We start from the raw sequence: 50,208 nt of genomic DNA, 5'->3' as shown, positions 1-50,208 counted from the left end.
ATTAGAGACTATTTAAAGAACAATGTTTTGCTCTTTGACGGAGCAATGGGAACATACTATGATGAGCTTACGGATGACGGAATAGGCTGTGAACTTGCCAATATAAAAAATCCGGAGCTTATAAAGGGTATTCATAATGAATATATTGACGCCGGGGCAAAGGCAATACTTACAAATACTTTTTCTGTAGGTATTGATGTGTTCAACGGAGACAGAAACTTACAAAAAGAGGTGGTCGTTGCAGGAATTGATATTGCAAACGAGGCCGCAAAGGACAGAGCATATGTCTTTGCGGATATAGGACTGATACATACAGGCAGCAGTGAACTTGCATTTGAAGAGTACAAGGTTTTGATAGATATTTTCTTGGAAAAGGGAGTAAAGAATTTTCTGTTTGAGACAAGAAGCAGTACAAGCGGAATGGTACTAAGTGCCGAGTATATCAAAGAAAAATGCAGTGACGCTTTTATAACAGCCTCATTTGCGGTTATGCCTGACGGATATTCAAGTGAAGGATATCAATATAAGTCATTGTTTGCAGAGATTACAAACTCAGGCGTTTTTGATGCGGTGGGACTTAACTGTGTATCCGGAGCCAATCATATGGCAAAACTTTTAAAGGATGTGGATACAAAGGGACTTTATCTTTTTGCAAAGCCGAATGCAGGCTATCCTGTAGTCAGAGATGACAGAGTTTACTACAGTTCACTTGCCAACTATTTTGCAAATCAGATAGAGGACATTCTTGAGATGGGTGTAAATATTGTAGGCGGTTGCTGCGGAACCACACCTAAGCATATAGAACTGTTAAAAAAGAGTATGAGCGGTAAACTTATAAAGCCGAGAAGAGCGGTAAAGTCTGAAAAAAGTACCGCACAGAATATAAGAGTCAACAGATTCAAAGAAAAACTTGATCTCGGTCAAAAGCCTATAGCGGTGGAACTTGACTCACCTATAGATACAAATATTACAAAGTTTATGGACAATGCAAAAAAGATAAAGGCGGCAGGTGCGGATATCATTACTATTGCGGATAATCCTATAGCCAGAGCCAGAATGGACAGCTGCCTGCTTGCCTGCAAAGTAAGAAATGAGCTTGACTTTGATGTACTTCCGCATATGACTTGCAGAGACAGGAATGTAAACGCTTCAAGAGGACTGCTGCTGGGTGCCAATGCAATGGGAGTTGACAATGTACTTGTAATCACAGGAGATCCGATACCGAATGCTCAAAGAGATGAGATAAGATCCGTATTTGAGTTTAATTCGGTGAAGTTTGCAAACTTTATCAATTCTTTAAATAATGATTTATTTGAAAGTCCAATGAATATCTGCGGTGCATTGAATGTAAACTCGAGGAACTTCAGTGCGGAGCTAAAGAAAGCTGTCAGAAAACAGGAAAACGGTGTAAAGGTACTTTTTACACAGCCGGTACTGACTGACAGGGCTATTGAAAATTTGAAAGTAGCAAGAGAAAGCCTAGACATAAAGATTATGGGTGGTATAATACCAATAGTTAGTGAGCGAAATGCCAGATATATGCAAAGTGAAGTAAATGGTATACATATCACTGATGATATTGTAGAAAAATATGTGGGCAAAGCTAGAGAAGAAGCAGAAGAGATAGCCCTATCTATGTCAAAGGATATAGCAGGTAAAATCTATGACTATGTGGATGGATATTATCTAATTACAGTACTTAATAGAGTAGGACTTATGGAAAGACTTATAAAGACTGTAAAGAAAGTGTGCGATAATAGATAAGTGGTAGTATAGCTTTGTACTAATAATATGAGTTTGAAGAGGTAAGCATATGGCGTATACAAAAGAAGATTTTGACAATTGGATATTTTTTATATCGGATAAGATGGATTACTTTACAAATGAGTTTGCAAATGAAAACAATCTATGTTTAGATTATTCTATAGATAGTCTAAATGCTTTGGAAGATTGGTTGCTTAAAAAGTATGAAAAGATAAGTGAGATTATAGAAGATAAGACATTATATAATAATACTTATAATATACTTGATTTATGCGGAGTTTATGTTGGTGAGGTGTTTAGAAAACATATAGGCGGAAAATGGTATATGATTATGGATAATCCTAAAAATGTATATTATAAGCTACCGGTACTTACAGATCCGTCTTATATTGGAGAGACATATAAATGCCCAATTACTATGGTTACAGCCTGTTTGGACAGAAGAAGAGGAGATTATATTAGCTGGATTTTAAACAATAATATAGAAAACATGAAAAAATAAACTAAATAAAATATCCAACATAGGGTGCTGTTGGATATTTTTTATTTTCTAAGCTGATTTATACATTTTTTTAGTACTTCAAATGTAGTATTCACCTCATCTTTGGTTGTGTACTTACTTAATGTAAGTCTAAGTGATGATGAGGCTCTTTTTTTATCATTTGAAATAGCCATTATTACATGTGAAGGGTCTATGCTACCGGTGGTACAGGCAGAACCAAGTGAGGCACAGACCCCATTTTGATTTAACAGGATTAAAAGTAATTCACCGTTGATATTTTCAAAATATATATTTATATTGTTGCTAAGCCTGTTGTGCATACACCCATTTAGATGTGAACCTTCTATATTTTTAAGTATCAGTGATAGTAGTTCATCTCTTAGCGTCTGCATCTGTATATTGTCTTCTTTTAGATGTTCATAGCAGTTTTTCATAGCATTTGCCATTGCCACTATTCCAAAGGTATTTTCCGTACCCGCTCTGCGATTTCTTTCCTGACTGCCTCCATGTATTAAAGATGTAAGCTTGATACCGCTTCTTATATATAAAAATCCGACACCCTTCGGTGAGTGGAATTTATGTCCGCTTGCACTGAGTAAGTCTATATTCAGCTCATTCACATCAATAGGAAGATGGCCTACAGCCTGTACCGCATCGGTGTGGAATAAGATATTGTGCTCACGGGCAAGCTTTCCGATTTCTTTAATCGGCTCTATAGTGCCTATTTCATTATTTGCAAACATTATGCTTATAAGGACTGTATCCTCTCGGATAGCAGACTTAAGCTCATTTATATCAATAATCCCTTTTTCGTCGGTATTTAGATAAGTGACTTCATATCCTTTTTTTTCAAGATAAGAGAGTGTATGAAGTACGGAATGATGCTCGATCTTTGAACTTATGATATGCTTTCCTTTATTTTCCGTAAGTTCACATGATTTTAATATTGCCCAATTATTTGATTCGCTGCCGCCTGAGGTAAAATAGATCTCATTATATCTTGCACCGAGGATATCTGCAATCATCTCTCTGGCATCTTCCATATCGGCCTTTACATCATTTGCTATAGAATAGCTTGATGAAGGATTTGCATAGTTTTCAAATAAATATTTTTTTGCTATATCAAAAGCATCCTTATCCACAACAGTGGTAGAGGCGTTGTCCATATATATCATAGTGCTCCTGTTCTTTAATTATAAATAGTATTAACAATAAAATAGTAAATGATTGAATTTGAATTGACAAGTATAATATGAGTATTGTATAAAAATCCTATATTTAAAAAGAGGTGATATATGGGCTGGAGCGTTGAAATTTTATGCTTTTAAATTTTTTTCATGAATATTTTAAACTTGTACCTGAGGATGTACTTTGGAACTGTTATTCAAAGGATAAATATTTTTATACTAAAGCTGATATAGATAAGATTTATAATAAAAAAGACCGGACTGCCGAATGGATATATACAGATCCGAATGAACAATGATATAGAGGTGATTATGAGATTTGAGGGTAGAATACTTGGTAAAGCCGGTGTTAATAAGATACAGACAGCATATACGGTATATAATATTCTTATTGATATGGGCTACAGTATGAGATTTTCCTTTGATAAATATGAGTACAGTATATCATATATGAAAGAGGAAAATGATATTTTGTTCTTTCATGATGCAGAGCATATGATAGAGGTGTACAGTTATGAAAGAAATTTTGAAATACCGACTGAAAGAGCAAATGAACTGGGGCTTGAGACATATTATCGTTTTTCAAATATATATGGGAAAGAACTGATTATTCTTGAATTGTTGCACAGATATTTAGAGGAGAACCCCAATGATATCTTTTATGTGGATAATGGGAGATATTATAATAAAGCGATGATAGACAGTATTTATAACGGAAAACATGATAAAAACTGGATGTATAGACCACTATACAGTATCAAAAGTATATCTGAATATATAAATATACTTTTAGCAACAACGGTATCTTATATGGGCGGTATGGGAAATATAATGGATACAAGACATAGGGGAGAGATGAGTGTTGAATTAAGGTATGAGGGAAGGATAATCGGTAAAAGGAAAAATTCAAAATTCGGCACGGCTTATAGGGTAATAAGAACTTTAAAAAAATCACATTGCAAAAATATAGTAAATATAAAAAGAGAGAGTTACAATATTTTATATGCAAAATGTAATAATAAAAAGATTATTGAAATATATTGTAACACTGAGATGACAGATATCCCTACAGATGAAATAAAACAGATGGGCTTTGAGACATATTTTAGGATTACAGATCTTATCGGAAAAGAGATGCAGGTGCTTGAAATAGTACATAAATATCTAAATAAGTTTTCGGAGGATATTTTCTATATTGATAACGGTTGTTTCTTTACAAAATCACAGATTGATGAAATATTTAATAATAAGGATAAAAACGAAAAATGGATATTTAAGAAAAGAGAAAGGGATAGATTTTAGTAGGTACCATGGCAGGAGATGTAGGAATTTTAAGAAGAAAAGATGATAACAGTTGTAGAGACATAAAAGATATTGTAAATATACTGATGTCAAGAGGGTTTACTTCGGAATCTTTATATGATCATGGGGACTATTATATGTTTTCCGTAAATAAACCGGATTACGATGATGATTTCAGATGGTATTTGGATGACGCCTCTTCATGGGCGGTTATGTATGTTCATATAATAGAAGATGGATTTTCAAATTATACAGTAGAAGATGCTTCAGGACAAAAGACAGATTACTACAGATACATATATATTGAGGGGTACGGTGATAGAGGCTTTATGTATTTAAATTTTTTACATGAGTATTTCAAACTGTTTCCGGATGATATATTTGAAGGTGAGTTGGATTACCTATATACAAAAGAAGATATTGACAGGATGTATGAAAAAGAAATATGGTTGGGGAACTGGTATGATCTTGATCCGAAGACTTTATAGTACAATGATACAAATCAAATAAGTATATGATATACTGTCTGTTATAGACTTTAATAAAATTTTTGGAGAATATATGGAAAAGAAAAAAGTAGTGGTAGGTATGTCGGGTGGAGTGGACTCTTCAGTGGCAGCCTATCTTTTAAAAGAAGCCGGATATGATGTCACAGGTGTGACTATGCAGATATGGCAAAGTGAAGATGAAGAGGATATGTCCGGCAGTGGAGGCTGTTGCGGCCTTTCAGCGGTGGATGATGCCAGAAGGGTGGCAAGAGATATCGGCATACCTTATTATGTAATGAATTTCAGAGATGAATTTAAAGATAAGGTAATAGATTATTTCGTAAATGAATATGTACAGGCAAGGACACCTAATCCATGTATAGCCTGCAACAGATATGTAAAATGGGAATCTCTTTTAGAGAGGAGTATGATGCTTGGGGCGGATTATATTGCCACAGGGCATTATGCAAGAATAGAAAAGCTTGAAAACGGAAGATATGCACTCAGAACATCAAAGACAAGTGCCAAGGATCAGACCTATGCACTTTATAATCTTACACAGGAGCAGCTTTCAAGAACATTGATGCCTGTGGGAGATTATGAAAAGGATGAGATAAGAGAGATTGCAAAGAAGTTCAACCTCAGAGTGGCAAATAAGCCTGACAGTCAGGAGATATGCTTTGTTTCAGACAATGACTATGCCTCATTTGTAGAAAATGAAATAGGCAAAAAGATGCCTGAGGGAAACTTTGTGACAGCTGACGGAGAGATACTTGGGAAGCATAAGGGAATCCTTCACTACACCATCGGACAAAGAAAAGGACTTGGTATAGCGCTTGGACATCCTATATTTGTTACAGAGATAAGACCTGAGACAAATGAAGTTGTAATAGGTGAAAATGAGGATGTTTTCGGGTACAGTCTGGAAGCCGACAAATTGAATGCCATGGCGGTTGAGAAGTTTTATGACGGTATGAGAGCTGTAGGAAAGATAAGATATTCACATAAGGGTGAACACTGCACAGTAAAGGTACTCGGAGAAGACAGGATAAGAATAGACTTTGATGAAAAGGTAAGAGCAATTACACCGGGACAGGCGGTTGTACTGTATGATGAGAGCGGACTTGTACTTGGTGGCGGAACAATAACTAATAGTATTATAAAAAAAAAACATGATTTTAAATATTATAAATTATAGATATAAACTATGTAAAATTTATTGGAGAAAAGTAATGGGAAAGATAGAAGGAATAGAGATAAAGAATTTTGGACCTTTAAAAAATGTAATACTTGGAAAAACAAGGACTCATCAGAGTGAAAAGGCACTTGGAAGCCTTGTTGCTATTATAGGACCAAGTGGAAATGGGAAAAGTACTTTGGCAGATGTATTTGGGTTTATAGCAGATTGCTTAGAGATTGGAGTAGAATCAGCGTGTGATGCGGGTAATCGTGGTGGATATGATAATATTATTTCACAAGGAGCTGAGAGTTCTATATCTTTTGAGATATACTATAGGGAGGCAAGCAAGACTAAGCCAATCACATATCAACTTGATATAGATGTAGATGACATGGGTAGACCATACGTGAAGGAAGAAAGGTTAAGACAAAGGGTTGAAAAGAGAGGGTGGCCACGTTCTTTTTTACATTTGCAAAGTGGTAAGGGATATGCTTTTGAAGGGACAGAAGGAGGGCAGGATGATAACGGACAAGTTACAGGTGAAAAGCGAGAAGTGGAATTGACAGATATTAGAAAGCCGGGTATTGTGACATTAGGTGCGATGAAGCAGTATAATAGAATTGAAAAGTTTTTACAATTTCTTAAGAGTTGGTATCTATGTTACTTTTCACCAGATGAAGCTAGGAGAATTCAAACTTCAGCACCTACGCCTTATTTAGATAGAATCGGTAGTAATATTAATAATGTTGCCCAATATATGTATCGTGAGAATAGGAGTGTTTTTGAAAAGGTATTAAAAGAAATTCAGGGTAAGTTACCGGGAATTCAAAAAATTGAACCTTTAAAATTAGCCAATGGACAAATTACACTAAGATTTTGGGAAGAAGGATTTAAAAATCCTTTTTTTTCACCACGTATGTCTGATGGTACATTAAAATTATTTGCATACTATCTTTTATTACATGAGAGAAATCCAAGGCAGCTCGTTTTTATAGAGGAACCAGAAAATGGATTATATCATCATTACCTTGCTAAACTTGCAGAAGAGATGAAGAAAAGTGTAGGAAATGGTTATGCGAAACAACTGTTTGTAACAACACATAGCCCCTTTTTTGTGAATTCACTTTATCCAGATGAAGTATGGGTGCTATATAAGGATAAAAATGGGTTTTCTACGGCAAAACGTGCATCAGAGTATGAGTTTGTTAAAGAACTTTCAAAAGAAGGTGTTGAACTTGGTGATATGTGGTACAGTCAATACTTTGGATAAAGGGGTGTTACTATGCATATTCAGTTTTTGATAGAAGATATGTCAACTGAAATATTGGTTAATCATGTCATGGAAAAATTTAAATATATTCATCCAGAAAATGAAATTAGCTATAAAATAAAATCATTTAGAGGAGTTGGCCATTTACCAACAGAAGGAAAGACTGTTATAGAACGTAAGACAGGTAAATTACTGAATGATTTACCAATGTATTTTGAAGCTTTTGATAAGGTGTTGTCAAGCTTACCTGGTGCAGTTATCATACTCATTTTGGATAATGATAAAAGAAATACAGAAGAGTTTAGTAAGCAACTTAAAGATTTAGCAAGTAAGAAAATAAAATCTACAGATTATGCTATTTGTATAGCAGTTAAAGAGATGGAGGCGTGGTTATTAGGAGATAAGGAAGCAATAGAAAAAGCATATCCTAATTCTAATAAGAATGCTGCAAGAGACTACATGCAGGATAGTATAGATGACACATGGGAAGTTCTTGCAAACATGATATATCCTGGAGGATTAAAAAATCTAAAAAGAAAAGCATCAGGTTCATATCATTTAATTGGAGAGGCAAAGCTTGAATGGGCTGAAAGAATCGGAAAAACACTGGAATTAAATAGAAATACTTCTCCAAGTTTTAAAAAGTTTATTAACGAATTGGAAATAAGATTAAATAGTTAATAAAAATATAATGTAAATATTAGATTGGTATTAAGTATAAAATATTTGTGATTCGTATAACAAGTGACTTGGTATAGCGCTTGGACATCCTATATTTGTTACAGAGATAAGACCTGAGACAAATGAAGTTGTAATAGGTGAAAATGAGGATGTTTTCGGGTACAGTCTGGAAGCCGACAAATTGAATGCCATGGCGGTTGAGAAGTTTTATGACGGTATGAGAGCTGTAGGAAAGATAAGATATTCACATAAGGGTGAACACTGCACAGTAAAGGTACTTGGAGAAGACAGGATAAGAATAGACTTTGATGAAAAGGTAAGAGCAATCACACCGGGACAGGCGGTTGTACTGTATGGTGAAAGCGGACTTGTACTTGGCGGCGGAACAATTATAGGAAGATGTGACTAAAGTAATGTGATATGTGCAATAAATTAGGTATAAGAAAGACTTTTGTAATTTAAAGCAACGTAAGGAGGCTTTGAAATATGAAAAAACATAAAATACTAACAAGTATTATTATAAGCTATATAATTGGAGTACTGATTGTAGCAGTACCCAATTTCATCTCTTGTGTAGATACAAAATCTATGTATGACTCAGTCATAGATATTGTAACCGATTATGTAATGTCTTCGCTTTTTTTAGGGGGCTTTATTGCTGCGATATATGTATACCCGATTATATTGGCTATATATCAGGTAATATTGCTTTTTTATGAGGCAAAAAATAGGCTTTTAGAATCCGGAATATTTTTTGATCAAATAGTGATTTGGTACGGATTTATTTTAGAAGGACTTTATATTGCAGTAGTAAAAGATGCAACAGGGTCTGACTGGAGTGAAGTGCTGACAAATTCAGAAACACATACACCTATCTTCACAGGAGCGGGACTCACAATTTGTGTACTATGCTTTATAGGTCTTATCGGATATTACTATCTGAGAATTTGTTCACTAAAAAAAACACCGCCTTTACTTGCAGTATTTTCAATATCTGCTATGTATATTTGGTTAGTTGTAATAGTTGTTTTCACTGTACAGGTATTTGGTAGTAGTGGAATGGTAGATAGATATTCTGATTTATACCTATTGATTTATCCTTTTTGTATTGCTTGCATTATAGCAAGAACAGTTCTTTGTAAGGTTCATGAGTGGAATGAACTTGAGATGGAAAGAGAAAAGATACAAAATAATTTAACTTTAAATTTTTTAGATAAGATACTGTCAAATTCAAAATTTTGGCCTATATATGCCCTTATTCTTATGCTGCCGTTGCTTGGAATCATTATAGGTATATTATTACTTTTCGGTCAGGCACCGGATTCCGTTATAAAGGCATGGACTGAAACTGCAGATTGGACATTGTCACTAAAGGAAGCACCTCAAAATATTTATTATGATGAGCATTATCTTTGTACCGTAGCGGCAGGCGGGCACAGAAAAGTGGTAAAACCTGTAAGAAGAGGAATCCGTCATGGTCACGAGGTTATAGTAAACAGGCAGCTCTGCATAGCAAATGCCTTTGAACAGATTTTAGAGGAAAAAACACCTCGCTTCCATATACTTGTGAGGGGAGTATATGACCGCTACGGCTTTCCCATTGCAAGGCTTATAAAGAGCAAATGGATTGCAGATATTATATATATTATGATGAAGCCTTTAGAATGGATATTCTTAGCTGTAATATATATGAGCGATGTACATCCGGAAAACAGAATAGCTACCCAGTATATGGGCAAAATAAAAAAGCTCCCTTAAATAGGAGCTTTTTAAATTTCACGGAGGCGAAGAGATTCGAACTCTCGTGCCACGAAAAATTGACAACCTGATTTCGAGTCAGGCTCGTTATGACCGCTTCGATACACCTCCAAGATATATTATACATTAAAATGCGCATTAAATCAACCTTAATAAATATTAAGAATTTCACAATAATTATATATAATGTAGAATAAACTCACATAGTAATAAAAATATTATTGTTAGAAAAGTATAATTAGATTAAAAAAACAGACAATTTATAGTATGATATTAGCAACAATAAATATCACAGGAGGGTTTGACATGCGTTGTAAAAATTGTGGTTCTATGAATGCTGACGGAGCAAAGTTTTGTGAGAGTTGTGGTGCTGCCCTTGAGAGCGTGAATATGCAGCAAAGCCAAAGTAACACCGAATATAAGGTATCTAATCCTACAGGTAGTCCGGGAAGTCCGAAAAAATTATCGAAGAATATTATTTTCGGTGCGTCAGGTGCCGTAGCGGTTCTGTTTATTATAGTGATAGTTGCATTCGCTATGAATTCAGGTAAAGTAATTGATTTGAACAAGTATATAAGCTTCGAGTCAAGCGGATATGACGGATGAGTACAGAAAGTCGTTACAGGATCAGGCAAGACTTACTCTGGATGCTTACATTGTCAAGGATTATAAACCGAATATGCAGGTATCCGATATACAGTTTCTAGGAGAGGATTTGCTGTATACTTCAAATGATAAGGAACAGTTCAACGGTACAAATATATACTATGTAGTGTTCTCTGCAAATTTATCAGATGCCAACGGTAAATTCCCGACTACTACCATTTATTATCCGGTGGAATATACCTATGTAATGAAATTAAGTGATGAGGACTTTTTAACGGCAAACAGATCGGATGTTGCTCTTAACTTTTTGATGCTTCCAAACACTTGGGATACAACAAGAGGATATACAGACGGTAATGAAATGTACAAGAATCTTATAAGTGGTCGCGATAAATTATATGAGCATCAGGTAAGTGACGGTTTAAAGCAGTTCGGGGAATAATATAGTTTCATTATACGAACGATTGTGGACAACAGCATAAAAAAGGGGGCTGAGAGCGGTCAGCCCCTCTTTTATAATGTAATTGTTTGAATATCGGACAAATCTAAAGTAACAGTGGCTGTTTTAAAGTGTATTTCATATAATATCAATGAATCTCCGGCAAAGTCTATAGTGTTTTTATAACCGGGTATCTTGTCACAAAAGCAATCCGCCAAATCAAAAACAGTTTTTTTGCTTCTTAGGGCGATTCCTCTTGCCTTTATATGCTCATTGCCTTTTTTGGGGATTGTTGTAAAGGCGACGTTTCGGTTTTGTTCCATTTCATGTACTTTTTCATTGTCTTTAAATGTCGTAAAGTATAGGACATTATTTTCAGTATTAAAATAATAGTTGACTATTCTTACATTCGGAGTGCCGTCTGTTCCTATAGTTGTTAAAGCAAGTTCAGTCTGCGTGTCCATAATTCTTTTGAATTCTTTTATTGTATCCATGAAAACCTCCGTTTCTATAATGAATGAATAATACAATATGGAAAAAGGTTTATCAAGTCTATATCACAGTCAACTTGCTTCCAACTTGGAATAGACATAAAAGCTTATTTGATGTATACTTTTTTCATATGGGATATCGTCAGATATCGTCTAAATAAGTAACAGATATGTAGAAGAAGGGGAAGCCATGATTGACATTAAGTTTTTAAGAGAAAATCCGGATGTCGTAAGACAGAATATCAAGAATAAATTTCAGGATTTCAAACTCCCGTTAGTTGATGAGGTTATCGAGCTTGATGAGAAGCTCAGAAAGACAAAAGTAGAGGCTGATGAGCTTAGATCAAAGCGAAACAAGATTTCAAAAGAAATCGGTACACTTATGGCACAGGGCAAGAAAGAAGAGGCTGAGCAGGTAAAGGCATCTGTAGTAAGCCTTGGAGAGCAGCTTTCAAAGCTTGAGCCTGTTGAAGCAGAGCTTGAAGAGAAGATCAAAAAGGATATGATGACCATTCCGAACATTATAGACCCAAGTGTACCGATAGGCAAGGATGACAGTGAGAATGTAGAAATCGAAAAGTTCGGTGAGCCTTTTGTTCCTGATTTTGAGATACCTTATCATACGGATATAATGGAAAAACTGAACGGAATCGACCTTGACAGTGCAAGAAAGGTTGCAGGAAACGGATTCTATTATCTCATGGGAGATATAGCAAGACTTCATTCTGCGGTAATCTCATATGCAAGAGATTTTATGATTGACAGAGGATTTACATACTGTGTACCTCCTTTTATGATCAGATCCGAAGTGGTAACAGGAGTAATGAGCTTTGCCGAGATGGATGCCATGATGTATAAGATTGAAGGAGAGGATCTTTATCTTATAGGTACAAGCGAGCATTCAATGATCGGAAAATTCATTGATACTATGAATGATGAGGCTAAGCTTCCATACACACTTACATCTTACTCACCTTGCTTTAGAAAAGAGAAGGGAGCTCACGGTATCGAGGAGAGAGGTGTCTATCGTATCCACCAGTTTGAGAAGCAGGAGATGATAGTTGTTTGTAAGCCTGAAGAGTCAAAGATGTGGTATGACAAACTGTGGCAAAATACTGTAGATCTTTTCAGATCAATGGATATTCCTGTAAGAACGCTTGAGTGCTGTTCAGGTGATTTGGCGGATCTTAAGGTAAAGTCATGTGATGTTGAAGCATGGTCACCAAGACAGAAAAAGTACTTTGAGGTAGGAAGCTGTTCAAACCTCGGGGATGCACAGGCGAGAAGACTTAGAATCAGAGTAAAGGATGCCGACGGCAACAAGTACTTTGCACATACACTTAACAATACTGTTGTAGCACCGCCTCGTATGCTTATCGCATTCCTTGAGAACAATCTCAATGAGGATGGAAGCATCAGAATACCTGAGGTTTTAAGACCTTATATGGGTGGAAAAGCAGTTATAGGAAAATAATGGTTTACGCCCTGTGTATACAGGGTGTATTTTTGAAAGGAGACTCTTTTGAATTTTTCATTTGCACATTTTAATTTTAACGTCCTTGATTTGGAAAGAAGTTTGAAGTTTTATAGAGAAGCACTCGGACTTGAGCCTGTAAGAAGAAAAGATGCACAGGACGGTTCATTTACTTTAGTATATCTTGGAGATAAAAAGACAGGCTTTGAGCTTGAGCTTACATACTTAAGAGATAGAAAAGATCCATATAATCTCGGAGAACTTGAGTATCACCTTGCTATGGCTACAGAGGATATGAAGGCGGCTCATGAGCTTCATGAGAAGATGGGTGTTATATGCTATGAAAACCCTGATATGGGTATTTATTTTATAAACGACCCTGACGGATATTGGATTGAGATTGTACCAAGTAAATTATAGAGGTAAATATGGCAAAGATACAGATGATTACTCCACTTGTTGAGATGGATGGAGATGAGATGACAAGAATCCTGTGGAAGATGATAAAAGATGAACTCATACTTCCTTTTGTGGATTTAAAGAGTGAATACTATGACCTTGGATTAAAGCACAGAGATGAGACTGATGATAAGGTAACTGTAGAGTCCGCCAATGCTACAAAGAGGCTCGGTGTGGCTGTAAAATGTGCTACCATTACTCCGAATGCCGCCAGAGTAAAAGAATATGACTTAAAGGAGATGTGGAAATCTCCGAACGGTACTATCAGAGCTATCTTAGACGGTACAGTGTTCAGAAAACCTATATTGGTAAAGGGTATTGAGCCGAATGTCAGAACATGGAAAAAGCCTATAACCATTGCCCGTCATGCCTATGGTGATGTATACAAAAACACGGAGATGATTATTGACGGGCCGGGTAAGGTTGAACTTGTGTACACAGACAGTGAAGGCAATGAGACAAGAAGTCTGATACATGAGTTTAAGGGTGCAGGAATTGCACAGGGAGTTCACAATCTGGATTCTTCCATTGAAAGTTTTGCAAAAGCCTGCTTTGAATATGCTCTAAGTCAAAAGGAGGATTTGTGGTTTGCTACAAAGGATACCATATCAAAGAAGTATGACCATACATTTAAAGATATCTTTGAAGATATATACAATGTAGAGTACAAGGAGAAGTTTGAAAAGGAGGGAATTACATATTTCTATACGCTTATAGACGATGCGGTGGCAAGAGTTATGAAGTCGGAGGGCGGATTTATCTGGGCTTGCAAGAACTATGACGGAGATGTTATGAGCGATATGCTTTCATCCGCTTTCGGTTCACTGGCTATGATGACTTCGGTACTGGTTTCCCCTGACGGCTGTTATGAGTATGAGGCGGCACACGGTACCGTTCAGAGACATTATTACAAGTATCTGAAGGGTGAGCCTACATCTTCCAATTCGGTTGCAACCATATTTGCATGGAGCGGTGCACTAAGAAAAAGAGGAGAACTTGATAATCTTCCTGATTTGACTGACTTTGCAAACAGACTTGAGAAGGCTACAATTGATACTATAGAGTCCGGCAAGATGACAGGAGACCTGGGTGCAATATCAACATTGGAGAATATAACAGTTTTAAACAGTGAAGAGTTTATACATGAGATTGCAAAGCATTTGCAATAAATATATGGCAGTTTCCTTTCGGGAGCTGCCATTCTACATATTTTAGGAGAGAGATGGGATACAGATTTTATTTTGGCGCCTCAGGTGTGGGAAAGACCTACAGGGCTTTTAAGGATATTATAGACGAGGCTGTAAAAAACTTGGATAAAAAGTTTTTTATTATAGTACCTGAGCAGTTTACGATGCAGACTCAAAAAGATATAGTGCAGATGCATCCTAATCATGCAGTAAACAATATAGATGTGCTCAGTTTTAACAGGCTTGCTTACAGAATATTTGAAGAACTTGATATAGAAAATCCAGAGGTTTTGGATGAACTTGACAAGGCGCTTATACTTAGAAGAATTGCAAACAAGGTAGAACTTAAAGCGTGGAAAAAGCAGTTTCAAAAGGCGGGATTTATTGACAGTATAAAGTCGCTTATTTCAGAGTTTATGCAGTATGATATCAGTGACGACTTTATAAGAGAGCAGGTAAACAACAGTGAGGTGGACTCACTTCTTAAGATAAAACTTGAGGATATATATAATTTAAAGACAGGATTTGAGGAATATATTGCCGGAAAATATTTCACAAACGAGCAGATACTTGATATTTTGAATGAAAATATAGCAAACAGTGAATTATTAAGGGACAGTGTTATCTTATTTGACGGTTACACAGGCTTTACACCTATTCAAAACAGAATAATTTCAAACCTTATGAAGGTGGCTGCAGAGCTTAGATTCAGTGTAACTTTGGGTAAGGGAGTTAATCCGGATATAAGACTTTCAGAGAGCGACCTTTTTTTTATCAGCGGTAAGATGATTTCACAGATAAATGAGATGGCAAAGAAGGAGAATATAAAGAGATTGCCTGATATAAATCTGAATACGGGAGCGGTACACAGATTTAAGAATTCAAAAGATCTCGGATTTTTTGAAGAGCATTTCCTCAGATATGACGGAAAAAAATCAAAAGAAGTCTCTGATATTGAGATAAATTACTGTATGAATCCTTTGGATGAGATAGATTTTGTTGCCAATAAAATACTTGGTCTTGTAAAGGATAATGACTATAGATACAGGGATATTGCGATAATTTACGGCGACCTTGAGGATGTGTCCGATGCACTGATAAACAGATTTCATCAGCTTGAGATTCCCTACTATTTGGATGAGAAGATGGATGTTGACAACAATGAGTTGGTGGAGTTTATCAATGCCTGCATTGGAGTTATAAGTGAGAATTTTTCATATGATGCGGTAAACAGATTTTTAAGACTCGGGCTTTTACATTTTGATAAAAGGCTTGTATCACTGCTTGATAATTATTTGCTTGAGACGGGAATAAAGGGATATAAAAGACTGCATTCGGAATTCACATATTTGCCGAAAAGTTTTAGTGAAACTGAACTAAAAGAGATAGATGAGTTCAAGGACTTTGCTCTTTGTAAGCTTGATACACTTTATACGGCAATAAGTAAGAGCAAGGTAAGCATAAAGGATGCCCTGGATGCTTTCAGAGAGATATTTACAAAAGAGAATATAGAAGAAAAGCTTGAAGAGATAAAGTTATCACTTGAAGAAAAAGGTGACTTTAAAAGAGCTAGAGAGTATGAGGGAATATTTGACGAGGTTATCAGTCTGTTTGACAGATTGGAGCTTGTACTTGAAGGTGAGAGTCTGACTAAAAAAGAATTAAATGACCTCTTACATACAGGTTTTGAAGAGATAAAGCTTGGAATGATACCTGACAGGGTGGACAGAGTGGTAATAGGTGACTTAAAAAGAACCAGACTTGGCAGCATAAAGGCACTGTTTGTATGCGGCGCAAATGACGGAAGTCTGCCTACAGTCAAGGATTCGGGAGGACTTATAAATGACAGAGAAAAAAGAAAACTTAAGTCTTTGGGCTTTAATCTGTCTGATACAGTCAGAGAGGATTTGTATACAGGCAGATTTTATCTGTATCAGGTGCTTACAAAGCCTTCAGACAAGCTGTTTATAAGTTTTGCAGGTATGGACTTTGAGGGTAAGTCTTTGCGTCCGTCAATACTTATAAATATGGTAAAGTCGATATTCCCTGATATAGAGATAAAAAGAAGCAAAGAGCTGAATATATATTCAAGGTTTGAAGCAAAGGAATATCTCAGTGAAAATTTGAGAGGGCTTCGCGCAAAGGAAGTAACAGATGAAGACTTTGTAAGATATATTGCGACATTCTTTGATAGAGAGTTCATAAAAAGACTTATAGCAGCTGCAACGTATGTGTACAAGGACAGCGGAATAGGTGAGAGTGCGGCAAGAGAACTGTTCGGTGATGAACTTCGTGTAAGTGTGACAAGGCTTGAAAACTACAATGAATGTCCTTTTGAGCATTTTATAAGCTACGGGCTTGGAGTGGGGGAAAGGCAGATACATTCATTGGGAGTGTCGGATATAGGTACATTGGTACATGATATGCTTGAAAAATGCTTCAGGTATGCAAAGTCAAGAAATAAAGTGATTGCAAAGATGGATGAAGCGGACCTTTTCTCGCTGGTTGATGAGGCTGTAAACGAAAACATGGTTTCCGAAAAAAACAGCATATTTAAAGAGAGCAATAAGTCAAAGTATCAGCTTGAAAAGATTGTAAGAATGACAAAGCTTACAATGCTTGTACTTTCAAAACAGCTTGCGGCAGGCGACTTTGAGCCGAGTTTTTTCGAGAAAAGTTTCGGTGAAAGTGATAATCTTGAAGCTTTGAATATTGAACTGAAAAATAATGCAAAGATGTATCTTAGAGGAAAGATAGACAGAGTAGATACATATGTTGATGAAGATAAGACATTGGTAAAAATAATTGACTACAAGACCGGAAATATGAAGTGGGAGCTTGACATGCCTTTCTACGGCAGGGCGTTACAGCTTGTGATATATCTGGATGCGGTGATGGAACAGCTTACAAAAGAGGGTAAGGCAGTTTTGCCGGCGGCATTTTTTTACTACCATATAGACTCACCTTTTCTTACAAGAGATGAGGCGAAAAAAGAAAACGCTTTCTTAAGTAAGTTAAAGCCTATGGGTATAGTCAATACAGATTTTAATATAATAAAGCATCTGGATAAAAGTATTGAAACAAGCAGTGATGTTATACCTGTAATGTTAAAAAAAGACGGAAGTATTTCAAAGACATCAAGTGTTGCAAGTACAAAGAGGATAGACTTACTTAGAAAGTATGTAAGGCAAACGGCAAAGAACACGGCTGAAAATATCTTAAGCGGCAGTATCGGCGTCACACCTTCAATAAGGAAGGGAAAGTCAAGCTGTGATTACTGCCCGTACAGTGCAATATGCGGATTTGATGAAGGAATAGAAGGATTTGCATACAACAACTTGGTGAAAATAAATGATGATGATATTTGGGAAATGATGGAGAAAAATGAGCATGTGGACGAAGGCACAACAGGCGGCAATTGATATAAAAAAGGGAAGTATATTGGTATCTGCCGCTGCCGGAAGCGGAAAGACTGCGGTACTTGTAGAAAGAATAATAAAAAAGATAACGGATAACGACAATCCTATTGATGTGGACTCGCTTTTGGTAATGACTTTTACAAGGGCCGCAGCGGCATCTATGAAGGAGAAAATCTATAATGCCTTGTTAAAAGAGATGGAAAAGCATGAAACAAATACCGTAGAGTTTAAGAGACTGAAGGAGCAGTCCGTACTTTTGGCCTCGGCAAAGATAATGACTACAGACAGCTTTTGCCTTTCAGTAATAAGGGAAAATATTGATAAGATTGATATAGACCCTGCTTTTTGTGTGGCGGATGAGAGTGAAATCTCACTTTTAAAGGCCGATACTATGGAAGAACTTTTGGAAAGTGAGTATGAAGCCGCAAGCAAGGATTTTATAGAACTTAGTGACGCCTTTGCAAACAGTAAGGGAGACAAGAGTATCGTAGAATTTATCGAAAAGCTTTACAGATTTGCCGTAAGCAAACCTTGGCCTTTGGAGTGGCTTGATTCATTGAATGAGAGCGATGATAAATGGCAGGAGTATATATACAATCAGATAATGAAGAGTGTGGACTCCGTTTTACAAGATATTGATGAGATGATTGATATATGTAATGAGGAAGAGGGTCCGGCTTCATATCTGGATAATGTATTGGAGGAGCGCTCAAGTATCGGCGGTGTAAAAAAGGCGGCAGATATATTTGAACTCTCAAAAAAGCTTAACTTGGTAAGCTTTGACAAGCTTAAGGCTGCAAAGGGCGGAGACAAAGACTTAAGGGAAAGAGCCAAAGCAATCAGAGATAAGTATAAAGATAATATTTCAAAGCTTGCACAGGATTATGACTTTGACAAAGACAGAGTCTTGCTTGAAGAGCAAAGTGAAAAGGCAAAGATAAGAGCTGTGGTGGATTTGACAAAGAAGTATATTTCACTCTTTAATGAAAAAAAGAGAGAAAAAAATCTGGTGGACTTTTCAGATATAGAGCATTTGGCACTTGGTATACTTGTAGATGAGAATAAAAATCCTACAAAAGTTGCAGAGGCATATAAAAAAGAATTCAGTGAAATATATATTGACGAGTATCAGGATTCAAACTACCTACAGGAAGCTATAGTAAAGGCGATAGAAAAGAACAATGTCTTTATGGTAGGAGATGTTAAGCAGTCAATATATGGATTCAGGCAGGCTTCGCCAAAGCTTTTCATGGAAAAGTATAAAACTTTTAAAAGTTTTGACGGTATTGATGATGAAGATGCAAAGAAAGTTGTTCTCAGTAAGAATTTCAGAAGCAGAAAAAACGTGCTTGACGGTGCGAATGTCTTATTTAAGAAGATAATGAAAGAGGATATAGGCGGCATTGATTATGATGATGATGCGGCGCTATATCTTGGAGCAAGCTTTGATGAGGGAGACAAGGAGTATGTAAGTGAGTTAATGCTTACGGATGTGGGCAGTATTGAAGATGACACATCTGCTATAGAGCTTGAAGCAAGAGCTATTGCAAAGAGAATCAAGGAGCTGAAAAAAGAGCTGAAGGTGGACTGCGGCAGAGATTTAAAGTACAGCGACATAGTGATTTTGGTGCGTGCCGGTATCGGAGAGAGTATAGCCAAGGTTTTGAATGATGAAAATATTCCGGCATATGCAGAGAACAACAAAGGATATTTTAAAACATTTGAGGTTAGAAAGATACTGGCCATATTGGCGGCTGTGGATAATCCTTACTCTGATGTGGATTTGACCGCATTTTTGAACTCGGAGATTGTAGGAATGACTGATTTGGAGCTTGCAAATATTGTATCCGATTACAGGAAAAAGCAAAATATTGAAAAATCCAAAAAAATCAGAATGATGGACGCAATCATATTTGAGGAAAGTGAAGGAAGCATTGAAGAGGCTACAAAGAAAAAAATAAGAAAAGCAATTGAATTTTTAGACGAATATGGAAAAAAGTCTACATATATGAATATTCAGGCGCTTTTACAGGATATTTACAATAAAACCGACTTTTTGAATATAATAGCTGCAATGCCGGGCGGACAGGTCAGAAAGGCCAATTTGATGTTGCTTATAAGTAAGGCCGGAACCTTCGGAAACTCGGGATACAGCGGACTCTATAACTTTATCAGATATATTGCAAAGCTTAAGGACTTTGACAACGATTTCGGGGAAGCCGGAATACTTTCTGAAAATGATGATATTGTAAGGATTATGACAATACATAAGTCAAAGGGGCTTGAGTTCCCGGTATGTTTCCTTGTAAATGCAAACAGAAGCTTTAATAAGACCGACTTGAAACAGGGCATTGTAATAGATAACGACTTCGGACTCGGTGTGCAGTATGTGGACAGTGAACATAATATAAAAGACAGTTCCATAAAGCAAAATGTTATAAAATATAAGCTTGGTACGGAGCTTATGGGTGAGGAGCTTAGAGTTCTTTATGTGGCACTTACAAGAGCCATGGAAAAGATGATTATTTCAGGTACCTGCAAGGATGTTAAAAAGGCTTTGGAAACAAATAAGGAAACACCCGGATTTTTAGATATAAGATCTTGTAATTCGTATCTTGACCTGATACTTTTAAGCTTTGACAGAATACATTTTGATTTAAAGCTGTATGATTATAAGACTCTTTTGGATGAGGAGAAGCTGACTCAAAAAGAAGTAGGAGATTTGCACAAGGTATTTGAAGGAAGCGATATCAAAAAATATGACGAGTTAAAGAAGAGACTTGATTATACATACCCATACAGTGTAAATGTGGATTTGAAAACCAAGTTTTCGGTATCTGAAATCAAGAGAATGTCACAGAGTGAAGAATTTGAGATAAAACAAAATAAAGAAAAGACCGGGGGTGTCAACAATGCCGGTGAGCGCGGTAATGCCTACCACAAACTTATGCAAAGACTTCACTATGAAAATATAGAAAGCTCCAAAAACAGGCTTGAGTTTGTAAAATCTGAGATTGCACTGCTAAAGAATGCCTCTTACAGAGAGCTTATAAATCCTGAGGATATTGTAAAGTTTTTGGATACAAAACTTGGAGAGATATTTATTAAGTATCACAAAAGCTTGAAGAGAGAAAATCAGTTTATAATGGGTATGTCCGCAAGAGAAGCAAATATGGGAGACAGTGATGAGACCGTACTGATACAGGGTGTTATTGATGCATATATAGATACAAAAGGCGGCATAATTTTGGTGGATTATAAGACGGATAATGTAAAAAGTGCAGAGACTTTGATAAGCAGATATAAAGTTCAGCTTGAACTTTATAAGAAATCTCTTGAAATGAGTACAGGAAAAAATGTAAGTGAAATTTTTATATATTCATTTGTACTTGGTAAGGAGATAAGACTTTATGAATAATTTTAAGATAATTTTGGCTTCCGCATCGCCAAGAAGGAAAGAGCTTTTGGAGCAAATCGGTGTAGACTTTGAGATAGCGGTATCCGACAAAGAAACTGAAATTGACTGTAGTGACCCGGTAGAGGCGTGTAGAAAACAGGCTTACAATAAGGCTTTGGATATTGTAGAAAAATCAAGGCTTAAGTATGGTGATAAGGATTTTGCGGTTATATCGGCAGATACTATAGTGGCAATAGACACAAAAATCTTAGGAAAGCCGAAGGATAAATCTGAAGCAAGAAAGATGCTTGAGACTATATCAGGCAGAAAGCATAGAGTATATACTGCAGTATGTGTATACAATTCTTTGAAAGACAGTTATGAGAGTTTTGTAGAGGATACTCCTGTGGAAGTGGCAAGGCTTTCAAGTGAAGAGATTGAAGATTATTTGAAGAGAAAAGAGCCCTATGACAAGGCGGGAGCCTATGCAATACAGGGATATTTTTCAAGGTATATAGTGGGAATAGAGGGAGACTATTACAATGTAATGGGACTTCCCGTAGGAAGACTGTACAGAGATTATTTGAAGAAATTATAAAAAAACACCCCTATAGGGGTGTTTTTAAGTTAAAATCAGTTGCCGTTAGGATTCAGACATTTTCCTTCTTTGTCAAACTGATAGCTTACACCTTTTATATCAATAGCGCGGTCTCTTGCCATCTTGCCGTCCAAGAGGAAATAATACCAGGAGTCGCCTTCACCTTTGACCCATTCATCTGTTGCCATCTTACCGTTTGAGTGAATATAGAATGTATTTGTGCCGTCCTTTATCCATTTATGTTTTGCCATCTCACCGTTGTAGTTGAAGTAATACCATGCACCGTCATCCTTATTCTTTATCCATTCTCCCTGTGCCATTGCACCTGAAGAATGCAGATAATAGTATGTATCCTTTATCTTCTGCCAACCTGTAAGCATTGAGCCGTTATTGCCAAGGTAATACCAGTTGCCGTTTACTACTTTCCAGCCTGTGGTCTTCTTACCTGTAGCATCAACATAGTACCATGAACCGTCCTTTTCTTCCCAATTCGCTTTTTCGATAACATTTATATGTATTGATTTTGTAATGCCCTGATATGTCGCCGTGATATTGGTTTCGCCTACTTTATTGGCATGGATTTCGCCCTGTGTTACATCAGCTATATCGGAATTTTCAGATGTCCACTCCGCAATCTGACTGACATTGGTGTAAATGCCGCCTTCCAAGAATATAGCTTCTGCAGATATACCGAACTGTAATTCCATATCCATATCTGTAGGTGTTACTATAAGATGATGATCCAGTTTATCCTCGGAGTCAACGCCTGAGTTGGCAAGTGCAAGCTCCGTCATTTTTTTCTCAATAGAATCCACATCAAAGCTGTCTTCAAGGTTGATTCCTCCGCCGTTGTAAACATCCCCTATATCTGTTGAACTTACCAATTCCTTTATGGTTTCTCCGCTTTTTGAGTTGTCGGCATTAGTGAAGCTGCCTTCAGTATTTGATGATTGGTTTGTACAACCTGTTATTAAAGTACCGCTACCAAGACAAAATGATAGTAATAAAAATGGTATAAATCTTTTCATAAGCCTCCAAAGTTAAAACATTATAATCATATTATAGCGATTTAAAAATATCATTTCAATATATATTTGAGGCAATTCAGTACAATTCCATAAAATATATGACACCTGGAGCCTTACTGATAAGATTTAAGATAATTGCGTGACTGTTTTTTGTTTTACCCTTTATAGTCATGGTAACCGATTGGCATATATTCATCAGCGAAGGATTTTTGGCAAGGTCAATCTCCACTATATCAAGATCGTTTTTTCTGATATATGTGAAAAGGTCGCTAAGCGGCATAGCGTTGTCATATTCTATATACAGCTCCACTGCACGAGAGTTTTTTCTTACAAAGACTTCAAGCTTTTGAAGTGATACCATTGCAATAAATATGGCGGCTCCGCCTGCAATTGCTCCCTCATAGTATCCTATTCCTATAGTAAGACCGCAACAGGCGGCAGTCCATATACCTGCTGCCGTAGTGATACCCTTTACCTGATTGCGTCCTGTAAGTATTATGGTGCCTGCACCTAAGAAACCTACTCCGCTTACAACCTGAGCTCCAAGTCTTACAGGGTCACCGCTTTTAAAGACTTGGAATACATATTGATTGGTAATCATTACAAGTGTGGATCCGAGGCATACAAGCATATATGTTCTAAAACCGGCAGGTCTGTTCTTTCTGCCGCGGTCAAATCCCAATATCCCGCCTATAAATAAAGACAGAACTATGCGGATTATCAGTGAGTACAGATTCAATTCTCTTGGCATATATTCTCCTTAAAACTTAATGTAAATATTATATATGCAATGTAGAGTAAGGTAAATATTAAGATAAAGTTGTGCTGTCCCCTTCTCCTTGCTTTTAGACTTTCTATAGGATATAATTATGTGATTATATGTAAAGGATATGGAGGATCATATGACAAGGCATTTGCTAAGAGAACATTGTTTTAAAATATTATTCGGTTTGGATTTTTATCCTGAAGAGGAGGCCAAAGTTCAGATAGATAATTATTTTGAATCACCGTCTTTGGAGGATGAAGATGATGTGCTTATCCATGATGCAAACTACGGTGAAGGAGATATAGAATATATAAGGTCAAAAGCAATGCTGGTTAGAGACAATCAGGCACAGATTGACAAGATGATTGGAGAACTGTCACAGGGTTGGAAACTTGAGAGAATAGGAAGAGTTGAAAAAAGTATCTTAAGACTTGCAATTGCTGAAATGAAATATGACAGTGATATACCTGTAAGTGTAGCTATAAATGAGGCTGTAGAGCTTGCAAAGACATATGGAAGAGAAGAGTCCTATTCATTTGTAAATGCGATACTCTCAAGGGTAAATGCAGAGGAGCAGTGATATGGTTTATTCTGTATCAAAAGTGAATGCATATATCAAGAATATGTTTATGCAGGACTTTGTACTAAATAAGATATCAGTAGAGGGAGAAGTAAGCAATTGCACATATGCAGGCTCAAATCATATATATTTTACCATAAAGGATGAAGGAGGGACCTTATCTGCCGTGATGTTTGCAAGTCAGAGAGGAGGTCTCTCTTTTGATATGAAAAGAGGGCAAAGAGTCATAGTTACCGGAAGTATTTCATGCTATGAAAAGGAAGGCAGGTATCAGCTCTACGCTACCAAGATAGAAGAAACCGGCAAGGGAGAACTGTATGAGAAATATCTGAAGCTTAAGGAAAAGCTTGAAGATATGGGAATGTTTGATAAAAGCTACAAAAGGCGGATACCGGGGTTTGTACAAAGCATAGGAGTGGCAACCGCACAGACCGGTGCGGTTATCAATGATATAAGGAATGTCAGCTACAGAAGAAATCCTTATGTGAGGATAGTGCTTGCACCATGTCTTGTACAGGGAGAGTCCGCTCCAAAGAGCATTATTTCAGCCATAAAAAAACTTGATAAGATGAATCTTGATGTCATAATAGTGGGCAGAGGCGGAGGCTCTATAGAGGATTTGTACTGCTTTAATGATGAGGAACTGGCAGAGACTATATTTAATACAAAGACCCCTATAATCAGTGCGGTAGGACATGAGACGGATTTTACAATAGCGGATTTTGTGGCGGACCTTAGAGCGCCGACGCCGAGTGCGGCGGCGGAAATAGCCAATTTTGTATATGCTGACTATATGTATACATTGGATTTTTATAAAAATAAGCTTGATGAATGTGCAAGAAGAAAAGTGGACTATACCAAAAGGGATTTGGATATGCTTTTGATAAGGTTAAATACACTCAGTCCGCAGATAAAACTTAGAGAACAAAAGCAAAGACTCGAAAACTTTTCAAAGATATTGCAGAATTATTTCAAAAATATCTTGGAAAACAATAAGAATATACTTATAAATATGTCAAAGAGACTTGAGACGGTTTCACCGTTAAAAAGATTGTCGGGCGGTTATGCCTATATTAGTGATAAAGACAACAAAAAGGTATTAAGTGCGGCCTCTTTGCATCAGGAAGATGAGATAAATGTATTTTTTTCTGATGGAAAGATAAGGGCAAAGGTTTTATAATAGAGAGGTAAGCTATGCCGAAAAAACAGGAAAAAAAAGCAGGTATTGAGGAAAATCTGGCAAATATTGAAAGTGTGATTGCAAGGCTTGAAGAGCCGCAGACCACACTTGAGGAAGCTTTTGTACTGTATGAGGAAGGAATCAAACTGGTAAAACAGGCAAGTGAGAGTATATCTCATGTAGAAAGACAGATGGAAATACTCTCAGGGGATGTTGACGATGAATAAAGAGAATTTAAATAAGATAGAAAAAATGATAGAGTCGTTTTTTTACAGCGAGGACGATCTGAATAAAAAAGTTATAAAAGCCTCAAATGAAGCCATAAAAAACGGCGGAAAGAGGCTCAGGCCGCTTATAATGTTTGAAGTGTATAAGGCTGTCGCAGGTGATGAATACAATGAAGAAATTATAGCACCGTTTTTAGCTGCTATTGAGATGATACATACATTTTCACTTATACATGATGATTTGCCTGCAATGGACAATGACAGACTAAGGCGCGGCAAACCGACTACCTGGGTAAGTCATGGCGAAGATATGGCGATACTTGCAGGGGATATGCTCTCTGTGCAGGCTTTTGAGATAATATCAAAGAAAATGCAGGAAGTGCCTGACTTTACCGTTCTAAAGAGAATGTCAAGGGCAATGTATACACTTGCAAAAGATACAGGTGCTTTCGGAATGATAGGCGGTCAATGTGTGGATGTGGAATACTCCGGAAAGAGGATGAGTGAAGAGGTGATGAGGTATACCTATGCACTCAAGACAGGTGCACTTCTTAGAGCTTCATTTGTGATAGGAGGAATACTTGCAGGTGCAAATGATAAAGAAGTGAGTCTTTTAGAGGAGGCGGGAGCTTACGTAGGTGAGGCATTCCAAATAAGAGACGACTATCTTGATATAGTGGCGGATGAGAAGGAGCTTGGAAAGCCTACACATTCGGATGAGAAAAATCAAAAAATCACTTATGTAAATATAGTAGGCATAGATGAAAGCTTAAGAAGGGTGGCTTCACTAAGTGAAAATGCCAAGAAATGTTTAAGTGAGGTAAGGGGAGATATGAGCTCTATTATCGAAATCATTGATATGATGGTGAATAGAACTTCATAAAAATAATATGATACTTGAAAATATTGAAAAACCGAGTGATATAAAAAAACTTAACAAAAAAGAACTTAATATACTGGCAAGAGAGATAAGAGATTTTCTTATCGAAAAAATAAGCGTTACAGGCGGACATCTGGCAGGCAATCTTGGAGTGGTGGAACTTACAATGGCGATGCATATAGCTTTTGATTTGCCTAAGGATAAGATAATATGGGATGTGGGACATCAGTCATACACACATAAGATACTCAGCGGAAGAAAGAATGCATTTGACAATCTCAGAAAGTTCGGAGGCATATCGGGATTCCCAAAGACAAGTGAGTCAAAGTTTGACGTGTTTAATACCGGACATTCGTCCACAAGTCTGTCGGCAGGGCTTGGAATGGCATTCGGCAGAGACATAAAGGGTGATAATTACCGTGTTATATCGGTAATAGGTGACGGTGCTCTGACAGGCGGAATGGCATATGAGGCACTTAATAATGCCGTGCAGATAAAGAAAAACTTTATAATGGTACTCAATGACAACGATATGTCCATTTCCAAAAATGTCGGCGGTATGAATGAATATTTAAACAGTATCAGAACAGCGGACGGCTATACCAATCTTAAAAAGATAGTGAACAATTCTCTTGAGAGATTGCCTTATATAGGCAAACCTATAATAAATAGCATCAAGCAGACAAAAAACGGTATAAAGCAGATTTTGATACCCGGAATGCTTTTTGAAAATATGGGTATTACATATCTGGGACCGGTGGACGGACACAATATTTCGGCGCTGTTAAGAGTATTTGAGGAAGTAAAAAAGGTTGAAGGACCTGTGCTTGTACACGTACTTACCAAAAAAGGCAGGGGCTATACTCCGGCTGAAAAGCATCCTGAGAATTTCCACGGCATAGGAGCATTTGATATAGCCAGCGGAGAAGCCAAATCAGGAAGTAAAGCTCCTACTTATACGGATATTTTTTCAAACAAAATAGTGGAACTTGCAGGCAGGAATAAGGATATTGTTGCAATAACGGCAGCAATGCCTGAGGGTTGCGGACTTCTTGAATTCAGAGATAAATTTCCGAAGAGATTTTTTGATGTCGGAATTGCCGAACAGCATGCCATCACATCTGCGGCAGGGCTTGCAGCGGCAGGTCTTATACCTGTTGTGTGCATATATTCATCATTTTTACAAAGAGGATTTGACCAGATAGTGCATGACGTTTGTTTGCAAAATCTTCATGTGGTATTTGCAATAGACAGAGCGGGGCTTGTAGGTGCCGACGGCGAGACTCATCAGGGAATATTTGATGTATCATTCCTTACCTGCATCCCGAATATGACCTTACTTGCTCCGAAGAATGCAAATGAATTGAAGGCTGCTCTTGAATTTGCTATAGATTTTGACGGTCCTATTGCAATAAGGTATCCAAGAGGTGTTGCCTATGACTCTTTGAACGAGTTTGAAAGTAAGATAGAGTTCGGCAAAGGAGAGATGCTCTTTGAAGAGAGTGATATTGCACTTTTGGCAATAGGCAGTATGGTGAGTACGGCAAAGAATTTAAGAGAAAAGTTAAAGTCAAAAGGATTTAATGTTTCCGTTGCAAATGCCAGATTTTTTAAGCCTATCGACTTTGATTTGGCGGATAAGCTGTGTGAGAATCACAAGCTTATCGTAACTATGGAAGAAGGTGTAATAAACGGCTCCATGGGTGAAAAAATAAAGGCGTATGTAAAAGATAAAAATCACGATACGGATGTATTAAATATCGCATTGCCTGACGGATATGTTGAGCATGGAGATGTGAGCCTTTTGAGAAAGAAGCTTGAGATTGATTCGGATTCGGTACTGAAAAAAGTTTTAGATAGATATGAGAAGATAAAAGATGAAGGATAGATTGGATATACTTTTGGTAAAGCGCGGACTTGCCGAGAGCAGAGAAAAGGCTAAAGCCGTAATAATGTCAGGTATAGTTTATGTTGACGGACAAAAAGAGGATAAGGCAGGTCAGACTTTTGCCGATACCGCAAATATTGAAGTGCGAGGAAGTACTCTAAAGTATGTAAGCCGTGGCGGCTTGAAGCTTGAAAAGGCTATGGAATGCTTTGATGTAAGTGTCAAAGATAAGGTATGCATGGATATAGGTGCATCAAGCGGCGGTTTTACTGATTGTATGTTACAAAACGGTGCAAAGAAAGTCTATGCGGTGGATGTAGGACATGGACAGTTGGCATGGAAACTTAGAAACGACACAAGAGTTGTTGTTATGGAAAAGACCAACATAAGATATGTAAAACCTGAGGACATAGGTGAAAGTATAGACTTTGCGAGCATTGACGTTTCTTTTATATCACTCTCAAAGGTTTTACCTTCCGCATACAATCTTTTGGGCGAGCGCGGTGAAATAGTGGCGCTTATAAAGCCGCAGTTTGAGGCGGGCAGAGAAAAGGTCGGCAAAAAAGGTGTGGTAAGAGAAAAGTCCACACATATTGAAGTGATACAAAACTGCTTTGCCTATGCGGGGGAGAACGGTTTTTTTGTAAGAGAACTTGAGTTTTCACCTGTAAAGGGACCGGAAGGAAATATTGAATATTTATATCATCTTATAAAGTCGGGCGATGTTGACGTAGATATTGATATAGAAGCAGTAGTGAACACTGCACATGAAAAGTTGTAGGAGGAAGGATGAAAACTTTTTTTCTTGTAGGAAATAGTGAAAAAGAGGGGATAAAAAAAGCACTTAATAATCTTGAAAAAGAGATAAATTTAAGAGGCGGAAAATGTTATAAGTCCTTCGGTTATATAGATTTGAGCAATTTTCCAAGTGTGGACTGTGTTATTACTCTGGGCGGAGACGGTACACTGATAAGAGCCGCAAGAGATATATCACATCTGGGTATTCCTATTATAGGTATCAATATGGGACATCTGGGATACCTTACAAGTATAAATACGGCCAAGGATATAGAGTACATGGTTGATATACTGATAAATGACGAATACTTTATAGAAAACAGGATGATGATATCCGCAACCGTAATACGTGACGGAAAAGAAATAAAGACTTTGACCGCACTTAACGAGGCTGTTATTACAAGAAAAGAAGTATTGAAAACTCTAAGATGTAATGTGTATATTGAAGGGGATTTCTTGAATGAATATTCATCTGATGGTATAATTGTATCAACGCCTACAGGCTCAACAGCATACAATCTGAGCGCCGGAGGACCTATTATAGAGCCCAGCTCAAAGATGATGCTTATTACTCCTATATGTCCGCATGCACTCAGTCAAAGAAGTATAGTACTTTCATCATCAAAGGTAATACGAATTTCATTCGGTGATAATATAAAGTCGAACAGAGAACTTGTAGTGGACGGAGACGACAGTGTGAGCCTTGAAAACAAGGATGTGGTGGAACTTAGGGAGTCGGAAATATTTGCCCGATTGATAAAGTTAAAAAAGGGGAGTTTTCTTGATAATATCAGGAATAAGATGAACAGGATTTGATATGAAAATAAAAAGACATTCAAAGATTATAGAACTTATTAACACATATGACATTGAAACTCAGGAGGAACTTGCACAAAGACTTGAGGACAGCGGATTTGTTGTGACACAGGCTACGGTTTCAAGAGATATAAGAGACTTGAAGCTTTCAAAGGTTGTATACGGAGACGGCAAACAAAAATATTCACTTATGCCTAAGCAGGACGGTATTTCCGAAAAATATCTTAAAATACTTAAAGAGGCATTTATATCAATGGATATGGCACAGAATATATTGGTATTAAAGACCGTATCGGGTATGGCTATGGCTGTTGCGGCGGCACTGGATTCTTTACAGATGAGTGAGATTGTGGGTTGTATTGCAGGAGACGACACTATCATGGCGGCTATAAGAAGTGTGGATGATACCGTAACCGTTATGGAGAGAATAAGGAAACTTATTTATAAAGAGTAATGTATAAGTATCAGGGTAGTATCTAAAAAGGAGGATTATGCTGATAGAGTTACATATAAAAAATCTTGCACTTATAAAGAAAGCGGATATTTACTTCAAAGAGGGACTCAGTGTACTTAGCGGTGAGACAGGTGCAGGTAAGTCTATTTTGATAGATTCCATAAATCTTGCTCTGGGTGCAAAAGCGAACAAGGACATTATAAGAGTGGGTGAAAATGAGGGATTTGTTGAACTTATTTTCACATTGGACGAAAAAAGAAAAGAAAAACTAAAAGCGATAGATATCTCGTTTGAGGACGATATGCTGATACTTACAAGGAAAATAAGTACTTCAAGAAGTGTGTGCAGAATCAATGACGAGACTGTAACTCTAAATAAGCTTAGGGAGATTACAGATACCTTGATAGATATACACGGTCAGCATGAACATCAGTCACTCTTAAGTGCGGGGAACAACCTTGTTTTGCTTGACTCATTTTGTCCTAAAGAACTTATTAAGCTTAAAAGTGAACTTTCAAATGACTACGGTGAGCTGAAGAAAATCAATCAAAGGATTCAGGAAGGCATTGATGAGAGGCTTAGAAAAAGAGAGATTGATATACTTGATTTTGAGATAAATGAGATAAAAGATGCCAAGATAAAGGAAAATGAAGAAGAAGAGCTTGAACAGGTTTTCAAAAAGGGCAAGAATATATCAAAGATAAATGATGTACTTGTAGAGCTTCTTTCAGAACTTGAAAGTGAAAGTATCGGAAACAATATAAGAGATGTCTCCGATATTACATCACTTGATAACAGTCTGAATGTGGTAGTGTCAAATCTGAATACGATAGAGGATTTGATATCCGAGACGATACATTATACAAACAGATACCTTGACAGCTTGGAATATAATGAAAGAGAGTATGATAAAGTTATAGAAAGATTGGATACTATAAGACATATAAAGTCAAAGTATTCAAATGACTACCATAAGATACAGGAGTTGTTAAAAGAGAAAGAAAACAGACTGAGTTTCTTAAAAGACTTCGGTGAAGAGGTGGTTTTACTCAGAAAGAATGCAGCCAAGCTTGAAGAGAGTATCTTGGAAAAATGCACACTTATAAGTACTATGAGAAAAGAAGTGGCCGTCACACTTACTGAAAGGATTAAGGAAGAGCTTGAAGATTTGAACTTTCTTGGGGTTGAGTTTGAAATAAGATTTACAAAAAAGGACAAAATATCAAGAGACGGATATGATTCGGTGGATTTTTTGATAAGTACAAATCCGGGGCAGCCAATGAAGCCTCTTCAGATGGTGGCAAGCGGAGGTGAACTGTCAAGGATAATGCTTGCACTGAAGACGGTTTTTGCAAGCAGTGATGATATACAGACTTTGATATTTGATGAGATAGATACGGGAATCAGCGGAAAGACGGCGGTAAAGGTAGGCGAAAAGCTTATGAATATATCAAAGGGACGTCAGGTTTTGTGTATTTCACACTTGCCGCAGATAGCGGTTATGGCTGACCAAAATTTGTTCATATCAAAATCAACGGACGGAAAGACTACGCAAACAAATATTGATTTACTGGATAAAGAAGGTAAAATAAAAGAGATAGCCAGATTGATTGGCGGTAACAATTTAACTGAAGGTGTACTAAAAACCGCAAGGGAAATGATACAAGAAGCGGACTCAAGGAGGTAAGTGGATACTATGAAGAAAATATTGTTTGTTGCATCGGAGGCAGTGCCATTTATTAAAACAGGCGGATTGGCAGATGTAGTGGGTTCTTTGCCGAAATATTTGGACAAGAGATATTTTGACGCCAGAGTTATTTTACCTAAGTATATGTGCATGAAAGAAGAAATCAGAAACTCTTTGGAGTACATAGGAGATTTCTATATAGACTACGCAGGCACAAGTAAGTACGTGGGAGTACTCAAAAAAGAGCTTGACGGAGTAACCTTTTATTTTATTGACAATGAGGAGTATTTTAGCGGACCGACTCCTTACGGAGATTGGCTTTATGATATAGAGAAGTTTATATTTTTCTCACAGGCGGCACTTTGCGCATTGCCTTTTGTTGACTTCAGACCTGATTTGATACATTGCCATGACTGGCAGACAGGTCTTGTGCCTGTATATTTAAAGGACAGATTTGCAGGCGGAGAGTTCTTCAGAGGAATAAAGTCGGTATTTACAATCCACAATTTAAAGTTCCAGGGTACTTGGGATTTAAAGACAATAAAGTATTTCTCAGGACTTAGTGATTATTACTTTACACCTGATAAGCTTGAGGCCTTTAAAGACGGAAATCTGTTAAAGGGCGGACTTGTGTATGCCGACGCTATAACCACAGTTTCAAAGACCTATGCCAAGGAGATACAAAATCCTTTCTACGGCGAGGGAATGGACGGACTTTTGAGAGCCAGAGACAATGACTTAAGAGGTATTGTTAACGGTATAGATTACAATGAGTTTAATCCTGAGACGGATAAGCTTATTTATAACAATTACAACAGTAAAAATTTCAGAAAAGAAAAGATAAAAAATAAAAGAGCGTTGCAAAAGGATCTGGGCTTGCCTGTAGACGACAGGAAATTTATGCTTGCAATGGTTTCAAGACTTACAGATCAGAAGGGACTTGACCTTGTTGAGTATATGATGGATCAAATCTGTGATGAGAACACTCAGCTTGTAGTGCTTGGAACCGGAGACCCTAAGTATGAAAATATGTTCAGACACTATGCATGGAAGTATCCGGACAGAGTATCTGCAAATATTTATTACTCGGAGGATATGTCACATAAGATATATGCGGCGGCTGATGCCTTCCTTATGCCTTCACTGTTTGAGCCGTGCGGACTCAGTCAGCTTATGTCACTCAGATACGGAACTCTTCCTATTGTGCGTGAGACGGGCGGACTTTGTGATACTGTAGAAAGCTACAATGAGTTTGAGTCAAAGGGTACAGGCTTCTCATTTGCAAACTATAATGCACATGAGATGATGGACAGGATAAATTTTGCAAGGCATATTTATTATGATAAAAAGAGAGAATGGAATAAGATGATTGACAGGGCGATGGCGGTGGACTTCTCATGGAAGCAGTCCGCACTTGAGTACCAGGCTCTGTATGATTGGTTGATAGGATGAAAGAATATATAGATGATGCACAGTATATGGACATTGTAAAGGATATACTAAGCAGTGATATCTTTAAAAAGCTGGCGGACTTTGTACAGCACGGCAGCACCTCCACTATGGAGCACAGTATAAATGTTTCGTATACTACATATTTGGTATGTAAAAAACTTAACTTGGACTACAAATCGGCGGCAAGAGCGGCACTTTTACATGATTTTTATCTCTATGACTGGCACAGACCCGCAAAGGAGATAGGCACACATTTTCACGGATTTACACATCCGTATACGGCTGCAAAGAATGCTAAGAAATACTTCGGCATAACTGACAAGGAAGCCGGAATGATAAAGACTCATATGTTTCCTTTTACACCTATTCCCCCTCTTTCAAGAGAGGGATGGGTGCTTACTATGGCGGATAAATCCACATCTGTGAATGAGATTATCAGCAATATGAAAAAAATTTTCAAACCGGAGGGAGGAGTTGTATGAGTGTTGTAGATGAGATACTTTCAAATCAAGTACTTGTCAGTGCAGCCCTCGGTTGGCTCGTTGCACAGCTTTTAAAGACACTTATTGATATATGGTATAACAAGTCGTTTTCTCCCGACAGACTTTGGGGGAGCGGCGGTATGCCAAGCTCACATTCGGCTACAGTCTGTGCACTTGCGACCTCAAGTGTTTTAAAATACGGATTTGGCGGGTATGAGTTTGCAGTAAGCTTTATTCTGGCGTTGGTGGTTATGTACGACGCTATGGGTGTCAGAAGAGAGACCGGAAAACAGGCAAAACTCCTGAATATGATTTTGGAGAACAATATATTTGAAGATAATTTTGAACATTTTGAAGAGAGACTGAAGGAATTTGTCGGACATACACCTTTACAGGTATTTATGGGTGCGATTTTAGGTATAGTGATAGCATTTGTAATTGGAGGAATGTATTAAATGATAAAACTTATTGCCTCAGATGTGGACGGAACCTTGGTAGGTGACGGAGAAGGCAAGCTTGACACAAGGATAGTAAAGGCTATAAGAGCTCTTCATGACAAAGGTATACATTTTGCGGTTGCCTCGGGAAGACAGTGGATAAGTATTGAAAATGTCTTTGAAGAGGTGAAGGATAAGATATTTTATATCTCTGATAACGGTGCTTATATAGGTATCAACGGCAGAAATCTGTTTGTCAGCACTATGGATGATAAAATCACAAAGGAGCTGATACTTGATATAAGAAAAGACAAGAATCTGGTTGCCGTAGTGGCCGATGCATCGTCTTATTATATCGAAGAAAAAAACGACTTTTTGCTAAGTTGGATAAGAGGCGGATATAGAGGAAGAATAAAGGTGGTGGACGACCTCACAAAGGTTGAAAATCTGATAAAGGTTTCCGCATATTCTGAAAATATATACGGTAAGGCGGATTATCTTATCGACAAGTACAGTGATAAGCTTTTGGTAAACTATGCCGGAAAGATGTGGATTGACTGCACCGCAAAGGGTGTCAGCAAAGGCAATGCGCTTCAAAAGCTTCAGGAAGCTTTTGAAATAAGTGAAAATGAGACAATGGTCTTCGGAGATCAGGAAAACGATGTGGAGATGTTTAAGGCGGCATACTATTCATTTGCAGTAAAAAATGCGGCACAGGTTGCAAAGGAGAATGCAAGATTTATGGCGGACAGCAATGAAAACCTGGGTGTTTTGAAAATATTAAAGTATCTGCTTTAGGAGACAAAGTTGAAAAGAAAAATTTTAGTCGGTTTTTTGGCAGCGGTATGTCTTATGGGCTGCGGAATAAAGACAGAGAGCATAAGTGAAAATATAAAGATAAATCTTACAGATAATAAGCTTGGTTACAGCTATGCTCAGATGCTTATTCCGGCCGTTTCAGAGAGCCAAATTATTACAAATACATACAGTGCTTCAATATGGGACAGTTATATAGACAGAGATAAAAACATTACATACAAAGACAATTTTTATAATGATTTGAAGAATTACTATAAAGAACTTGTAGTGTTGAAAAAATTGGCGGAAAAAAATAACATCACACTTTCCGAATCACAAAAAAGTGAAGCACTTAAGCTTTCAAAGACATTTTATGATGAAAATGCGGCAAACAGTGAGGAGTTTAAGGGGCTAAGTCAGGAAGAGTGTGATAATGTTTTCTTGGACTATTTTTTGGTTATGAAGGTAAAAAAAGAGCTGATTGCAAAGAATGTAAAAGAAGTCAGTGAGAGTGAAGCAAGGATAATGGACTTTAATGTAATAGAGGTTTCGGACTACAATCTTGCTACAGACCTTCTGAACAGACTTAATAACGGTGAAAACTGTGTAAAACTTGCAACTCAGTTTTCACAAAATTCAGATATATCAAGGAGTGTGGAGCTTAATAATGAGCCTGAAGATATAAAGAGCGCACTCGGAGTTTTGGAAGACGGCGGTGTAAGCCCTATTCTTACAAACAAGGGAAAGTATATACTTTACAAATGTGTAAAGAGTAACGATGAAGAGGCAACAAAGAAAAATAAAGAGAAGATAAAAAATGAGAGAGAGTCCGCATATCTTTTGAATCTGTATAATGAGTTTGTAAAGTCAAATCCTATAGATATAAATGATTCGGAGTTTGACAAAGTATGTAAGAATGCATTCTTTACAATCTCGGGTAAGGATTTTTTTACACTCTGGGCGGAGGATAATAATGGAGGCCTTTGAGATTTTAGACGTAAAGGAGTTTACTAAAAAACTCTTTATGACGGATCTTTTTGACAAGTTCAGTGTTATAGAGGCGGAGTTTACAACCTTTGTGAAGTTTGATATCGGAGGCAAGTTAAACAAAGCTTACTTTGATGAAGTAGAGGAGAGAAGCTTTTGCACCTGGGGTGAGCTCAGACATATCTGCTTTGAGATTATCAAGGGAAAGAGGACTCCGACAGCCTTTAAATTGGTGCTGAAGTTCTCGGAAGAATTCAGTAAAAGATGGATTGGTGAAAATACCGCAAAGGATATAGAAGCCGATATGTATTTAAATATCAGGTATGCGGATAAGAAACTGGAGCTTATAAGCTCGTTTTCACCGAAGGCATTTTTACTTGAAAGAGATATACTGCATGTCTTTGATAATTATGTAAAAGATATGTTCAAAAGGATAAATATTACATTGGTAGAGAGTGGATCGGATAATGAAGGATAAGACAGTTCTTGAAATGTATCTTGAGGATATAAAGGCGATAAAAGAGATAGACGAAAAAGAGCTTAATGAGCTTAAAGCCGCTCTTTTACGTGGAGAAGAGAGTGTAAGAAACAGACTTATTGAAGGTCATATGATGTATGCTACAGGACTTATACGGCCGTTTATAGGTTGCGGTGAAGAGTTGAGTGATCTTATAAGTGAAAGTCATTTGGCACTTACCATGGCGGTTATGGAGTACAGTGAAGGTGATTTGAAATCTCAGATAAAATCAAAAGTTGAAAAGAGATTGCGTGAGATTGCGGATGAAGAAAAAGTAAAAAAAGACGCTTCAAATAAGCTTGCGGACAGAGTAAATGAACTTATGAACGTTTCAAGTGAGTTGGCAAAAGAGTATGGAAAAGAAGCAAGTGTTGAAGAGCTGGCAAAAAGGTTACAGATTCCAAAGGATGAAGTGGGGGAACTTTTGAAAATAAGTCTGAATGCAATTGATTTGGAAAAATTAAATTAGGAGATGGAAAAGCTATGGAAAGAAAGAATTTGATTGTAGGCCAGTCGGGAGGTCCTACAGCGGCTATCAATTCGTCACTGGCAGGAGTTTATGTCGGTGCAAAGGAACTTGAAATTAATACAGTATACGGTATGAGATACGGTATAGAGGGACTCTTAAAAGAAAATATAATAAACCTTGACGATACGCTTGAGTCGGAGCTTAATGTCGAACTTTTAAAGAGAACACCGAGTTCATATCTTGGCTCATGCAGATACAAATTGCCTGAGGTAAAAAAAGGCGATGAGGTTTATGAGAGAATTTTTGAAATACTTGATAAATACAATATCGGTATTTTCATATATATAGGCGGCAACGATTCAATGGACACTATAAAGAAGTTGTCGGACTATTCAAAGATAAACGGCAGTAAGATAAGATTTGTCGGAGTGCCGAAGACTATTGACAACGATCTGCCTGTAACGGATCACACTCCGGGATTTGGAAGTGCCGCAAAATATATTGCGACATCGGTTTCGGAGATAGTAAGAGACTCAAATGTATACGATTTAAAGAGTGTGACCTTTGTTGAGATAATGGGAAGAAATGCCGGTTGGCTTACTGCCGCATCGGCTTTAGCAAAGAATAAATTAAACGACGGACCCGATTTTATACTGCTGCCTGAGATAGGACTTGATTTAAAGAAATTTATCGGGATTTTATCAGACAAAATGCAGACAAAGGGCAATATAGTTGTAGCGGTTTCAGAAGGCATTAAGGACACAAACGGACATCATATCAGTGAGGACGAGTGCAATGTGGATGCATTCGGACATAAGATGCTTTCAGGAACAGCCGCTTTTTTGGCTAAAAAGATAAAAACTGAATTAGGTGTAAAGACCAGAGCTGTTGAGATAAATACTCTTCAAAGGGCTGCCGCACATCTTCAAAGTAAGACCGATATTGATGAGGCGTTTAATATCGGATTTTTGGGAGTGAAGGCGGGACTTGACGGTAACACGGGTGTCATGATGAACTTTGAAAGAGTGGAAGATTCTCCATATTTGTCTATTGTTAAAAAATGTGATATAAATTTAGTTGCAAATATTGAAAAGTGTATACCCGTAGAGTGGATAAGTGAGGACGGATTTTATGTGAATGAACATTTTATTCAGTATGCAAAACCGCTTATCATGGGCGAACTTTCAAATATTGTATGTGACGGTATACAAAGTCATATTAAAAGTTTATAGCATAAGGTTTTACAATTATAAGCTTAAAACCTGTTAATCATTTGCAGTTGTTTTTCTGGGGAATGGAGGAAAAATGGGCGTTAAAAGGATTTATGTAGAGAAGAAGAGAGATTTTGCCATCAGAGCAAAGGAACTTTTAAGTGAGCTTATGAATTATTGCGGCTTAAAAGCTCTCCTTGATGTAAGGGTTTTGGTCAGATATGATATTGAAAATATATCGGATAATGACTATAAAAAAAGCATCAATACGATTTTTTGTGAACCTCCGATTGATAATTGTTATGAGGACATCTTTCCACATAATGCCGGAGACTTTTTCTTTACTGTAGAGTATTTGCCGGGGCAGTTTGACCAAAGAGCGGATTCCGCTATACAGTGTGTGAAGCTTTTAGGAAGTGAAGACGGCATAGATATTCGTTCGGCAATCACCTATGTTTTCTCGGGAAACTTCAGTAGTGAGGATAAGGAGAAAATAAAAAATTACTGCATAAATCCTGTAGACTCAAGAATTGCAGATGAGTCGGTACCTAAAACTTTAAAGATTGACTTTGAAGTACCTGAAGACGTGGAGATAATTGACGGCTTTATAAATATGGATGAAAAGGCTTTAAGAGATTGCTATGAGAGCCTTTCATTGGCTATGACATTTGATGACTTTAAGTTTATACAAAATTATTTAAAAAACGACGAAAAAAGAGATCCCTCTATCACTGAGATACGAGTACTTGACACATATTGGTCAGATCACTGCAGACATACTACTTTTTCTACGGAGATTGGCTATGTGAACTTTGAGGAGGGATTTTTTAGCATACCTATAAAGGAGTCATATCAGAGGTATCTTGATGACAGAAAAGCTCTTTATCAAAATAAATCAGACAAGAAGATATGCCTTATGGACATTGCACTTTCGGCTATGAAAAAGCTGAAGGCTGACGGCATCCTTAATGATGTGGAGGAGACTGACGAGATAAACGCCTGCTCCATAGTTGCACCTATAGTTGTGGACGGTAAAAAAGAAGAGTGGCTTATCAATTTTAAGAATGAAACACATAATCACCCGACTGAGATTGAGCCTTTCGGCGGTGCCGCAACCTGTCTTGGAGGTGCAATAAGAGATCCTCTGTCAGGAAGAACCTATGTATATCAGGCTATGAGAATCACAGGAGCTGCCGACCCTACACTTCCTATTGAAAAGACCCTTGCAGGCAAGTTACCGCAAAGAAAGATAGTTACAGGAGCGGCACACGGCTATTCATCATACGGCAATCAGATAGGACTGGCTACAGGGTATGTAAAAGAGATATATCATCCGAACTATGTGGCAAAGAGAATGGAAATCGGTGCGGTGATGGGTGCCGCAAAGAGAGAAAATGTTATCAGAAAGACCTCGGATCCGGGAGATATCATAGTACTTCTTGGAGGAAGAACCGGAAGAGACGGTATCGGAGGTGCTACAGGTTCAAGTAAAGTACATAAGACCGATTCCATAGTTACGGCAGGCGCAGAGGTACAAAAAGGTAATGCACCTACAGAGAGAAAGATACAAAGACTCTTTAAAAGACCTGAAGTGACAAAACTTATAAAAAAATGTAACGACTTCGGAGCCGGAGGAGTATCTGTAGCAATAGGAGAACTTGCGGACGGACTTATTATAGATCTTGATAAGGTGCCTAAAAAGTACGCGGGACTTGACGGTACCGAGCTTGCAATCTCCGAATCACAAGAGAGAATGGCTGTAGTACTGGATCCTAAGTCTGTAGATGAATTTTGTAAATATGCAGAGGAAGAAAACCTTGAGACAAGTATTGTAGCAAAGGTGGTGGAAGAAAAAAGACTGCAAATGACTTGGAGAGGAAAGAAAATAGTAGATCTTTCAAGAGCGTTCCTTGATACAAACGGTGCAACCGCCACTACAAAGGTATATGTAAACACTCCAAGTGATGAAAATATCTTTGATAAGAGGGATGATAAATTACCTTTAAAGGAGAGATGGCTTAATACGGTCTGTGATTTGAATGTGGCATCACAAAAGGGACTTGTGGAGATGTTTGATGCAAGCATCGGAGGAAAGAGCGTATTGATGCCTTATGGAGGAAAATATCAGCTTTCAGAGACACAGAGCATGGTTGCAAAGTTGCCGCTTTTAAATGAAAAGAGCGATGCCGTAACCATTATGAGTTACGGATTTGATCCGTATTTATCAAGTTGGAGCCCTTATCACGGGGCAATGTATGCAATAGTCACTTCACTAAGCAAAATAGTAGCGGTAGGCGGTGACTACAGGAAGGTGCATTTTACTTTCCAGGAGTACTTTAGAAGGATGACAAGTGAAGCCACATGGGGAGAGCCTTTGGCGGCACTGCTTGGAGCATATGAAGCACAGATGAGACTTGGGCTTGCATCTATCGGAGGCAAGGACTCGATGTCCGGTACTTTCAATGAAATAAATGTGCCGCCTACACTGGTTTCATTTGCGGTGGCTGTGGGAGAAAATAAAAATATAATATCCACAGAGTTAAAGAAGGCGGGAAATAAGCTTTATTTACTTAGAGTAAAGAAAGATAAGTATAATCTTCCCGATTTTGAATATTTAAAGAAGCTCTATGAGTATGTTCAAAAAGAAATTAAGGCTGAAAATATAGTAAGCGCATTTGTAACGGAGCGAAACGGATGTGTTGAGGCAATCTCAAAGATGTGCTTCGGAAATATGCTGGGAGCAAATTCATCTGCGGATGAAGACACACTTTTTGCTCCTGAGTTTGGAAGCTTCCTTGTGGAATGTGAAAATGAACTTGATTTTGCAGATGCAATATACTTGGGTGAAGTTACAGACGAGCCTACATTGGTTGTGGGCGGAAGTGAAATTTCACTTGGTGAGGTGCTTGAAAGCTGGAAGAAGCCGCTTGAAAATGTATTCCCATCCGTACAAGAGCCTGATAACAAGGAGTGCGCGGAGGATAAGATATATAAAGCGGACAGTATTTATATAGCAAAAGAAAAGAATATGAAGCCGAGAGTATTTATACCTGTTATGCCGGGAACCAATTGCGAGTATGACTCTATCAGAGCCTTTAAAAGAGCAGGTGCGGTTGCAGAGGCTTTTGTATTCAGAAACAGTTCGCCTTTGGCTATAAATGAATCGGTTGAAAAGTACAGGGATGAGATAAGAAACTCTCAGATTATAATGTTCCCGGGAGGTTTCTCGGCAGGTGACGAACCTGACGGCTCGGCAAAGTTTTTTGCTACCGTGTTCAGAAATGAAATTTTGAAAAAAGAGATAGAAGATTTGCTTAACAGAGACGGACTTATACTTGGTATTTGCAACGGTTTCCAGACTCTTATAAAGCTTGGGCTTTTGCCTGACGGAGTGATAAAGGAGCAGGAGGATACTTCAGCCACACTTGCGACAAATACCATCGGCAGACATATTTCAAAGATGGCTTACCTTAAGGTAACAAGCGACAAATCACCTTGGCTTATGAATGCAAAACTTGGCGATATATATGCAAACCCTATTTCACACGGTGAGGGAAGATTTGTGGCAAGTGAGGCAAAGATAAAGGAACTCTTTGAAAACGGTCAGGTTGCTACAAGATATGTGGATCTCTCCGGAAATCCTACAATGGACGGCGAGTACAATCCTAACGGCTCATATGCCGCTATAGAAGGTATTACAAGTTTAGACGGCAGGATATATGGGAAAATGGCACATTCGGAGAGGAGAGAAGCAGGTGCATATATAAATGTTTTCAAAAAACAGGATTTGCAAATTTTTGAATCTGGTGTAAAATATTTCAGATAAAAAAATTTGGAGAAGATAATGATAAAAGTAGTAAAGTTTGGAGGCAGCTCACTTGCCAGCGCACATCAGTTCAAAAAAGTGGGAGATATAATAAAGTCAGACAAATCAAGAAGATTTGTTGTACCTTCAGCACCGGGTAAGAGAAACCCTAAAGATGAAAAGGTAACAGACCTTTTGTATGAGACATATGACCTTGCGGCAGAAGGTGGAGCATATAAGAAAAAATTTGAAAAGATTAAGGCAAGGTATGAAGAAATCATAGACGGTCTTTCACTCAATTTAAACCTTGACCATGAATTTGCAAAGATTGAGGAAGAGTTTTTAAATAAAGCGGGCAGAGAGTATGCCGCTTCAAGAGGTGAGTATTTAAACGGTCTTATTATGGCAAACTACCTCGGAGTGGAGTTTGTAGATCCTGCGGAGATGATATTTTTCTTTGAGGACGGTACATTTGACGCCGAAGCTACAAATGTCGAGGTTTCAGCAAGACTTGAAAAGGTAAGCAGAGCCATAATACCGGGATTTTACGGAAGCGACCACTCAGGAAAGATAAGAACTTTCTCAAGAGGAGGCTCGGACATCACAGGATCTATAGTTGCAAGAGGTATAAGAGCCGATTTGTATGAGAACTGGACAGATGTTTCAGGATTTTTGGTTGCGGACCCAAGAATCATACCAAATCCCGAGCCTATAGAGTCAATCACATACAAGGAGCTTAGAGAACTCGCGTATATGGGAGCTTCAGTGCTTCACGAGGATGCCATCTTCCCTGTAAGAAAAGAGGGTATCCCTATCAACATCAGAAACACAAACAAGCCTGACGACAAGGGTACAATGATTGTAGAGAGCACTTGTAAAAGTTCAAAGTTTACAATTACAGGTATTGCAGGTAAGAAGGGATTTTGTGCAATCAATGTGGATAAGGCTATGATGAACTCTGAGGTAGGTTTCTGCGCAAGAGTACTCAATGTATTTGCGGAGAACGACATATCTATAGAGCATATGCCTTCAGGTATAGATACAATGACTGTGCTTGTTCACCAGTCCGAGTTTGAGGAACATGAGCAGCAGATAGTTTCAGGTATACACAGAGCCGTAGCTCCGGATACTGTAGAGATGGAGTCGGGACTTGCGCTTATAGCCATAGTAGGTAGAGGAATGAAGGCAAACAGAGGTACTGCCGGAAGAATATTCTCGGCACTTGCACATGCAAGGGTCAATGTAAAGATGATAGATCAGGGTTCATCAGAGCTTAATATCATCGTAGGTGTCAAGGAGAACGACTTTGAAACAACTATAAAGGCTATATACGATATGTTTGTAAAATCGGTATCATAAAATGAGCAAAGTTGTAATAATAGGCGGAGGTGCAGCAGGAATGATAGCGGCATACTCCGCTGCTTTAACATCAAATAAGGTGATACTTTTAGAAAAAAATGAGAAACTTGGTAAAAAGCTGTATATTACAGGAAAGGGCAGATGCAATTTAACCAATGCATCCGATATGAATACTGTAATGGAAAATGTGGTAAGCAATAAAAGATTTTTATTCAGTGCTTTTAGAAATTTTACCAATGAAGATATAATGAACCTTGTAGAAAACAACGGCACCAAGCTGAAGGTGGAAAGAGGAAACAGAGTCTTTCCGGTCAGCGATCATTCATCGGATGTTATAAAGTCTGTTGAAAAGGCAATAAGAGATTTGGGTGTATATATAAGATTAAACGCCAAAGTTGATGAGCTTATAATAGAAAATAACAGATGTGTCGGTGTAATTGTAGGAAAAAATAAAATTACGGCGGACGCCGTAATAGTGGCTACAGGCGGAATGTCATATCAGACTACAGGCTCAGACGGAGACGGCTACAGGTTTGCAAAAGAAGCGGGGCTTAGTGTAAGTAAGCTCTACCCTTCACTGGTACCTTTCAATATTGAAGGTGAAAGAGTAAAAGCTTTACAGGGGCTTTCATTAAGAAATATTCATTTATACATCTACAACGACAAAAAAATTGTATATGATGAATTCGGTGAAATGCTTTTCACACATTTCGGCGTAAGCGGACCTGTGATAATATCGGCATCGGCGCTTATCGGAAACAAGGATATAAAAGGATACAGACTTTGTATTGACCTAAAGCCGGCACTTGATAATGAAAAGCTTGACGAGAGAATACTTAGAGATTTTGCCGAGCAAAAAAATAAGCAACTTAAAAATTCTCTAAACAAGCTCTTTCCTACAAAGCTTATAGACGAGGTAATATATCAGAGCAAAATAGATCCTGAAAAAAAGGTGAATTTGCTTACTAAAGAAGAAAGACACAGACTTGTAAACGCAACCAAAAACCTTGAGTTTAGGTTAAGCTCTACAAGAGGTTTTAACGAGGCCATCATAACAAAGGGCGGAGTGGAAGTATCACAAATAAATCCTAAGACTATGGAGTCAAAGAGTGTCAAGGGACTTTTCTTTGCAGGCGAAGTGCTTGACCTTGATGCCCTTACAGGCGGATATAATCTTCAGATAGCATGGTCAAGCGGATATGCGGCAGGAGAAGGAGCAGGCAATGTATAGTATAGCGATTGACGGACCGGCGGGAGCGGGAAAGTCGACTATAGCAAAGGCTCTCAGCAAAAAGCTGGGCTTTGTATATATAGACACCGGTGCAATGTATAGAGCGGTGGCACTTTTCTTTTTGGAAAACGGAATAAAGGAAAGTGACGATGACAGAATAGATAAGCTTTTATCTGACCTTGATATAAGTATAAAATATGTGGACGGCGAACAGAGAGTCTTTTTAAACAACACAGATGTAAGCTCTAAGCTAAGACAGGAAGAAATCGGCAAGTTTGCAAGTAAGTTCAGTGCCGTAAAACGTGTAAGAGAGAAGCTTGTAGCACTGCAAAGAAAGCTTGCCGAAAAAGAAAATGTAGTTATGGACGGTAGAGATATAGGTACGGTGGTGCTGCCGAAATCAAACCTTAAGATATATCTCAGTGCAAGTTCAAATGTCAGGGCAAGAAGAAGGTATCTTGAACTTATAGAAAAGGGCTTTGATAAGTCCACACTTAACGAAGGGAAAATAGAAGCCGAAATCATAAAAAGAGATGAGGCCGATATGAACAGAGAGATATCCCCTCTAAAGCAGGCTGATGATGCATATTATCTGGACACATCGGATATGACACTAAAAGAGGTCGTATCGAAAATACTTGATATGGTAAAAGAGGAAAGATGAAAGTAGAATTGGCGAAAAGTGCAGGATTTTGTTTCGGAGTTGAAAAGGCGGTAAATACCGTATATGAAGAAGCAAAAAAGGAAAATGAGATTGTATACACACTTGGACCGATTATTCACAATGAAGAAGTGGTAAAGGATATGAAAAGACGCGGTGTGGAGGCTGTGAAGATGGAAGATTTGGCCTCACTGCCAAAGGGCACAGTGATTATCCGTTCACATGGTGTGAGCAGAGATGTATACAATTTTGTAAAACAAAGCGGACATAGGGTTGTGGATGCCACATGCCCGTTTGTAAAAAAGATTCATGCCATAGTTTCCGTACAAAGCGGCAAATGTAAAACTGTGGTAATAATCGGAAACCCGGAGCACCCTGAAGTAATGGGAATTAAAGGCTGGGGTGATGAAAATACCTATGCTGTGGAAAATATCGAGCAGTTCATAAATTTAGACTTAAAAAAAGATGAAGAAATAATAATTGTGGCTCAAACGACATTTAATCATAAAAAATTTCAAGAAATCATTGATAAAATATCGCTTTTGGGTTATGATGTAATATGTTTTAATACGATTTGCAATGCAACACAGGAAAGACAAGCTGAGGCAAAAAAAATAGCATCAAATGTGGATGCCATGATAGTTATTGGAGACAAAAAAAGCTCCAATACAGGCAAGCTTGTGGAAATATGTCAGGAAGAATGTAAGAATACAGTATTTATTCAAACTCTTGAGGACCTAAATTATGATGCTTTACTTTCTGTGGATAGTGTAGGTATTACGGCAGGGGCTTCGACCCCAAAACATATCATTGAGGAGGTTCAAAATATTGTCAGATCTAAGTTTTGAACAAATGTTAGATGAGTCATTCAAGACTCTACACACTGGAGAAGTTGTCAACGGTAAGGTAATCAATGTTAAGGAAGATCAAATAATCCTTAATGTCGGTTTTAAGTCAGATGGTATCATCACAAGAAGTGAATATAGTAATGACAACAGTTTAGATTTAAGAACAGTTGTAAATGTCGGTGACGAGATGGAAGCTAAAGTCTTAAAGATAAACGACGGAGAAGGACAGGTTCTCCTTTCATACAAGAGATTGGCTCAGGATAGAGGTAATAAGAAGCTTGAGGACGCTTTCAACAACAAGGAAGTACTCACAGGTAAGGTAGTACAGGTAGTTGACGGTGGACTTAGTGTAGTTGTAGACGATGCAAGAGTGTTTATACCGGCATCACTTGTATCAGATACATTTGAAAGAGATTTATCTAAGTATAAAGATGCGGATATTGAATTCATTATTACAGAATTCAATCCGAGAAGAAGAAGAATTATCGGTGACAGAAAGCAGCTTCTTCTTGCTAAAAAAGAAGAGCAGAAGAAAGCTTTATTTGAGAAGATAACACCTGGTGATGTTATCGAAGGTACAGTAAAGAATGTTACAGACTTCGGTGCATTCGTAGACCTTGGCGGTGCTGACGGACTTTTACATATCTCAGAGATGAGCTGGGGCAGAGTGGAAAATCCTAAGAAAGTTTTCAAATCAGGAGATAAGGTAACAGCATTTATCAAAGATATCTCAGGTGAGAAGATTGCACTTTCTATGAAGTTCCCTGATCAGAACCCGTGGCTTGATGCTGAGGAGAAGTTTGCACGCGGTAATGTAGTTAAGGGAAGAGTCGCAAGAATGACTGACTTCGGTGCATTTGTTGAGATTTCAAACGGTGTTGATGCATTACTTCATGTATCACAGATTTCACACGACCATGTAGAGAAGCCTTCTGATGTACTTAAAGTAGGTGATGAAGTTGAGGCTGTTATCGTTGAGTTCAACGAGCCTGAGAAGAAGATATCACTCAGCATTAAGGCTTTGACACAGGCTAATGAAGAGCTTGAGAAAGAGAATGCAAGAAATTCCGAGCCTAAAGAGGAATAAAAGACAGTTTTTATAAGGTCGCAGGTGATTTCATCTGCGACTTTTTTTGACTTTTTTAAATAATAACAATAATAATATAGAGGAGATAAATGAAAAAATATATAAAGATAGTTTTTTGGTGCGCTCTGGCTCTTATTTTATGTTTGAGCTATGAGTGGATAAGCAATATTATATTTAATAAAATCAATTACCTGGACGTAAAATTCGGTATAATACCTGATGTACTCTTGCCGAGTATAAATGCGGTTGTAGACACATTCATATCTTTAGTGCTTATTGCCATATACCTTATTTTGGCAATTTTTATAGTAAAAAGACATGATGAAAGAGTGAAGATAGGACTGTTTAAGGGCATCATATTCGGAATAGTAATGGGATTTGCATTCTACGGTATAGCAGGTCTGTGGTTTGAGATAGTCGACAGATTTTTGGTGGTTATACCTTTTATAGCAAAGAATAACGAGTATTTTTCAGGAGTATATGACGACCTTGAATCTGGTGCATATATCTGGTCTTTACTCTCAATATCTATAGTAGGGCCGATTGTGGAAGAGATACTTTTCAGACTGCTTATATTCAACTCACTTGAGAGAGTGACAAAAAATCCTTGGTTTGCCATTATCGTATCAGGTGTGGCTTTCGGTGTATGGCATATGATATTTGTACAAAGTGTGTATACAGCCATTATGGGTTGCATTATGGGACTTATCTACTACAAGACAAGAAATATATTTGTAACAATGTTTATCCATATCTTTAACAACACTATAGGCAATCTGCCTGCCGCACTCAATACGGATTTGATAAACAATGCTATAACAGCTATATCATATATAATGATTATACCGGCTATAGTACTGTTGGTAGTTTTATGGAATACAAAGCCTGAGAAAAAAGAGTACAGACAAAGTTATTACAGCCTATGAAAAATATAACAATTATATCATTTACCGCAAAGGGTGGAGATATAAATACAAAACTGATTGATATTTTGAGTGAAGCGAATATATCGTCGTATACGCTAAAAAAGTATCTGTCGGATAACAGAATGAAGCCGCTTGAAGATCTTAAAGAGACTGTGAAGAAACATTTCAGTGATGATGCAATCATTTTTGTAGGAGCGACAGGGATAGCGGTAAGGAGTATAGCACCATATGTAAAGGATAAATTTTATGATCCTGCAGTACTTGTAATAGATGAACTCGGAAGGTATGTTATACCGCTGCTCTCAGGTCATGTGGGCGGAGCCAATGAATTGGCAAATTATATAGGAGGGGCATTATCTGCCGCTCCTATTATTACAACCGCAACAGATATCAACGGTACCTTTGCTGTAGATGTATTTGCAAAAAAACACAATCTTTTTATATCGTCAAGAAAACTTGCAAAGGACGTCAGTGCCACGCTGCTTGATAAAAAACCTGTCGACATTGACAGTGATATTGATACATTTGATGTAAAAGAGCTTAAGAAAAAACTTAATCCTGAGAATAAAGTTTGTGATATAAAAGTGAAGATAACGGACAGAATATATGATGACGGTGTCCTGACTTTAATACCTAAGGATTTGTACATAGGAGTGGGATGTAAAAAAGATACTGATGCATGTAAGCTTATAGATTTTGTAAATGAAGTTTTTATAAAAGAAGGTCTTGATATAAGAGCGGTAAAGTCTATAGGAAGCATTGATATAAAAAAAGATGAAGAGGCTATAAAAAGTCTTGCAAACAAACTTGATGTACCTTTTGTGACATTTAACAAGGATGAATTAAACTTGGTCAAAGGGGATTTTTATGAGTCAGAGTTTGTAAAAAAGGTTGTCGGAGTCGGCAATGTATGTGAAAGATCTGTTTGTATACAATGCAAGAACCTTATAGTAAAAAAGACGGCAAAAGACGGAATGACTGTTGCGATAGGACGAGAATAATATGGTATATTTGATAGCGGATAAAGATCTTGAAGGTCAGGAAAAGATAAAATATTATAAATGTTTTTTACAGGAATTATATCATGACGATGTGGAATGTATCATTGAAGACAACAGAGTTATAACTCCGCTTGGGCTTGAAGGTAAAGCCTTGGAAGAAAAGGGAAAAGAGATAAGAAAAAAACTCCCGGATGCCAAAGCGGTCTACCTTTGCAGAGAGGGAGAAGTTATAGTTTTAAAAGACAGCTTATAGCTTTATTTTAAAATATAAGACGGATTTTGAATTTTGTCTTGCGTAGAACTTAATATTTGGTTATGATACAAAGGTGTTATAGAAAAAACATTTGAGGTGTATTATGGTTACAGTCGCATTGGACGCAATGGGTGGAGATTATTCACCGGACGAAATAATAAAAGGGGCATTTGATGCC

The 50,208-nt window shown here is 37.6% G+C and carries 47 protein-coding genes, 1 tRNA gene and 1 pseudogene; 44 read left to right on the top strand and 5 right to left on the bottom strand.

What is annotated here, in order from left to right; all coding sequences use genetic code 11:
• On the top strand, nt 1-1,764 hold the full coding sequence (locus ACO6FI_RS01475) for a bifunctional homocysteine S-methyltransferase/methylenetetrahydrofolate reductase (protein ID WP_485455795.1): 1,764 nt from the start codon (nt 1-3) through the stop codon (nt 1,762-1,764).
• A 49-nt stretch (nt 1,765-1,813) separates the two neighbouring features.
• Nucleotides 1,814-2,266 carry a DUF3806 domain-containing protein gene (locus ACO6FI_RS01470; protein ID WP_485455794.1) on the top strand — a complete coding sequence of 151 codons (453 nt, stop codon included), beginning with the start codon at nt 1,814-1,816 and terminating at the stop codon, nt 2,264-2,266.
• 41 nt (nt 2,267-2,307) lie between these two features.
• Here ACO6FI_RS01470 and ACO6FI_RS01465 read toward each other — a convergent pair whose 3' ends face one another.
• The gene (locus ACO6FI_RS01465; protein WP_485455793.1) at nt 2,308-3,441 is read right to left on the bottom strand and encodes a cysteine desulfurase family protein; all 1,134 of its coding nucleotides are present in this window, start codon (nt 3,439-3,441) and stop codon (nt 2,308-2,310) included.
• Between the two features lie 143 nt (nt 3,442-3,584).
• Between ACO6FI_RS01465 and ACO6FI_RS01460 the strand changes: the two genes are divergently transcribed.
• The 8 genes and pseudogenes from ACO6FI_RS01460 (at nt 3,585) to ACO6FI_RS01425 (ending at nt 10,132) form a co-directional block, all read left to right on the top strand.
• A complete protein-coding gene (locus ACO6FI_RS01460) occupies nt 3,585-3,752 on the top strand; it encodes an oligoendopeptidase F (RefSeq protein WP_485455792.1) in 168 nt (55 codons plus the stop codon).
• A 13-nt stretch (nt 3,753-3,765) separates the two neighbouring features.
• Nucleotides 3,766-4,755: a hypothetical protein gene (locus tag ACO6FI_RS01455; protein ID WP_485455791.1), complete on the top strand. Its 990-nt coding sequence runs from the start codon at nt 3,766-3,768 to the stop codon at nt 4,753-4,755.
• Between the two features lie 8 nt (nt 4,756-4,763).
• Nucleotides 4,764-5,243 (top strand): hypothetical protein, encoded by a 480-nt coding sequence (locus tag ACO6FI_RS01450; RefSeq protein WP_485455790.1) that lies wholly within the window; start codon nt 4,764-4,766, stop codon nt 5,241-5,243.
• Between the two features lie 73 nt (nt 5,244-5,316).
• Nucleotides 5,317-6,441, top strand: a complete 1,125-nt coding sequence (gene mnmA, locus ACO6FI_RS01445; protein ID WP_485455789.1) for a tRNA 2-thiouridine(34) synthase MnmA — start codon at nt 5,317-5,319, stop codon at nt 6,439-6,441.
• Between the two features lie 34 nt (nt 6,442-6,475).
• Nucleotides 6,476-7,693, top strand: a complete 1,218-nt coding sequence (locus ACO6FI_RS01440; RefSeq protein ID WP_485455788.1) for an AAA family ATPase — start codon at nt 6,476-6,478, stop codon at nt 7,691-7,693.
• Nucleotides 7,694-7,705: 12 nt separating this feature from the next.
• Nucleotides 7,706-8,374, top strand: a complete 669-nt coding sequence (locus ACO6FI_RS01435; RefSeq protein ID WP_485455787.1) for a DUF4276 family protein — start codon at nt 7,706-7,708, stop codon at nt 8,372-8,374.
• A gap of 67 nt (nt 8,375-8,441) precedes the next feature.
• Nucleotides 8,442-8,783: pseudogene (locus ACO6FI_RS01430) on the top strand (aminomethyltransferase beta-barrel domain-containing protein); the annotation flags it as partial.
• A gap of 77 nt (nt 8,784-8,860) precedes the next feature.
• Nucleotides 8,861-10,132, top strand: a complete 1,272-nt coding sequence (locus ACO6FI_RS01425; protein ID WP_485455786.1) for a DUF6688 domain-containing protein — start codon at nt 8,861-8,863, stop codon at nt 10,130-10,132.
• 21 nt (nt 10,133-10,153) lie between these two features.
• Here ACO6FI_RS01425 and ACO6FI_RS01420 read toward each other — a convergent pair.
• Nucleotides 10,154-10,243: transfer RNA gene (locus ACO6FI_RS01420), tRNA-Ser, on the bottom strand.
• A gap of 195 nt (nt 10,244-10,438) precedes the next feature.
• Here ACO6FI_RS01420 and ACO6FI_RS01415 point away from each other — a divergent pair.
• Both ACO6FI_RS01415 and ACO6FI_RS01410 read left to right on the top strand, forming a co-directional pair.
• Complete coding sequence (locus tag ACO6FI_RS01415) at nt 10,439-10,738, top strand: zinc-ribbon domain-containing protein (RefSeq protein ID WP_485455785.1); 300 nt, start codon at nt 10,439-10,441, stop codon at nt 10,736-10,738.
• Nucleotides 10,728-11,180, top strand: coding sequence for a hypothetical protein (locus ACO6FI_RS01410; RefSeq protein ID WP_485455784.1), 453 nt, complete (start codon nt 10,728-10,730; stop codon nt 11,178-11,180). The genes ACO6FI_RS01415 and ACO6FI_RS01410 overlap by 11 nt, the downstream gene beginning before the upstream one ends.
• A gap of 71 nt (nt 11,181-11,251) precedes the next feature.
• On the opposite strand, the gene ACO6FI_RS01405 is transcribed toward ACO6FI_RS01410, so the two are convergent.
• Nucleotides 11,252-11,671 carry a pyridoxamine 5'-phosphate oxidase family protein gene (locus ACO6FI_RS01405; RefSeq protein WP_485455783.1) on the bottom strand — a complete coding sequence of 140 codons (420 nt, stop codon included), beginning with the start codon at nt 11,669-11,671 and terminating at the stop codon, nt 11,252-11,254.
• A gap of 187 nt (nt 11,672-11,858) precedes the next feature.
• Here ACO6FI_RS01405 and serS point away from each other — a divergent pair, with 187 nt between their 5' ends.
• From serS to ACO6FI_RS01375, 6 genes are read left to right on the top strand one after another with little or no spacing between them, the layout of a single operon-like run.
• Nucleotides 11,859-13,142 carry a serine--tRNA ligase gene (gene serS / locus ACO6FI_RS01400; RefSeq protein WP_485455782.1) on the top strand — a complete coding sequence of 428 codons (1,284 nt, stop codon included), beginning with the start codon at nt 11,859-11,861 and terminating at the stop codon, nt 13,140-13,142.
• A 48-nt stretch (nt 13,143-13,190) separates the two neighbouring features.
• Nucleotides 13,191-13,562, top strand: coding sequence for a VOC family protein (locus tag ACO6FI_RS01395; RefSeq protein WP_485455781.1), 372 nt, complete (start codon nt 13,191-13,193; stop codon nt 13,560-13,562).
• Nucleotides 13,563-13,570: 8 nt separating this feature from the next.
• A complete protein-coding gene (locus ACO6FI_RS01390) occupies nt 13,571-14,770 on the top strand; it encodes an NADP-dependent isocitrate dehydrogenase (protein ID WP_485455780.1) in 1,200 nt (399 codons plus the stop codon).
• Between the two features lie 53 nt (nt 14,771-14,823).
• The gene (locus ACO6FI_RS01385) at nt 14,824-18,210 is read left to right on the top strand and encodes a PD-(D/E)XK nuclease family protein (protein ID WP_485455779.1); all 3,387 of its coding nucleotides are present in this window, start codon (nt 14,824-14,826) and stop codon (nt 18,208-18,210) included.
• On the top strand, nt 18,173-21,625 hold the full coding sequence (gene addA, locus ACO6FI_RS01380; RefSeq protein ID WP_485455778.1) for a helicase-exonuclease AddAB subunit AddA: 3,453 nt from the start codon (nt 18,173-18,175) through the stop codon (nt 21,623-21,625). Before ACO6FI_RS01385 ends, addA begins: the two co-directional genes overlap by 38 nt.
• The gene (locus ACO6FI_RS01375) at nt 21,618-22,202 is read left to right on the top strand and encodes a Maf family protein (protein ID WP_485455777.1); all 585 of its coding nucleotides are present in this window, start codon (nt 21,618-21,620) and stop codon (nt 22,200-22,202) included. The genes addA and ACO6FI_RS01375 overlap by 8 nt, the downstream gene beginning before the upstream one ends.
• A gap of 35 nt (nt 22,203-22,237) precedes the next feature.
• Here ACO6FI_RS01375 and ACO6FI_RS01370 read toward each other — a convergent pair whose 3' ends face one another.
• On the bottom strand, nt 22,238-23,230 hold the full coding sequence (locus ACO6FI_RS01370; protein WP_485455776.1) for an Ig-like domain-containing protein: 993 nt from the start codon (nt 23,228-23,230) through the stop codon (nt 22,238-22,240).
• A gap of 76 nt (nt 23,231-23,306) precedes the next feature.
• Complete coding sequence (locus ACO6FI_RS01365) at nt 23,307-23,981, bottom strand: MgtC/SapB family protein (RefSeq protein ID WP_485455775.1); 675 nt, start codon at nt 23,979-23,981, stop codon at nt 23,307-23,309.
• 151 nt (nt 23,982-24,132) lie between these two features.
• Here ACO6FI_RS01365 and nusB point away from each other — a divergent pair, with 151 nt between their 5' ends.
• The 26 genes from nusB to ACO6FI_RS01235 all read left to right on the top strand — a co-directional run bounded on the left by nusB (nt 24,133) and on the right by ACO6FI_RS01235 (nt 50,030).
• Nucleotides 24,133-24,576, top strand: a complete 444-nt coding sequence (gene nusB / locus ACO6FI_RS01360; protein ID WP_485455774.1) for a transcription antitermination factor NusB — start codon at nt 24,133-24,135, stop codon at nt 24,574-24,576.
• Nucleotide 24,577: 1 nt separating this feature from the next.
• On the top strand, nt 24,578-25,756 hold the full coding sequence (gene xseA / locus ACO6FI_RS01355) for an exodeoxyribonuclease VII large subunit (RefSeq protein WP_485455773.1): 1,179 nt from the start codon (nt 24,578-24,580) through the stop codon (nt 25,754-25,756).
• A 14-nt stretch (nt 25,757-25,770) separates the two neighbouring features.
• Nucleotides 25,771-25,983, top strand: a complete 213-nt coding sequence (gene xseB / locus ACO6FI_RS01350; RefSeq protein ID WP_124951412.1) for an exodeoxyribonuclease VII small subunit — start codon at nt 25,771-25,773, stop codon at nt 25,981-25,983.
• Nucleotides 25,976-26,866 (top strand): polyprenyl synthetase family protein, encoded by an 891-nt coding sequence (locus ACO6FI_RS01345; RefSeq protein WP_485455772.1) that lies wholly within the window; start codon nt 25,976-25,978, stop codon nt 26,864-26,866. The genes xseB and ACO6FI_RS01345 overlap by 8 nt, the downstream gene beginning before the upstream one ends.
• Nucleotides 26,867-26,873: 7 nt before the next feature.
• Nucleotides 26,874-28,751, top strand: coding sequence for a 1-deoxy-D-xylulose-5-phosphate synthase (dxs, locus tag ACO6FI_RS01340; protein WP_485455771.1), 1,878 nt, complete (start codon nt 26,874-26,876; stop codon nt 28,749-28,751).
• Nucleotides 28,741-29,532, top strand: coding sequence for a TlyA family RNA methyltransferase (locus ACO6FI_RS01335; RefSeq protein WP_485455770.1), 792 nt, complete (start codon nt 28,741-28,743; stop codon nt 29,530-29,532). The genes dxs and ACO6FI_RS01335 overlap by 11 nt, the downstream gene beginning before the upstream one ends.
• An 8-nt stretch (nt 29,533-29,540) precedes the next feature.
• The gene (locus ACO6FI_RS01330) at nt 29,541-30,365 is read left to right on the top strand and encodes an NAD(+)/NADH kinase (protein WP_485455769.1); all 825 of its coding nucleotides are present in this window, start codon (nt 29,541-29,543) and stop codon (nt 30,363-30,365) included.
• Between the two features lies 1 nt (nt 30,366).
• Nucleotides 30,367-30,819: an arginine repressor gene (argR, locus tag ACO6FI_RS01325; RefSeq protein ID WP_274970805.1), complete on the top strand. Its 453-nt coding sequence runs from the start codon at nt 30,367-30,369 to the stop codon at nt 30,817-30,819.
• 37 nt (nt 30,820-30,856) lie between these two features.
• Complete coding sequence (gene recN / locus ACO6FI_RS01320; protein WP_485455768.1) at nt 30,857-32,506, top strand: DNA repair protein RecN; 1,650 nt, start codon at nt 30,857-30,859, stop codon at nt 32,504-32,506.
• A gap of 9 nt (nt 32,507-32,515) precedes the next feature.
• Nucleotides 32,516-33,958 carry a glycogen synthase GlgA gene (gene glgA / locus ACO6FI_RS01315; RefSeq protein ID WP_485455767.1) on the top strand — a complete coding sequence of 481 codons (1,443 nt, stop codon included), beginning with the start codon at nt 32,516-32,518 and terminating at the stop codon, nt 33,956-33,958.
• Nucleotides 33,955-34,440 (top strand): HD domain-containing protein, encoded by a 486-nt coding sequence (locus ACO6FI_RS01310; RefSeq protein WP_485455766.1) that lies wholly within the window; start codon nt 33,955-33,957, stop codon nt 34,438-34,440. Before glgA ends, ACO6FI_RS01310 begins: the two co-directional genes overlap by 4 nt.
• Entirely contained in the window at nt 34,437-34,895 is a 459-nt protein-coding gene (locus ACO6FI_RS01305) for a divergent PAP2 family protein (protein WP_485455765.1), read from the top strand. Before ACO6FI_RS01310 ends, ACO6FI_RS01305 begins: the two co-directional genes overlap by 4 nt.
• Nucleotides 34,896-35,675, top strand: a complete 780-nt coding sequence (locus ACO6FI_RS01300) for an HAD family hydrolase (protein WP_485455764.1) — start codon at nt 34,896-34,898, stop codon at nt 35,673-35,675.
• A 9-nt stretch (nt 35,676-35,684) separates the two neighbouring features.
• Nucleotides 35,685-36,662, top strand: coding sequence for a hypothetical protein (locus ACO6FI_RS01295; protein ID WP_485455763.1), 978 nt, complete (start codon nt 35,685-35,687; stop codon nt 36,660-36,662).
• Nucleotides 36,649-37,140: a DUF5721 family protein gene (locus ACO6FI_RS01290; RefSeq protein WP_485455762.1), complete on the top strand. Its 492-nt coding sequence runs from the start codon at nt 36,649-36,651 to the stop codon at nt 37,138-37,140. Before ACO6FI_RS01295 ends, ACO6FI_RS01290 begins: the two co-directional genes overlap by 14 nt.
• The gene (locus ACO6FI_RS01285) at nt 37,130-37,648 is read left to right on the top strand and encodes a sigma-70 domain-containing protein (RefSeq protein ID WP_485455761.1); all 519 of its coding nucleotides are present in this window, start codon (nt 37,130-37,132) and stop codon (nt 37,646-37,648) included. The genes ACO6FI_RS01290 and ACO6FI_RS01285 overlap by 11 nt, the downstream gene beginning before the upstream one ends.
• A 14-nt stretch (nt 37,649-37,662) precedes the next feature.
• A complete protein-coding gene (locus ACO6FI_RS01280; RefSeq protein ID WP_485455760.1) occupies nt 37,663-38,880 on the top strand; it encodes a 6-phosphofructokinase in 1,218 nt (405 codons plus the stop codon).
• Nucleotides 38,881-38,953: 73 nt separating this feature from the next.
• A complete protein-coding gene (locus ACO6FI_RS01275; protein ID WP_485455759.1) occupies nt 38,954-42,685 on the top strand; it encodes a phosphoribosylformylglycinamidine synthase in 3,732 nt (1,243 codons plus the stop codon).
• A gap of 18 nt (nt 42,686-42,703) precedes the next feature.
• Nucleotides 42,704-44,023 (top strand): aspartate kinase, encoded by a 1,320-nt coding sequence (locus ACO6FI_RS01270; protein WP_485455758.1) that lies wholly within the window; start codon nt 42,704-42,706, stop codon nt 44,021-44,023.
• A 1-nt stretch (nt 44,024) separates the two neighbouring features.
• Nucleotides 44,025-45,254 (top strand): BaiN/RdsA family NAD(P)/FAD-dependent oxidoreductase, encoded by a 1,230-nt coding sequence (locus tag ACO6FI_RS01265; RefSeq protein WP_485455757.1) that lies wholly within the window; start codon nt 44,025-44,027, stop codon nt 45,252-45,254.
• Nucleotides 45,247-45,918: a (d)CMP kinase gene (gene cmk, locus ACO6FI_RS01260; protein ID WP_485455756.1), complete on the top strand. Its 672-nt coding sequence runs from the start codon at nt 45,247-45,249 to the stop codon at nt 45,916-45,918. Before ACO6FI_RS01265 ends, cmk begins: the two co-directional genes overlap by 8 nt.
• Nucleotides 45,915-46,763, top strand: coding sequence for a 4-hydroxy-3-methylbut-2-enyl diphosphate reductase (gene ispH, locus ACO6FI_RS01255; protein WP_485455755.1), 849 nt, complete (start codon nt 45,915-45,917; stop codon nt 46,761-46,763). The genes cmk and ispH overlap by 4 nt, the downstream gene beginning before the upstream one ends.
• Nucleotides 46,744-47,850, top strand: coding sequence for a 30S ribosomal protein S1 (gene rpsA / locus ACO6FI_RS01250; RefSeq protein ID WP_485455754.1), 1,107 nt, complete (start codon nt 46,744-46,746; stop codon nt 47,848-47,850). The genes ispH and rpsA overlap by 20 nt, the downstream gene beginning before the upstream one ends.
• Nucleotides 47,851-47,939: 89 nt before the next feature.
• Nucleotides 47,940-48,776 carry a CPBP family intramembrane glutamic endopeptidase gene (locus tag ACO6FI_RS01245; RefSeq protein ID WP_485455753.1) on the top strand — a complete coding sequence of 279 codons (837 nt, stop codon included), beginning with the start codon at nt 47,940-47,942 and terminating at the stop codon, nt 48,774-48,776.
• A complete protein-coding gene (locus tag ACO6FI_RS01240; protein WP_485455752.1) occupies nt 48,773-49,777 on the top strand; it encodes a cobalt-precorrin 5A hydrolase in 1,005 nt (334 codons plus the stop codon). Before ACO6FI_RS01245 ends, ACO6FI_RS01240 begins: the two co-directional genes overlap by 4 nt.
• A 1-nt stretch (nt 49,778) precedes the next feature.
• A complete protein-coding gene (locus ACO6FI_RS01235) occupies nt 49,779-50,030 on the top strand; it encodes a hypothetical protein (protein WP_314610505.1) in 252 nt (83 codons plus the stop codon).
• The last annotated feature ends 178 nt before the right edge of the window (nt 50,031-50,208 follow it).

It is taken from the genome of Lachnoanaerobaculum sp. (assembly GCF_057250505.1).
The sequence above is the reverse complement of the archived record's forward strand: the minus strand, read 5'-3'. Positions and strand labels throughout refer to the sequence as shown.

Excerpts from the sequence above, each read along its gene's own strand:
- dxs (WP_485455771.1), top strand. The coding sequence starts at position 26,874 with ATGATACTTGAAAATATTGAAAAACCGAGTGATATAAAAAAACTTAAC.
- ACO6FI_RS01365 (WP_485455775.1), bottom strand. The coding sequence starts at position 23,981 with ATGCCAAGAGAATTGAATCTGTACTCACTGATAATCCGCATAGTTCTG.
- ACO6FI_RS01415 (WP_485455785.1), top strand. The coding sequence starts at position 10,439 with ATGCGTTGTAAAAATTGTGGTTCTATGAATGCTGACGGAGCAAAGTTT.
- serS (WP_485455782.1), top strand. The coding sequence starts at position 11,859 with ATGATTGACATTAAGTTTTTAAGAGAAAATCCGGATGTCGTAAGACAG.
- addA (WP_485455778.1), top strand. The coding sequence starts at position 18,173 with ATGAGCATGTGGACGAAGGCACAACAGGCGGCAATTGATATAAAAAAG.
- ACO6FI_RS01390 (WP_485455780.1), top strand. The coding sequence starts at position 13,571 with ATGGCAAAGATACAGATGATTACTCCACTTGTTGAGATGGATGGAGAT.
- ACO6FI_RS01285 (WP_485455761.1), top strand. The coding sequence starts at position 37,130 with ATGAAGGATAAGACAGTTCTTGAAATGTATCTTGAGGATATAAAGGCG.
- ACO6FI_RS01240 (WP_485455752.1), top strand. The coding sequence starts at position 48,773 with ATGAAAAATATAACAATTATATCATTTACCGCAAAGGGTGGAGATATA.
- ACO6FI_RS01385 (WP_485455779.1), top strand. The coding sequence starts at position 14,824 with ATGGGATACAGATTTTATTTTGGCGCCTCAGGTGTGGGAAAGACCTAC.
- ispH (WP_485455755.1), top strand. The coding sequence starts at position 45,915 with ATGAAAGTAGAATTGGCGAAAAGTGCAGGATTTTGTTTCGGAGTTGAA.
- ACO6FI_RS01450 (WP_485455790.1), top strand. The coding sequence starts at position 4,764 with ATGGCAGGAGATGTAGGAATTTTAAGAAGAAAAGATGATAACAGTTGT.
- ACO6FI_RS01245 (WP_485455753.1), top strand. The coding sequence starts at position 47,940 with ATGAAAAAATATATAAAGATAGTTTTTTGGTGCGCTCTGGCTCTTATT.
- ACO6FI_RS01300 (WP_485455764.1), top strand. The coding sequence starts at position 34,896 with ATGATAAAACTTATTGCCTCAGATGTGGACGGAACCTTGGTAGGTGAC.
- ACO6FI_RS01470 (WP_485455794.1), top strand. The coding sequence starts at position 1,814 with ATGGCGTATACAAAAGAAGATTTTGACAATTGGATATTTTTTATATCG.
- ACO6FI_RS01440 (WP_485455788.1), top strand. The coding sequence starts at position 6,476 with ATGGGAAAGATAGAAGGAATAGAGATAAAGAATTTTGGACCTTTAAAA.
- ACO6FI_RS01435 (WP_485455787.1), top strand. The coding sequence starts at position 7,706 with ATGCATATTCAGTTTTTGATAGAAGATATGTCAACTGAAATATTGGTT.
- xseB (WP_124951412.1), top strand. The coding sequence starts at position 25,771 with ATGCCGAAAAAACAGGAAAAAAAAGCAGGTATTGAGGAAAATCTGGCA.
- ACO6FI_RS01265 (WP_485455757.1), top strand. The coding sequence starts at position 44,025 with ATGAGCAAAGTTGTAATAATAGGCGGAGGTGCAGCAGGAATGATAGCG.
- ACO6FI_RS01335 (WP_485455770.1), top strand. The coding sequence starts at position 28,741 with ATGAAGGATAGATTGGATATACTTTTGGTAAAGCGCGGACTTGCCGAG.
- ACO6FI_RS01405 (WP_485455783.1), bottom strand. The coding sequence starts at position 11,671 with ATGGATACAATAAAAGAATTCAAAAGAATTATGGACACGCAGACTGAA.
- ACO6FI_RS01235 (WP_314610505.1), top strand. The coding sequence starts at position 49,779 with ATGGTATATTTGATAGCGGATAAAGATCTTGAAGGTCAGGAAAAGATA.
- glgA (WP_485455767.1), top strand. The coding sequence starts at position 32,516 with ATGAAGAAAATATTGTTTGTTGCATCGGAGGCAGTGCCATTTATTAAA.
- ACO6FI_RS01290 (WP_485455762.1), top strand. The coding sequence starts at position 36,649 with ATGGAGGCCTTTGAGATTTTAGACGTAAAGGAGTTTACTAAAAAACTC.
- cmk (WP_485455756.1), top strand. The coding sequence starts at position 45,247 with ATGTATAGTATAGCGATTGACGGACCGGCGGGAGCGGGAAAGTCGACT.
- ACO6FI_RS01465 (WP_485455793.1), bottom strand. The coding sequence starts at position 3,441 with ATGATATATATGGACAACGCCTCTACCACTGTTGTGGATAAGGATGCT.
- recN (WP_485455768.1), top strand. The coding sequence starts at position 30,857 with ATGCTGATAGAGTTACATATAAAAAATCTTGCACTTATAAAGAAAGCG.
- ACO6FI_RS01310 (WP_485455766.1), top strand. The coding sequence starts at position 33,955 with ATGAAAGAATATATAGATGATGCACAGTATATGGACATTGTAAAGGAT.
- ACO6FI_RS01455 (WP_485455791.1), top strand. The coding sequence starts at position 3,766 with ATGAGATTTGAGGGTAGAATACTTGGTAAAGCCGGTGTTAATAAGATA.
- ACO6FI_RS01370 (WP_485455776.1), bottom strand. The coding sequence starts at position 23,230 with ATGAAAAGATTTATACCATTTTTATTACTATCATTTTGTCTTGGTAGC.
- argR (WP_274970805.1), top strand. The coding sequence starts at position 30,367 with ATGAAAATAAAAAGACATTCAAAGATTATAGAACTTATTAACACATAT.
- ACO6FI_RS01375 (WP_485455777.1), top strand. The coding sequence starts at position 21,618 with ATGAATAATTTTAAGATAATTTTGGCTTCCGCATCGCCAAGAAGGAAA.
- xseA (WP_485455773.1), top strand. The coding sequence starts at position 24,578 with ATGGTTTATTCTGTATCAAAAGTGAATGCATATATCAAGAATATGTTT.
- ACO6FI_RS01280 (WP_485455760.1), top strand. The coding sequence starts at position 37,663 with ATGGAAAGAAAGAATTTGATTGTAGGCCAGTCGGGAGGTCCTACAGCG.
- mnmA (WP_485455789.1), top strand. The coding sequence starts at position 5,317 with ATGGAAAAGAAAAAAGTAGTGGTAGGTATGTCGGGTGGAGTGGACTCT.
- ACO6FI_RS01275 (WP_485455759.1), top strand. The coding sequence starts at position 38,954 with ATGGGCGTTAAAAGGATTTATGTAGAGAAGAAGAGAGATTTTGCCATC.
- nusB (WP_485455774.1), top strand. The coding sequence starts at position 24,133 with ATGACAAGGCATTTGCTAAGAGAACATTGTTTTAAAATATTATTCGGT.
- ACO6FI_RS01305 (WP_485455765.1), top strand. The coding sequence starts at position 34,437 with ATGAGTGTTGTAGATGAGATACTTTCAAATCAAGTACTTGTCAGTGCA.
- ACO6FI_RS01410 (WP_485455784.1), top strand. The coding sequence starts at position 10,728 with ATGACGGATGAGTACAGAAAGTCGTTACAGGATCAGGCAAGACTTACT.
- ACO6FI_RS01460 (WP_485455792.1), top strand. The coding sequence starts at position 3,585 with ATGCTTTTAAATTTTTTTCATGAATATTTTAAACTTGTACCTGAGGAT.
- ACO6FI_RS01270 (WP_485455758.1), top strand. The coding sequence starts at position 42,704 with ATGATAAAAGTAGTAAAGTTTGGAGGCAGCTCACTTGCCAGCGCACAT.
- ACO6FI_RS01425 (WP_485455786.1), top strand. The coding sequence starts at position 8,861 with ATGAAAAAACATAAAATACTAACAAGTATTATTATAAGCTATATAATT.
- ACO6FI_RS01345 (WP_485455772.1), top strand. The coding sequence starts at position 25,976 with ATGAATAAAGAGAATTTAAATAAGATAGAAAAAATGATAGAGTCGTTT.
- ACO6FI_RS01330 (WP_485455769.1), top strand. The coding sequence starts at position 29,541 with ATGAAAACTTTTTTTCTTGTAGGAAATAGTGAAAAAGAGGGGATAAAA.